Below are 50,672 nucleotides of genomic sequence, written 5' to 3'. Positions count from 1 at the left end.
CCGATCTGGTTCAGAGGCTGGGCCGAGGAGATCGAACCCCACGCCCTCGTCCTCCGCTCCTGGGACCCCTTGCTGATCCCCGGCCTCCTCCAAACCGAGTCCTACGCCAGGCACATATTCATCCAGGAGCCTCAGATCACTCCAGAGCAGATACGGGAGCGGACCGAGGCCCGCATGCTTCGCCGGGGAGTTCTCGACAGAGAAAACCCTCCCTTGGTCCTGGTGCTCATTGACGCAGGGGTGCTCCGTCGCAGGGTCGGCGGACCTGAGGTAATGCGAGATCAGCTCGACTATCTACTTGAGGCGGCCCAGCGACCTACCGTCTCCATACAACTCGTCGATCCCGAATGTCTCCCAGGCATGGCGGGGCCTTTCATGATCGCCGAGCAACCTGACAACCAGCCGGACACCATTCACGCCGATTCGCCCGTGCAGGGCCAGATCACGACCAACCATGAATTCGTGATCTCCATCCGAAAGCGATATGAAGCGATACGACTGTGGGCTTATCCTGAGCGTGTCTCTCTCAAAATGATCGAGGAAGTGAAACGGGAATGGACCTGAGCACTGCCGTGTGGCGGAAGTCATCGCGCTCTTCAGGGAACGGCGGTCAGTGCGTTGAGATCGCCGCCAACCTGCCCGGGGTGGTCGCGGTCCGCGACAGTAAGAACTCCGACGGCCCTCCGTTGATCTTCGCTTCCGCCGAGTGGCGATCCTTCATCGGCGGCCTCAAGACGGGTGGCCTCCGCCACCTGGCATGACCGACCGACCTTGATCACAGCGACCTCGGCCGCTCGTACGCGGGCCGCATTTGGGCCCTAGTCAAGGCTCAGGGGCCGGTAGATGATGTCGGCGCCGGCCCATTTCCACGAATTCGCGGACGGACCCCGTTCGCAGAGCTCCGGACGTTCTCGATCGTGCACGCCGACGCCCGGTAGATGGGCCTGTCGCCATACGGCTTCCGCGTCAAATCAGCACTGGGAGGGCAACATGGACATACCGAGGGACGGTTCGGCGAAGCGGAACCGATTAGGGGCGGGGCGCAGGTGGCGCACCCGGATCGGTCGCATCACCTCGATCGCGATCCTGCTCTCCGGGTTGTTCACGGTGGTCGCTCCGACCACGGCCAACGCCGGCGCGATCGTGCCCTGCCCCACCGGAATAACCGAATGGAAGCTCATCTTCGTCTACAAGTCAATGAAAATCTGGGAAGGACATCGGTACACGACGCTGTCCGTCACTCCGCAGTTTTTCGTCAGCGACGGGCAGCAACTTGACAACGGCACCGACCTGCCCGTCAGTTACACGATCTCGTCATCGAGGTCCCAGACCTACAGCGTCTCGGCCACGACCGGGGTCAGCGCGAACGCGGGCGCCTATCTCACCGCCAACGTCAGCTCCAGCATCGTGATGAGCCGCACGACCTCCATCGGAGTGAGCCTGACGGTGAACGTGCCGCCGAGAACCCGGTTGATCGCCGAATATGGCGTGGACGGATACAACGTGAACTACGCCATCGAGGCGTGGCGGGTGATGTCCGCCCGCAGCGGCACACCCGTGGTCGGCGATCAATGCGAGGAGTGGGGTTACTACCCGCAGAGCACCATCGCGCCGACCCACCTCGAAGGGTGGCGGCTGAGGACCGTGTGACCCCAGCTCGGGAGGCGGTGTGTGGCGTTCCCCCAGGGGTGCCGGCACCGGTTTCATGCCGCCAGTGGACCTCACCGCAGGGTCAGAGGGAAACGCCACCGGTGCGGCCTTTGGACCGGCTGTATGCGGCCGGGATAGGCTGGCCGGTGGTTCTGATGCAGAACGACCTGGTGGAGAGGGGGCGCCAGCAGCCCCGCACCGAGCACGAGCCCCTTGGCCAAGGACAGTTCAGTGATCATCGCGGTATCCCTGGGCGCGGCGTGCCTTCTCGGTCTGGGCTACGTCGCCCAGCAGCACGCGGCGTACCGCGAGCCGCTTGGGGAGATGCTGCGCCCGCGCCTGCTGCTGGATCTCATCCGCACGCCTCTGTGGCTGGCCGGGATCGGCCTGATGCTGTGCGGTCAGATCCTCGGCGCGGTCGCGCTGCGGGCAGAGGGGCTGGCACAGGTGGAGCCCCTTCTCGCGACGAACCTGCTGTTCGCCTTGACCGCCGCGCACGTGATCTACCAGGAACGTTTCGGTCTCATGGAATGTCTGGGCGCGGTGCTGGTGAGCGGAGGAGTGGCGCTCTTCCTGTTCTCCGGGCAACCGTACGGAGGGCATCTGCCTCATCCGGGTTCCATGCGGTGGCTCGCGGTGCTTCTGGCGGTCGTGGTCGCCGCCGGGTTCGTCCTGGTAGGACTCCGGCTTTCTCTCCCTAGCAAGGCGATGTCGCTGGCGTCCGCCGCCGGAGTTCTGTACGGAGTTCAGGATGTGCTCACCCGCAGTTCACTGCTCACGATGCGCGAGGGACTGCATGCCGTCGTCGCGACCTGGCAACCGTACGTCCTGCCCTGTGTCGCCGTGGTGGGGCTGTTCCTCAACCAGAGCGCGTTCGACGCCGCACCGCTTCGGATCTCGCTGCCTGCCACCACCGCCGCGGAACCGATCACCGGGATCGCGCTGGGCGTCGCGATCTTCTCCGAGCACCTGCGGGTCACCCCGGGGGCGCTCGCGGCGGAGGCGGCCGGGCTGGTCGCGATGGTGACGGGCATCGTCATCCTGGGGAGGTCCCCGTTCTTGGCCAAGCCGGAGTGGGAGGTCGTGCGGCACCCGGACGGGGATGGCACGTGATCGCCGTGGTACTGGCGTTGCTCGCCGCGGCGAGCAACGCCGTCGCCTCGGTGCTGCAACGTCGTGCGGCACGGTCGGTGCCTGTGCGGCCGGGGTTCCGGCGCGCGCTCATCCTGACTCTGGTCCGCCGTCCGGTATGGCTCGGCGGGATCGCGGCGCTGATCGGAGGATTCCTCTTCCAGGCCGCGGCCCTGTCGGCGGGGGGGCTGGTGCTGGTCCAGCCCGTTCTCGTCAGCGAACTGCCGTTCACCATGGTTCTGCTGTCATTTGTGTTCCATGTGAAGCTCGGCCGGCGATCATGGCTGGCGGTGGCCGCGATGAGCGCCGGGCTCGCGGTGTTCCTCGCCGGCGCCGCGCCTGGGCCGGGACGCCATGTTCCCAGCTCGGCGGAGTGGGTGATGGCCGCGATCGCGACCATCGGCACCGTCATCGGACTCGTGATCGTCGGACAGGCTCTCACCGGTGCCGCCCGTGCGGCCGCGCTGGGAGTCGCCACCGGTGTCGGCTTCGCCTTCACCGCCACCTTCATCAAGCGGAGCACTACCATCTTGCGCGAGGATCCGGCGGCCCTGGCGACCTCCTGGGAGCTCTATGCCATGGTCGCCATGGGCCTGTTCAGCCTGTTCCTGCTCCAGAACGCCCTTCAGAGCGGATCTCTGGTGGCCGCGCAGCCGGCGCTGACCATCAGCGATCCGGTCGCCAGCATCCTCTACGGGACCACGATGTTCGGAGAGCACGTCCGGACGGGCCCGTGGGTCCTCCCCGAGGCGACGGGCATCGGTCTGATCATCTATGGCAGCTTCCTGCTCGCCCAGTCGCCGGCCCTGCGGACGCGGGTGGAAGGTCAGCAGGAGCGGACATGAGAGCGGCCACGGCCGGCGTCGAGGTGAACAGAGCCGACGCCCGGGCGATCTGGAGATCGCGTTGCCGTTCGTCCCGCAGCCGGTCCAGGGCGTCGAGCAGAGCCGCGGCGTCGGGGGCGTGGACGCTGAACCCCGCCCGTGCCATCGCCAGCGCGCCGTCGCGACCGTGACCCGGGATGGGCCGGTAGGAGACGACGGGCAGCCCCGCCGCGAAGGCCTCCACGCAGGTCAGCCCCGCGGCGTTGTCGACCAGCGCGTGAGCGGCCGACATGAGCTCCGGCACGTCGTCCCGCCAGCCGAGCGCCAGCACCGTCCCGCCACAGCCCAGACGGTTCCGGAGCCGGGCATTGTGCCCGCACAGGACGACCGGCCTGTAGCGGCCGGAGCTCGCCAGGACGCGCGCGGTCTCCCTCACGGCACCCGCTCCCCACGAACCCGCGGACACCAGGACCAGCAGGTCACCGGGGTCGGCGCCGATCCTGGCCCGTGTTCTCGCGCACTCGGCGGCACGTGGCCGGAACCTCGGTCGTACGACGGGGGCCGTGCACAGGGCCGGCCGTCCGGTCATGGCGGTGATGTGCCCGGTCATGGCGGGGTTCGGGCAGAGGTAGCGATCATTGCCTGGATGCAGCCACAGCCGGTGCACGGCGAAGTCGGTCACCAGCACCGTGCTCCGCGCCCGGATTCGGCCACGCCGTCTGAGCCACCCGGTCACCTGGGCGGCCAGGTGGAAGGTCGAGACGACCTCGTCGGGCCGGTGGCGGCCGGCCAGGCGGGCAAGGGGAGCCGCCGCCAGGAGCGTCAGCGGCGATGTCGACGGCGCCCGTTTGGCGACGAAGAAGAGCTGGTAGGTGGCCTCATAGAGCCACGGCGCGTGCCTGATCACCCAGTGGTACCCCGAGCGCAGCATCGGGCCGAGCCGGAGCGGGAGCAACTGGAGGACATCGATGATCTCGGCCTCGGCACCGTCGGCGACCAGCCGCCGGGCCAGCTCGGCGGCGACCCCGTCATGGCCGGCGCCCATGCCCGCGCTCAGGATCAGCACGCGCCGGCCCGCCGTCACCATCGGTCTCCGTCGGGCCTGAGACGATGCGACCCGCCGCGCTGCCGACGGCCCTGGTGGGGCTGGCACTGCTGCACGCCGCCCCGGCGGGGACCTGGCTGCCCGCCGTACGGCGCCGGCTGCCCGGTCTGGCGGGCGTGGGAAGCGCCGATCACGTGGCGCTGACCTTCGACGACGGACCCGACCCCCGTTCCACCCCGCGCTTCCTCGACGAGCTCGAACGGCTCGGGTGCCAGGCCACGTTCTTCGTTCTCGGTGAGATGCTCGAACGCCACCCCGAGCTTGGGCATCGCATCGTCGCGGACGGGCACGAGATGGCCGTGCACGGCTGGCGGCACGTCAACGCCCTGGTGATGTGCCCGGGCCGTGTCACCAGCGAGATCGGCCGGGCGTCCGCCCTCGTGCTCGCGGTCACCGGCGCGCACCCGGCGTGGTACCGGCCGCCGTACGGCGTGCTGAGCGCCGAGACGCTGGTCGCCGCCCCCGCGCGAGGACTGCGCCCGGTGCTGTGGACCGCGTGGGGCAAGGACTGGACCGCCACCGCGAGCCCGGCGTCGGTGCTTGCGGCCGTGGCACCCGGGCTGCGCGGCGGCGCGACCCTGCTGCTCCACGACTCCGACCACACCTCGGCCCCCGGCTCCTGGCGATCGGGGCTCGGCGCCCTGCCCGCGCTGGTGGACCGCTGCCGTTCCATGGGACTGCGCGTCGGGCCGTTGCGTGACCATGGCGTCACAGGGACGGCCGCCAGGGGTCGTGACCCGGGAACGCTGCGACAGGCCGGCCACGGCGGTCCTCCTTGATACGGCTCGAAATCACCATCTCCGCCGGCCCGTGCCGTCAAACCGCCATTCGGCCTCATGGACACGAAAACGTGGGCCGGTCATCGCGGGTGGCGTAGAAGGCTCCGGACGGTATAAATTCCCCGCCAACGCGGGGCAATGAATGCCGTCGGGCGGCGCTTTTCTTGTTTGCGACATGGGCCGATGGAAATCGCATAGAAATGTCATCGCGGCAGGATTGCGGGAAAGACGTCGAATCGAAGGCCGGCCGCGAGAACTTCCCGGTGGCCCTACGGGTGCTGCCGCGCCGGCACCGCGAGCACCTTTGGGCGGCGTACGGGTTCGCGCGATTCGTGGACGACATCGGCGACGAGGCCGAGCCCGAAGACCGGCCGCGGCTGCTCGACGCCGTCGAATCCGATCTGCTTCGCCTGTACGCCGGGGCGGCTCCGCGCCTGCCTGCCGTCGGGGCGCTCGCGCGGGCCGTCGAGGCGTGCGCGATCCCGGCCGAGCCGTTCCACCGGCTGGTGGAGGCCAACCGGCGCGACCAGACGGTCACCCGTTACGACACCTTCGACGACCTGCTCGGCTACTGCGAGCTCTCGGCGAACCCCGTGGGGCACATCGTGCTGCACGTCTTCGGCATGGCGGTTCCAAAGCGGCTCGTGCTGTCGGACCGGGTGTGCTCCGCGTTGCAGGTCATCGAGCACTGCCAGGACGTCGGTGAGGACTATCGGCGGGGCCGTGTCTACCTACCGGGGAAGGACCTGCGCGGATTCGGCTGCGAGGAGGGCGACCTGGCCGGTCGCGTCACCTCGGCGGGGCTGCGCCGCGTGGTGGCCCTGCAGGTCTCGCGAGCCGCACGGCTGCTGGACGACGGCCGTCCGCTCGTCGCCTCGCTGACCGGGTACGCCCGCATGGCGGTCGCGGGCTACATCGCGGGAGGCCACGCCACCGTGACCGCGCTGGAGCGGTCCGCTCATGACGTGCTCGGACGCACCGTCCGCCCCCGTCGTGGCCGATGGCTGGCCGCCTGGCTCCAGGTTCTCACCGCGAGGCAGGTGACTCGGTGACCGCCTCCCACGCGTACAGGCGCTGCGAGCAGATCGTCCGCGTGCGGGCGCGCAACTTCTCCTACGGCATCCGGCTGCTGCCCGCCCCCAAGCGCCGGGCGCTCAGCGCCGTGTACGCCTTCGCCCGCCGGATCGACGACATCGGCGACATGGACGGGCCCGCCGAACAGCGGCTGGCCCGCCTGTCCGCCGCGCGTGCCGCGCTTCGCGAGGCACGTCCCGGTCACGACGATCTCGTCATGGTCGCCCTCGACGACGCGGCGCGGCGCTATCCGATCCCGCTCCTGGCGTTCGAGGAGCTGATCGACGGGTGCGTCGCGGACGTGCGCGGTGCGACGTACGAGAGCTTCGGCGACCTGCTGGACTACTGCCGGTGCGTCGCCGGATCGGTCGGGCGTCTTTCACTCGGCGTCTTCGGAGCCCGGGACCCTAGGACCGCGGCGCCGCTGGCCGACGCCCTGGGAGTGGCGCTACAGATCACGAACATCCTTCGCGACGTGCGCGAGGACCGGCTGGCCGGACGCGTCTACCTGCCGTCGGAGGACCTGGAACGGTTCGGATGCACATTGGACGTCGACTCCCGCGGCAGGTTCACCGATCCACCGCACCGTCTCGTCAGGCTCGTCCGGTTCGAGGCCGACCGGGCGCGCGACTGGTACGAGCGGGGGGCAGAGCTGCTGCCCATGCTCGACCGGCGCAGCGCGGCGTGCACCGCGGCGATGGCCGGCATCTACCGGTCCCTGCTCGACCGCGTCGCCGCCCATCCCATCCAGGCGCTCAGCGTCAGATCGTCGCTGCCCGCGTGGGAGAAGGCCATGGTGGCGGCGCGCGCGCTGGTGGGAGCCGGCAACTGAGCGGCTCCCCGGCGGCGCCGGTCGCGATCGTGGGCGGCGGGCTCGCGGGCATCGCCGCCGCCGTCGCCCTTGGAGAGGCCGGGTACGCCACGACGCTGTACGAGGCTCGCCCCCGGCTGGGCGGCGCGACCTACTCGTTCGAGCGCGACGGGCTGGTCGTGGACAACGGCCAGCATGTCTTCCTGCGATGCTGCACGGCTTACCGGGGTCTGCTCGACAGGATCGGCGGCGCCGGACGGGTGTGCCTCCAGGACCGGTTCGACCTGCGGGTCCTCACCCCGGCGGGACGGTCGGGGCGTCTGCGCCGGTCCGCGTTGCCCGGGCCGTTCCACCTGATGCCCGCTCTCGCGACCTACTCCCTGCTTCGACCGGCCGATCGGCTACGCGCGGTCCGCGGCTCCCTCGCGCTGGCCAGGCTGGACCCCGGCGACCCCGAGCTCGACCGGACCGATCTCGGGAGCTGGCTGGCCGCACACGGGCAACGTGACTCCGCCCGGCGGGCCCTGTGGGAGCTGTTCGCGGTGGCGGCCCTCAACGTCGGCGTCGACGAGGCGGCCCTCGGACCGGCGGTGAAGGTGTTCAGAACCGCCCTGCTCGGCCGGGCCGACGCCGGCGACATCGGCATTCCCGCCATGCCTCTGGGCGACCTGCACGGGACCGCCGCCCAGGCCGCCATCCGGCGATGTGGCGGTGAGGTGCGTTTGTCGGCGAAGGTCACCGCCATCGAGCCGGGCCCGGCGGTCGTCGTGGACGGCATCCGGATCGCGGCCTCCGCCGTCATCCTGGCGACACCCCACGAGCGGGCCGCCAGGCTCGTCCCCCGGGACGCCGCGCCCGACCGGGACCGCTGGAGCGGCCTGGATGCGAGCCCGATCGTCAACGTGCACGCCGTGTACGACCGGCCGGTCACCGATGTGCCGTTCGCGGCCGTCGTGGACTCGCCCGTGCAGTGGGTCTTCGACAAGACCGCCGTCGCGGGGCTGGGCCGGGGCCAGTACCTCGCCGTCTCGGTGTCGGCGGCGGGCCGATGGATCGACATGCCGGTCGAGAAGATCCGGGCCGAGTTCGTCCCCGAACTCCGGCGGCTGTTTCCCTCCCGGGCACGGCTCACCGACTTCTTCGTCACCAGGGAGCGTCGCGCCACCTTCCGCCAGGGCCCCGGAAGCGGCGCGCTTCGCCCCGCGGCGGCCACCCGGTGGCCCTGCCTGTACCTCGCCGGCGCGTGGACCGACACGGGCTGGCCCGACACCATGGAGGGAGCCGTGCGCAGCGGACTCCACGCGGCCCGCCTGGCCGGGCGGCACCTGCGGCAGGAGGCCGCGCGGACGACCGAGCCGGCGCCGGCCGCGCCGGAGGCCATGCCGGGACGGCTGACATGACCACGCTCGACGCCTCCAGGCCCAAGACGGCGTCCGGCGCCGATCTGGCCCTCGGCGCGGCGTGTGACCACCTGATCGGCCTGCGCTCTCCGCAGGGATGGTGGAAGGGAGAACTGCAGACGAACGTGACGATGGACGCCGAGGACCTGCTCCTGCGCGAGTTCCTCGGCATCCGGGGCCGGCAGGACACCGCCGAGGCGGCCCGCTGGATCCGATCCGAGCAACGCGCGGACGGGACCTGGGCCAACTTCCACGGCGGCCCACCGGACCTGTCCACCACCGTCGAGGCCTATGCCGCGCTGCGGCTCGCCGGCGACCCGGCCGATGCCCCTCACATGCGCGCCGCCACCGCGTTCGTCCGGCAGGCCGGCGGCCTTGAGGCGGCACGGGTGTTCACCCGGATCTGGCTGGCCATGTTCGGTCAGTGGCCGTGGGAGGAACTGCCCGTCCTTCCCCCGGAGATGATGTTCCTGCCGTCGTGGTTCCCGCTCAACGTCTACGACTGGGCCTGCTGGGCGCGCCAGACGATCGTCCCTCTCACCGTGGTCAGCGCCCACCGGCCCGTGCGCCCGCTCCCGTTCGACCTCACCGAGTTGCGCACCGGACGCACCGTACGGCCGGGTGCGGGCCTGGGGTGGGACGGAACGTTCCGCGCCCTGGACCGGCTACTGCACCGCTACGAGCGCGACCCGGTGAAAGGCCCGCGAGACGCGGCGCTCAGGCGCGCCGCCGAGTGGATCGTGGCGCGGCAGGAGGCCGACGGCTCCTGGGGCGGCATCCAGCCGCCCTGGGTCTACTCCCTGATAGCGCTCAACCTGTCCGGGTACCACATCGACCATCCCGTCATGCGCAGGGGAATCCAGGGGCTGGACCGGTTCACGATCCGGGACGACAGAGGCCGCAGGCTGGAGGCCTGCCAGTCACCGGTGTGGGACACCGCGCTGGCGGTCAACGCGCTTCTCGACGCGGGCGTCGCCCCCGATCACCCGGCCGTCGCCGAGGCCGCCGACTGGCTGCTCGGCCAGGAGGTCAGGGGGCCGGGCGACTGGGCCGTGCGGCGGCCCTCGCCGCCGCCGGGTGGCTGGGCGTTCGAGTTCGACAACGACGGGTACCCCGACACCGACGACACGGCCGAGGTGATCCTCGCGCTTCGCCGGACGCACCGCCCCGGCGCGCGGCCGGCGATCGACCGCGCTGTTCGCTGGATGACCGCGATGGCCTCGCGCGACGGCGGTTTCGCCGCCTTCGACGCCGACAACACCCGCGCACTGTGCGCCAAGCTGCCGTTCTGCGACTTCGGCGCGGTCATCGACCCGCCGTCGGCCGACGTCACCGCCCATGTCGTCGAGGCGCTCGCCCACGAACGACCGGCCGGATCGAAGACTCTGCGGCGCGCCGTCGTCTGGCTGCTCAAGGCGCAGGAGGCCGACGGCTCCTGGTTCGGCCGCTGGGGCGCCAACCATGTCTACGGCACAGGGGCGGTGGTTCCCGCCCTGGTCGCGGCCGGTGTACGACCGGAGGCGGCCTGCGTACGGCGGGCCGTCGCCTGGCTGCGCGATCACCAGAACGACGACGGCGGCTGGGGCGAGGACCTGCGTTCCTACACCGACCCCGCCTGGATCGGACGCGGGGAGTCCACGCCGTCGCAAACCGCATGGGCACTGCTGGCCCTGCTCGCGGCCGGCGACCGTTCGGCCGCCGTGGACAGGGGCGTCGGGTGGCTGGTGGAGCACCAGCGCCCGGATGGCACCTGGGACGAGCCCTATTACACCGGAACCGGATTTCCCGGCGACTTCTACATCAACTACCACCTCTATCGCCTCGTCTTCCCGATCAGCGCCCTCGGCCGGTACGTGCGTGCCGGCGGCGCGGTCGGGACATCGCAGGTGCCGTCGTGACCGGCCTGCTGATCTGCACCGCGCTGGGAATCGAGGCGCGGGCCGTCCGGCGCGGCCTCGCCGCGTCCAAGGGGGTCCAGGTGATCCGTACCGGCCCCGGGGTGCGCCTGGCCGCCCGCGCGGCGGCCGATCTGCCGGGGTACGGCGTCCTGGCCGTGGTGGGATTCGGAGGCGCGATCGACCCGAGTCTGCGCCCGGGGGACGTGCTGGTGGCGAGCGAGGTGCGCTTCGGGGACCGCGTGTTCGCCTGCGCGTCGGCGCCGCCACTGGCCGAGGAACTGGCGCGCGCCGGCCTGCCCGCTCGAACCGGGCGGCTGCTGACCTGCGACCACGTGGTCGCCGGGGCCGAGCGCGCCCACCTCGCCGCCGGTGGGGCGCATGCGGTGGACATGGAGACCGGGCCGCTGGCGGCCGCCTGTGCCGGTCGCCCGCTGGCGGCGGTGCGCGTCATCGTCGACACTCCCGGCGCGCCGCTGCTGAGCCTGGCCACCCTACGTGGCGGTGCTCTGGCCCATCGCGCGCTGCGACGCATCGGCCCGGTCCTCACGCGCTGGGCCGCAGGCATAGATCCCCGGATGGTGCGGGAGATCCGGTTCTCGGACGGGAAGGAAGTGCGGTCATGACGATTCCGGTTCGCCAGAGCCTGCGCGTCGGCGGCTACGTCCTCTACCAGAGGCTACGGCGACGGGCGAAGTTCCCACTGCTGGTCGAGCTCGAACCGCTGTTCGCCTGCAACCTCAAGTGCGCCGGCTGCGGCAAGATCCAGCACCCCGCCGACGTCCTGAGGCAGCGCATGCCCGTGGACCAGGCCGTGGCCGCCATCGAGGAGAGCGGCGCCCCCATGGTGTCGATCGCGGGCGGCGAGCCACTCATGCACCCGCAGATCGCGGAGATCGTCCGGGAGCTCGTCGCCCGCAGGAAGTACGTCTACCTCTGCACCAACGCCTTGCTGATCCCCAAGAAGATCGACGAATTCACGCCGTCACGGTACTTCGCGTGGACGGTGCACATCGACGGGTTGCGCGAGCGCCATGACGCGTCCGTCTGCAAGGAAGGCGTGTTCGACGAGGCGGTCGCCGCCGTACGCGAATGCCGGCGGCGTGGCTTCCGCGTCACCACCAACACCACCTTCTTCAGCACCGACAGCCCGCAGACGGTCATCGACGTGCTCAACTACCTCAACGACGACCTGGCCGTGGACCAGATGATGATCTCTCCCGCGTATGCCTACGAGAAGGCCCCGGATCAGGAGCATTTCCTCGGGGTGCGAGAGATACGCGAGTTGTTCCGCCAGGCCTTCGCCGGTGGGAACCGCCGCAGGTGGCGGTTCAACCACTCGCCCCTCTTCCTCGACTTCCTCGAAGGACGAACCGACTTCCCGTGCACGGCCTGGGCGATCCCGTCGTACTCGATGTTCGGATGGCAACGGCCGTGCTACCTGATGGCCGACGGATACGCCCGGACGTACAAGGAACTGGTCGAGGAGACCCAGTGGGACTCCTATGGTCGCGGGCGCGATCCACGGTGCGCCAACTGCATGGCGCACTGCGGATACGAGCCCACCGCCATCTTCGCCACTCTCGGCTCCCTCAAACAGTCCTTACGAGCGATACGCGACGGCTGACCCTCGCCGAAGGCGGCAGCCGCCTCATCCGAAACGCCGGACGAGGCGGCGGAAGGGCCCCGGCGCGGCACCCCGCAGCCGGGCCGGCACGCGCAGCCACCCCGGCACGTACGACTCGGCCCGCTCGTGCCGGATCGCGGCGACGATCGCGCGCGCCACTCGCTCCGGTGGGATGGGCGAGGGCCGGCGACGATCGTAGGGGGCGCCGCGCCGATCGAAGAAGGGCGTGTCCACCACACCCGGCAGCACCACCGACACGCCGATCCCGGGAGAGCCACGGAGCTCGTGGCGTAGCGCCTCGGCGAAGACGACAAGCCCCGCCTTGGTCGCCGAGTACACCGCCTCGTGCGACACCCCGACCATGCCGGCGATCGAGGCCACGAAGACGATGTGTCCCCGGCCCGACTCGACCATGCCGGGAACGAGCAGACGCGTGAGCCGGATCGGGGCCGTCAGATTGACTCCCACCAGCCGGTCGAGCGCGTCATGCGGCATCCGCGCGAACGGCCCGGCCCAGCCGACCCCGGCGTTGTTGATCAGTACATCCACGGGTCCCGCACGCTCGGCGAGCAGGTGGGCATCCGTCACCAGGTCGCATGCGACGGCGACTCCGCCGGTCTCGGCGGCGACACGCTCCAAGCGCGTCCGGTCACGTCCCGTCAGAACCAGCCGCGCACCGGTTCTGGCCACGGTCCGCGCGGTCGCCGCGCCCACTCCCGAAGAAGCACCCGTGATCAACACGGTCGCGCCGGAAAGTCTCATGAGGTTCCGAACCCCTTGACGTACGACCACTCTCTGCTTCCGAGGAAGACACCGGCCCCCACGGCAGCGGCGCTCACCCCGCACTCCCTCTGCCGGAAACAGCGCTCTTCATAGTCGGCTTACTTTCCACCTCCGTCGGTTCTCATGCCCAGGCCACATATCCCGCCCCGCGCCCACCCTCCCGCCATCAGGGCGGCGGTCCTGTGGCGCGGCGGCCATGGGCCGTCGCGCCACAGGTGCGGTGTTCCGGGTGTCCGGAGGTCAGCTCGCGCTGCAGGAGACCGTCGGCCAGGTCGAGTTGCCGTTCGTCTGGATCGTCACACCCCAGTTGTTGCCGTTGCCGTTGGGCTTGGCGGTCAGCACCTGGGCGCTGGGGTAGCTGGCGCTGATGTTCCAGGTAGCGATGATCTTCGCTGGGGACGGCACGTTCATCGTCACGGTCCAGTTGCTTCCGCCGGAGACCGAGACGTTGAGGTTGTACCGGTCGCTCCACTGCTGGCCGGCGGACAGCGACGCGGTGCAGCCACCACCACCGCCTCCGCCGCCACCACCGGAGGTGGATCCGTCCACGGTTATATTCGAATTCCCGCTGCTTTGATATCCCTCTGTGGCGAGGATCATGTAATCGTGGCTGCCCAGACTCATTCCATTACGGGCCCACGCGTCAAAGTGGTTGCCAGAGGTTATCGTGCCGCCGGTCTTCTTCGACTGCCGGACGCTCCAGTACTGATTGAAGGTTCTCGTGCCTTCGATGGAGGGCGCGTTGACTCGCGTCGTCTGGTAGATGTCGTACGTGCCGCCATCGCTGGTGACCGTGCCCTTGTACGTCCCCGTGGGCCGGTAGGTGCCCCAGTTGTCGACGATGTAGTACTCCACGAGTGGGTTTCTGGTCCACCCATAGAGGGTCAGGTAGGCGTTGCCTGACGGGTTGAAGCTGCCCGAGTAGTTCACGGTCCTGCGTCCGCCGGTGCTCCAGCCCTTTCCGGCGACGAAATTCCCGGTGTTGCGCCACGAGGTGCTGTAATTGCCGCCGGATCCCAGTTCCATGGAGACCGTGCCAGGGCTATCGGTCCAGAACGAGTAGAAATAGCCGTTGTTGGTGCCGGTCTGATTCGAGGTCACGGCCGCGTCGGCGATGCCGGGCACCATCGTGATGGCCGCGGCCAGCGCCACGGCGCAGGCACGGGCGAAGAGCAGCCTGGTGCGTCCGCGGCCCTTCGGGCGGGCGGGGGCGTCGTTCATGTGCGTTGCTTCCTCCTCGTGAAGGCCGGCCGGGGGGCCGGGCAGCGTGAGACAACCCGGCGAGGGCTGTCGGTAGCACAGGGTGACGACCGCCGCGCGTCGGCGTACAACGCGGCGGAGGGATGGCCGGTCGTCGTACGGTCGACGACCGGAGGACCAGGTCGCGGCGGGACCCGGATCGACAGTGGTCGAGGTCTGTCGATGGCGAAATTATGTGTCTGAGGTTGTCAAACTGTCAATAACTTTCGGAAACATATCGGAAACCTGATCTTGATCAGAACCCCCTTTCAGGGGCATTTATCCTGGTCAATTGATCTGCCTGGCTGATCGAGTTAGAGGCAGGCCGATGAAAGCCTCTGTCGCATGATCAGATCCCAGCGATCGCCACCGAAAGTTTCATTGAACTTTCGGCCTTCCGCGGGGTGCGAGGTGAGGCATGGGCGCCGGTCTCCCCCGCTGGACGTGAGCGGAACCGGCCTTCAGGGCTGGAGGGGCTTCGCGAAGCAGCGGCTGCGCACCTCGTAGCGGTAGTGACCGAACTTGGAGCAGGGTTCGTAGCCGTCGGAGGTGTAGAGCGCGATCGCCTCGGGCTGTTCGGTGCCGGTCTCCAGAACCATCCGCGTCCGTCCCGCCGCACGCGCGTCGTCCTCCAGAGCGGTCAGCATGCGACGCGCGAGACCGCGACGGCGCGCCTCCTCGACCACGAACATGCGCTTGATCTCGGCGTCGCCGTCCGAATAGCCCCACTCATCCGCCTCCTGGGCGCGCCAGCCGCCGGTGGCGAGCGGGGTGCCGTTCTCGTCGTACGCGATGAGGTAGAGGCCATGCGGCGGCTCGAACATGGCCGGCTCCAGCGGCGTCATGTCACCTTGACTCTGATACCGCTCGGCGTACTCACGCTGTACCACGTCGTTGAGCTTGACCGCGTCCGGATGACCGAAGGAAACACGGCGAAGTTCCATCTGGATACGTCCTTCTCTGCGACAGCGCCCTTCAGTGGTGACGACGCCCCGAGCTCACCCCGAGCTCGGCCGACGCGCGCGGCTAGCTGGGACGAACTGAGTTCCATCGTCGGCATGGCACTGTACCTGGACACCTGACAGAGCGCTCCGCCAACCGGCGGGCGACATCGGGCCCCGGGGCCCATGTCGGTTCCGTCCGGCGAACCAGTCGTGGCCCAGAACGGGGAGCGGCGCGATATCGATGGGCTAGTTCACTGTGATCAGCATTTTCGGGTGCTTCACAGCTCCGGGGTTCGCGTCGCACCAGAAGTGGAACGGGCCCAAGGACGACGTGTCAGGGAATCCCATCTTGAACGCGGGACCGTGCGGGACGATGACCGCGTCCGGCTTCGTCTTCCACACCGCGAACTCCATCGCCTCGCGATGGTGCAGAGCGCATACGGTGCCGGACGCGTTGCGGAACCACAGCACGGCGCCCCTGAAGACCGAGATGGAGCCTGGCGCGAAGTCCTGGCGCCCACCGTGGATCTTGATGGTGCAGTCAGGAGACCGGGTCCGCGACATGCACGGCTTGGCTGGAGGAGCCGGCGGAGAAGGCCGCGGCGTGCGGGCCGGCGCCGAGGCCGTGGACATGGGGCTCGGAGTCGGATGCGGCGACATCTGTGCCTCCAGTTCCCGGACACGGGCATCCAGCGACGCGACCTCCCGCCGGCTGCGGTCCAATTCGGCCTTCGAAGCGCTGGGCTCGGCACCCCTCGTCATCGAGTACACGCTGACGAGCAGGGCGAGCACGGAGACGACGCCGCTGACGACCGTCCAGAACGCCGCGGAGAAGTCGGCGAGGAAGAGCCGCCGGAACAGCGCGCCACGCCACTTCACCAATTCACCAACCTCAGTAGGTTCTGATGTCGACCACCAGCAGACCAGGTGCGTCGCCCAGCGCTCTGGAGCCGGAGAAGTCGGAGCCGCAGACCACACCCTCGACCACCACCGGCGGAGCCATCGTCACCCGCCGCGCCGGCACGCCGAGTGTGGGAACCGACAGCGCCGGATAGCTCGGGAAATCGATGACATAGCTGCCGCCGGGCGGCAACGGCGACGTCCCGTACCCCCGCGAAGGCGGGTAGTCGTCAGGCGGTGCGAAGAAGCCCGCCCTGACCACCGTCACCGGACAGCTCCTCGCCGACCTGTTCACGATCCTCAGCGAGGATCCCGCCGCCAGCTCCACATGGCCTGGCCGGAAGACAGGCAGGCCCGGGCCCCGCAGGGTGACCGACCGCACGATGGGGTCCTGCGGGCCCTCGGTGGCGGAGGGCGAAGGCGTGGGGGCGGCGGAGAGGTGAGGAGAGGGCGCGGACGCCCGCCCGGGCGCGGACGCCGAGGTCGGGGCGCCGCCGCCGAAGGCCTGCGCCGCCGCCAGCGCGAGTCCGATGGCCCCGGACATCCCCGCGACCACCACCGAGCCGTTGACCACCGGCTTCCTCTGGATCCACGACCGCACAGCCCCGAAGACGGCGATGGAGGGCTTGCCCCTAGACGTTCCCGTCACATTCGCCGCCTTCAGAGGTCGACACGCTCAGGAAGGGCCCCCGCCCCTGACCGCCCGCCGCGGCCACAGATCGATGGTACGGCCGCACCCCACCCGGCCGCGTCGTCGATCCGACAGAGCCGGGCCCCGGATCCGGCGGTGTCCAGAGATCGCTCAACCTGCCCGGTCAAACAGCCCGACGGGCCACCGAATGGCCTGGAGGAATACCGGACCACGATGACCTGCCCGGATAGATGGCCGGCCCCCATCGGTCTCTTGTTCGGCCAAGGGGATGTCAGCCCCGAATCCGGATTCGGAGTCGCGCGGCCTTGACTCCCGGGGTTTCTCTGCCTTGTAATGCCGAATCATGGATCACCGTCTGAAGGCGGTATCTGTGCGCGGGTAGTGAACTGCGGCGGCTGTCGCCCTTCGGGCGCGGTGGCGTTCATGGAAAGGTCCTGATGACCGCTGTGGGGGCCGACGGCTCGACACCCGCACGTTTCGGCGGCCTGCTACGCCGGCTACGTCTGGAACGCGGGATATCCCTCACCGACCTGTCTGAGCTGGTGCACTACAGCAAGGGTTACCTGAGCAAGGTCGAGAACGACAGGAAGCCCCTGACGCCCGGTCTGGCACGGGAATGCGATCGCGAACTGCGGACCGGTGGCCTCCTGGCCAGGCTGACCGCCGAACGGCAACCCGGCGACGACTCCGTGTCATCGGCCGGGGAACCGGCCGAGCGGGCGTCCGCCCATCGGCACCGGTCCCCCGGCGGTCCTCCGGCGAACGACCCGTCCCTCCCCGAGCCCGGCTCTGTCGTGGCGAACGACCCGCCCTTCCCCGAGCCCGGCTCTGTCCTGGTGACCGGCCGGTCCGGGACCGTACGAGGGGATCGGACCACCGCGGGTTCGGAGATCGAACCCTTCCCGGCGATGGCATGCCTCGGGCGGGAAGCCGAATTGGAGACCCTGAGTACGCATGCGGCGGCGGCCGCCGCGGGGCACTTCCGGGTCGTGTGGGTCGGTGGTGAGGCCGGCGTGGGCAAGTCCACGATCGCTCGGGCGTTGGTGGAGACGGCGGAACGAAGCGGATGGCAGACGGCGTGGGGGCGCTGCCCGGAGGTCGACGGGGCTCCGCCGGGATGGGCGTGGATCGAAGTGATGCGCCGCCTTCGAGCCACCGGCCTGGCCCCCGAAGGCGGAGACGGCGTCGGTGATCACGGCGTCGAGGCGCGTCCCCCGGAAGAACGGCCGGTGCCAGACGGCACGGCACCCCCGGAAGAACGGCCGGTGCCAGACCGCACGGCGCCCCCCGAAGAACCGCCGGTGCCAGACCACACGGCGCGCCCGGAGGACGCCGTGGCCGCGGCACCGTTCCGGCTGGCGCGCGAACTGGTCCGGTGTCTTTCCCAGCGCGCCGAGCAGGAGCCATTACTGATCGTCCTTGATGATGTTCACCGTGCCGGCGGGGAGACCCTGCAGGTATTGCGCCATCTTTTCGCCGAGTTGCCCGAGCATCCGGTGCTGGTCGTGGCGACCTATCGGCCGGATGAGATCACCGCCGACCTGGTGGCCGCACGGGCGGCGATGGCCGGTACCCGTGCCGGCCGGCTGGATCTGGGTGGGCTCGCCGAGGCCGACACCGCCCGCTTGATCCACCGGCACAGCGGAACGATGCCGGCCCGGCGGACCGTTCAGCTGATCGCCTCACGCACCGGGGGAAACCCGCTGTTCGTCTGCGAGTTCGCCCGCCTGATCGCCGCCACGGGTACCGAGACGACCGCCCAATCGGTGCCCGACGGGGTCCGCGAGGTGCTCCGTTGCAGGTTGACGGCACTTCCGGCCCGCGTGCTGTCGGTGTTGCGCACCGCCGCCGTGATCGGCGTCGAGGCGGATGTCGACATGCTGCTGATGATTGAGGCGATCGGGGAGGACGCCGTCCTCGATGATCTGGAGACCGCCGTCCGTGCCGGACTCCTCACCGAACCGGCGCCCGGCACCGTGCGGTTCTCCCACGTGCTGGTCCGGGACGTCCTCTACGAGGACATCCCGCTGCTGCGCCGCAACCGCCTCCACGCCCGCGCCCTGGAAGCGTTCACCCGTTCCCGGCGGGCCGGTGCCGCTGTGCTGGCCCACCACGCGCTCGCCGCCGCCACCGTGTCCACGGCGCGGGCCGCGGCGCTCGCGGCAGCGGACGCCGCTCATGCCGCCTCCGCGCTGTCCGCTCACCAGGAGGCCGCCAGTCTGCTGGAGCGGGCGTTGCAGGTCCTTGATCTGTGTGGTCACGGCTCGCCGGAGAACTCCGGCGAGCCCAACGGGCAGGACGGCCTGCGGCTGGACCTGCTCTGCGCGCTGGTCTCCGCGCAGGGCCACGCGGGCAACGTGCTGGCGGCCCGCGCTTCCCGCCGCCGTGCGATCGAGGCGGCCCGACGGGCCGGCACACCCGAGGGACTACTCCGCGCCCATACCGCCTACGACGCTCCTGCGCTGTGGACGGTCCACGAGTACCAGCACATGGACACGACACTGGTCGAAGGCCTGGAAGCCCTGCTGGCCACGCTGCCCGCCCGACACGATCGCACCCGTTGCCGGCTGCTGGCGACCCTCGCCATCGAGGTCGACGCCAACGACCCCGACCGCACCGACCAGGCCAGCGTGGAGGCGCTCACGATCGCCCGGCGGCTCGGCGAACCCGCTCTGCTGTGCCTCGCCCTCAACGCGAGATACATCGCGACCACTCTCGACCCCGACGGACACGCGGAGATGGAACGCATCGGCCAAGACCAGATCGCCGTCGCGACGCAGGCGGGCCTGACCGGCTACCAGGCGCAGGGGCACCAGATCCTGTTCATGGTCGAACTCGGCCGCAACGATCTCGAACGGGCACAGTGGCACGTCGACCAGGCGGTCGAGCATGCCACCACCGGCCAACTCGGGCTCGCGCTCGGCGTACTCGCCATGTTCGACGCCCTCCGTGACCTGATCGCCGGGCGATTCGACCACGCCGAACGCAAATACGCTGAGATCGCCGCCCAACTGCGGGTCGTCGGCGATCCGAACGCGCACACCTTCGACCTGCTGGTGCGATTCTGCCTCGAACACGCCCGGGCCGACTCCGACTCCGGCTCCCAGGCGCGCATGGCCGCCCTCGCCGAGCAGTCCCGCCCCGTCTACGAGCGGCTGGGTGATGTGATCGCGGAGCCCTACACGCGGCTACTCCTGGCCGCGGGCCGATACGACCAGGCACGGGCCGTCTGGGCACCCGCCGCACCGGTCCCCCGGGACTTCTACTGGCTGCTCTGGACGGTCTTCCGGGCCGAGAACGCCATTCACTTCAACGATGACACCGTAGCGGCGACCTGCTACGAGCAGCTCATTCCCCATGCTGGGCGACTTCCTGAAATCGTGCACGGGCATATCACCCTCAATCCGGTCGACCACACCCTCGGCCAGCTCGCCACCGCCCTCGGCCGCCGCAAGGACGCGACCCGCCACTATGCCGAGGCCATAAACCTCGCCGAACGCATCGGTGCCCCGCACTGGGCGGCACGCAGCCGTCACGCTCTCACGCGCCTTCGCCTCGGGTCCGGAGCCGTCCGGCAGATCTGACGTTCCGCGGAGTCGTATGCGATCCCGCCACCCGGCCTGAGGGTGTCCCGAGCCATCCGAAGCACCAGCACATCGCTCCTGATATTTCGGTGTTTCCCTGTTTCCCTTCTGCGGAGGCAACAGGAAACCCATCGACCAACGCTCGAAGCAGGACGAAACTAAAGGCGCCGGCGCGGCGAGCCGGAACCGTACGGCCGGCTTCGCCAATTGTGAACAACCGAGGAATGGCCGTCACGGTTTTCACCGTTCCCTGAGGCGCCGTTCGCGACTCCGCCACTTGGAGGAAAGGAGAGGGGCCGTTCTCCTCGCTACTGGGGCGCGTGGTGGCGGCCCACACTTTAACCGGATCAGCGAACCCCGCCTTCCGGAGATCCACAGGAGAAGAATTCAGGCGAGATTTTCCAGCATTCGGCTTCTGAGGAAGCATCTGTCCGTGGAGTTTTGAGAAAGCATCTTTTCATGGAGGTAGCATGTCGAGATCCAGGATCATCGCCGGCCTGCTGGCGGGCTGCGTCGCCGCGGCGGTCACTCTGACGGGGTCGTCCGCACACGCGGCGACGAACTCGACCGGTGTCACCGGCCAAACGGAGTCGAGCAGGATCAGCACGGCGGACGACCCCTCCCTTCTGCACCGGCAGGCCCGCTCGGACGCGGAACTGCGCCAGCAGATGGCGCTTCAGTTGAAGATCGCCCCGGGAGGCGTGCAGACGAGCCGCAACGAGATCTCCTACGCCGACGGCACGTTCGTGGTGACCTACGCCCTTCCAGAGCGGGTCACGGTGGCCGCGGTCGCCGACTGTCCGTCCGGCTGGTTCTGCTTCTACGACGGGAAGGATTTCGGATACCCCCGGGGAAAGCTCTCTTCCTGTGGCTGGCAGGACCTCGCCAATTGGGGTTGGAACGACCGCACCACCTCGGTGCACAACAACATCAAATGGCAGCTGGGTTTCCGCGAACACGATGATTTGGGCAACCCCGCCTACGGTCACCAGTACGATTATCCCCTCTGGAGCTCAAGCCCGTTCTCGGCATGGAGCTACGTCGGAGACGCGAACAACAATCGGGCCGACCACGTAGAGCTGTTCTGCTGACAAGCGCCTTCTGGAGCGGGACGGGTCTGAAGGAGACGCCCCGACCACGAATACGGAGCCCACGACGGCCGCCCCGGCGAACCCCGCGGCTAGTCCTGTCCGCCAACTACTAGGCGACGCAGAGATCACGCCTGTGCTCCGTCGCGAATCGCTCCCGCCCCCGATCGGCCACCCGATCGGGGGCTTCCGCGATCGGGGGCTTCCGCGATCGGCGGCGGCTCCTGCGCGGCTCAGCCGGCCGGCGCACCGACCACGGCGGAGTCCGGACGAGCCGTACCGGGCGGTCCTCCCGTACGGAGGTCCCTCCCGCCCATGCGGGTAAGCCGCGTGATCGATCTGACAGACCAGGGCTCCCGTCTTGAATCCCCTGCCGATCTCGTCTAGCTTTTGATTTCATCAGCAGTTGAAATATCTGGCCAGGGAAGTCCGAGGTGCCTGTGGAGCCTGCGATCGAGGTCCGGGATCTCATCGTCGAACGTGGCAGGCGCCGCGTTCTGCACGGTCTGAGCTGCTCCATTCCGCGCGGTAGCGTCACCGGCCTGCTGGGTCCGAGCGGCAGCGGGAAGACCACCCTCATGCGCGCCATCGTCGGCGTCCAGGTCGTGAAGGCCGGCGCGGTGACGGTGCTCGGCGTCCCGGCCGGGTCCGCCCCGCTGCGTACCAAGATCGGCTATGTGACGCAGGCGCCGAGCGTCTACGCCGACCTGACGGTGAGAGAGAACGCCCGGTACTTCGCGTCGCTCTACAAGGGCGTCACAGCGGCCGACGCGGACGCCGCCGTCACCGACGTCGGGCTCGGGGATGCCGCCGGCCGGCTCGTCGGCGACCTGTCCGGAGGGCAGCGCGCCCGGGCGTCGCTGGCCTGTGCCCTGGTCGGCCGGCCCGAGGTCCTGATCCTCGACGAGCCGACGGTCGGGCAGGACCCGGTCCTGCGCGACGACCTGTGGCGGCGGTTCCGGGCGATGGCCGCCGAGGGCACCACCCTCCTCGTGTCGAGCCATGTGATGGACGAGGCCGGGCGGTGCGACCGGCTGCTCCTGATCCGCGACGGGGAGCTCATCGCGGACGACACGCCGGAAGCGGTACGGGCCGGGACGGGGACTCCCGATCTTGAGGCGGCGTTCCTCCACCTGATCCGAGCCAAGCAGGGGGCCTCGTGAACCTTCGCATCCTGGCCGGTACGGCCGGGCGGATCCTCCGCCAGCTACGCCACGACAAGCGCACCGTGGCACTCCTCGTCGTCGCGCCCAACCTGCTGCTGACGCTGCTCTACTACATGTTCGACGACGCGCCCGGCGTCTTCGACCACATCGGCCTGGTCATGCTGGGGGTCTTCCCCTTCACGATCATGTTCCTCGTCACCAGCATCGCGATGCTGCGCGAGCGCACCAGCGGCACGTTGGAGCGGCTGCTGACCACGCCGATGGGGAAGCTGGACCTCCTGTTCGCGTACGGGCTGGCGTTCGGTCTCGCCGCCGCCGTCCAGGCCTCGGTGACCTCGGCGGTCGCCTACTGGCTGCTGGACCTCGACGCCCCGGGCGGCGTGGGCCTGGTGGTCCTCATCGCGATCGCCAACGCGGTGCTCGGCGTCGCGCTCGGCCTGCTGTGCAGCGCGTTCTCCCGCACCGAGTTCCAGGCCGTCCAGTTCATGCCGGTGGTGGTGATCCCGCAGATCCTGCTCTGTGGCCTCTTCGTCGCCCGGGACCAGATGGCCGGCTGGTTGCGGGCGATCAGCGACGTGCTGCCGATGACGTACGCCGTGGAGGCACTTCAGGAGGTCGGCCTGCATGCCGAGGCCACCGGCACCCTGTGGCGCGATTTCGGCGTCATCGTCGGCTGCGTCATGGTGACCCTGACCCTCGCCGCGGCGACCCTACGGCGGCGCACCGCGTAGGCGCCGCGGTTCCGCCCCGTGAGGCCGCGCCGGGCGGTCCTCGCGGATCGTCGTCACGCCGGTGAGCGAGGCGAGCGCGCTGCTTCCCGAGCGCGATTCGAGCACCACCACGACACGGTCGTGGGGCAGCTCCTGGGCGAGCACCGCGCCGGGCAATTCGGCCAGCCGTACGCTGAACTCCTCCACGGGGACCGAGAGCCCGACGATGTAGGCGACCTTCACCCGCTCAGGCGTCGAGCGGGCAGGACGCGCCCCACCCACGTCATGGACGCAGGCAAGCCGCGGCTCATTTGTGCAGGTAGTCGACGAGTGCGGCCTTCTCGGTCTCCAGTTCCTCGATGGCGCTCTTGACCACGTCTCCGATGCTGACGATGCCGGCCAGCCGGCCCTCGCTGAGCACGGGGAGGTGCCGGATGCGGTGGTCGGTCATGGTCTTGCGGAGATCGTCGACGTCGGCGTCGAGCCCGCACGTACGTACGGAGGTGGTCATGATCGAGGACACCGGCGCGTCGAGCACGCCCTGACCCCGCAGGTGGAGCTGTCGCACCACGTCTCGCTCGGACACGATGCCGACGATCGTCATGCCGTCCTCCGACACCACGACCGCGCCGATGTTGTGGTCGGACAGAATCGCGAGCAGCTCTGTGACGGTCGCCTGCGGTGCCATGGTGGCCACCGTGGTTCCCTTACCTCGCAGGATCGCGCTGATGAGCATCGACACCACCTCGTCAAGCTGGAGAGGCCCGGCTAGGGTACCTGTGGCTTCCCCACCTGAGGTCCTCGTTAACCGCGTGTGGCGGTAAAGGACCCGCGTGATTCCCGGGGACTCCGGACCCGGCACGCCGGGCGCAATGAGTAATATGTCACGCACCACTTCTCTCCACCGGGACCTCCGATGACCGATCAGTTGAACACCGGCAGCCACGACCTGCCGGTCTCCGACGCCCTGGCCGCCTTCATGACCGAGGGCTGGGACGACACGAGCCGCCCCGGCCTCGCGCCGTTGCCCCTGGCCGCCTACACCGCCAAGCGCCGCGACGCGCTGGTGCGGCGGTTCCCCGGCGAGCGGCTGGTCATCCCCTCGGGAACGCTCAAGGTCCGCAGCAACGACGACGACTACCGCTTTCGCGCGCACAGCGCGTTCGCGTACCTCACCGGGGGCCAGGAGCCGGACGACGTGCTGGTCATCGCCCCCTCGGGCGCGGCGACGCTGTTCACGCGCCCCCGCTCCCCAAGGTCGGCCGGGGGCGCGGCCGGGCAGGAGTTCTACCGCGACCGCAGGTACGGCGAGTTCTGGGTCGGCGCCCGGCCCGCCCTGGACGAGGCCGAGGCGCTCTACCAGATCGAGTGCGCGCCGATCGACCGCCTTCCCGAGGCGCTCACCGGCGACTCGCGGGTGCTGCGCGACGTGGACGCCTCGGTGGACGCGCGGGTGGCGCCGCACGACGGCGACCGCGAGTTCGCCTCGTTCCTGTCGGAGATGCGGCTGATCAAGGACGAGTGGGAGATCGCCGAGCTTCAGCACGCGGTGGACGCGACGGGGCGCGGCTTCGAGGACGTCGTACGCGCGCTGCCGCCGGCCCTCGCGCACCCCCGGGGCGAGCGGTACGTTGAGGGCGTCTTCGGGCTGAGGGCGCGGCTGGAGGGGAACGCGACGGGGTACGGCACGATCGCCGCCTCCGGCGCGCACGCCTGCGTGCTGCACTGGATCCGCAACGACGGCCGCCTGAACCGCGACGAACTGCTGCTGCTCGACGCGGGCGTGGAGACCGACAACCTCTACACCGCGGACGTGACCAGGACCCTCCCGCTGTCCGGCCGCTTCAGCCCGATCCAGCGGCAGGTGTACGAGCTGGTGTACGAGGCGCAGACGGCCGCCATGGCGGTGGTGAGGCCGGGGGCCCGGTTCCGCGACTTCCACCGGGCGGCCATGGGAGTCATCGCCGAGGGCCTTCGCGAGTGGGGCGTGCTGAAGTCCGTCGACGACGACCTCCACCGCAGGTACACCCTGTGCAGCAGCGGCCACATGCTGGGCCTCGACGTGCACGACTGCGCCAGGGCGCGCGCGTCGGTCTACCTCGACGGCGTGCTGGAGGCGGGTCAGGTGCTGACCGTCGAGCCGGGCCTGTACCTCCAGCCGGACGACCTGACCCTCCCGCCCGAGTTCCGCGGCATCGGCGTGCGCATCGAGGACGACCTGGTCGTCACCGAGGACGGCGCCCGGCTCATGTCCGCGGGCCTTCCCCGCCACCCCGACGAGATCGAGACCTGGATGGGCATCCTGCTGAGCTGACGCCCCGGCGCCCGGCGGAGGTTCACGCGGGGCTCGCCGGACCCCCTTGCGTGCGACCCTGCGGCCCGGAGGTCTCCGGACGGCCGCCGGATCCCCTGGCCTTCCGGGCCGCGCGGCCGGGCGTGGGGTCCAGGAACACGTGGGTGATCTCGGGGAACCGCTCGGCGAGCCGGTGCTCGATCTGGTCGGCCGCCGCCTCCAGCCGGTCCCCCGAGCACTCGTCCACGAAGTCGATCTTCGCGGCCACCAGCACCTCGTTGGGCCCGAGCATCATGGTCAGCAGTTCCACGACGTCGCTGACCTCCTCCTGCGAGACGAGCTCCTTGAGGATCTCGCGCTGGAGTCCCTGCGGGGCCGCCTGGCCGATCAGCAGGGAGGCGTTGGCCCTGATCAGGTGCATGGCCACGCCGAGCAGCAGCAGGCCGATCACCACGGACGCCGCGCCGTCCCACACCGGCGAGCCGGTGAGCTGGAAGCCGAGGAGGCCGAGCGCGGCGACGACGATCCCGGCCAGGGCCGCCGAGTCCTCGAAGACCACCGCCTTGACCGCGGTGTCGGAGGTGTGCGCGACGTACCGCTGAGGGCTCACGCTCCACCGCCTGGCCGCGCCGCGCACCTGGTGCAAGGCCCTGAAGAACGAGATGCCCTCCAGCACGAAGGACACCGCGAGGACGACGTAGGAGACGCGGAGGTCTCCCAGTTCCTCCCCCTTCCAGATCGTCTGCACCCCATGGGTGATCGAGAACCCGGCTCCGATCACCAGCGTCGCGCCCGCCGCCATGAGCGCCCAGAAGAACCCCGCCTTGCCGTAGCCGAAGGGGTGCCGGCGGTCGGCGGGGTGCTCGCCCCGCCGTACCGCGATCAGCAGGAGGACCTCGGTCACCGTGTCGGCGGCGGAGTGCGCCGCCTCCGAGAGCATCGCGGAGGAACCACTGATGAGCCCGGCCACCAGCTTCGCCACCGCGATCGCGAGGTTGACCCCGGCCGCCACCAGTACGGTGAGGAAACTCTCACTGCCCTCGTCCGGCTCCGCCTTGTCGCTCATCTCGCCCGTCTTCCCCTGTCCCGCGCTTCCTATCGGCAGTGGACGGGAAAGTTTGATCCCCGGACAGATCGCAGCTGTCACCGCATTCGGTCGGGGGACATGCGCCTGGTTCGCGCTTGAGGGAGATAGATTCACCTCCATGAGCACGGCGGAATCCGATGACCTCGACCCCAACTGGCTGAGCGGCGGAGAGCAACGAGCCTGGCGTGCCCACCTCTCCGCGCACAAGCTCCTCGAACACCGGCTCGACCGCGAGCTGCAGGAGTTCGGGCTGTCGGTGAACGACTACGAGATCCTGGTCAACCTCTCCGAGAACTCCCGCCACCGGATGCGCATGAGCGACCTGGCCGAGGCGACGATCCAGTCCAGAAGCCGCCTGTCCCACCAGATCGCTCGCATGGAGGCCGCCTCCCTGGTCCGCCGCGAGAGCTGCCCCGATGATCGGAGAGGCACGTTCGCGGTGCTGACCGAGCACGGGTGGGACACCATCCAGCGGGTCGCGCCCATGCACGTCGCCAACGTCCGCTACCACTTCATCGACCGCCTGGCCCCCGAGCTGATCGAGGCCCTGGAGGCCGCCTACGCCCCCGTCGTCTCCCACCTGCTCAGGCTCCGCGCCGAAGAACGCGCCTAGCCGGGGGCTCCGACGGGGGGGGGGGGTGAACGGACCTTCCCGGCTCAGACCACGGCGCCCGACCCTTCCCGGCGCCGGGGCGCGCGCCGATCGGCGGGCCGGGGAGGCGGTCGCCGGCTGAACCTCTCCAGTTCGACCGCGCCGGGCCCGGCCACGAACGCCGAGGACAGCGTGCCGGCCACGATGCCGATGAGCAGCGCGATCGCGAAGTCCCTCAGCGAGTCGCCTCCGAACACCGCCAGCGCCGTGAGGATGAACAGCGCCCCGATGCCCGTGTTCACCGTGCGCGGCACGGTCTGCAGGATCGCGTCGTTCACCACCTCGGCGAACCGTGCCGTACGCCGCCCCGCCCACAGCTCCCGTACCCGGTCGAAGACGACGACCTTGTCGTTCACCGAGTACCCGATGACGGTGAGCATCGCGGCCAGGAAGACGCCGTCGACCGGCTTGCCCAGCCAGGCGAACGCGCCGAGGACCACGGCCCCGTCCACGACGAGCGCCAGCACGGCCGCCGCCCCGAACGTCCACCTGAACCTGATCGCCAGGTACAGCAACTGGGCCGCCAGCGCCACGCCGAGGGCGATGAGCGCGTCTCGGCGCAGTTCCGCGCCGAGGCTCGGGCCGATCAGCTCGTCACGCCGCTTGGTCACCTCGCCCGCCTTCGCCTCGATCGCGCTCTCGATGCGGGCCACGTCCTCGGCGCTGATCTGCCCGGTACGTACGGAGATCGCGTCGCCGGACGTCTGCACGACCGCCGAGCCGAAGCCCGCGTCCCGCACCACCTGTCTGGCCACGTCCGGGCTGACCTGCCCGGACGTGGCGTACTCCACGATCCGCCCGCCGGTGAACTCGACGCCGAAGTTCAGGCCACGGGTGAACAGCCCGGCGGACGCAGCCACGAGCACCACGCCCGCGATGGCCAGCCAGACCCGCCCTCCGGCCATCAGGTCCGGCTTGCGGGCGGCGAGCCAGGCCCTGACGCGCCCCGTCGAGCCGAGGCCGGAGATCCGGGGGCCGATCCTGCCGATGACCACCTGGGTCAGGGCCCGCGTGATCAGCATCGCCGAGACCAGCGAGGCGAGCACGCCGATGGCCAGTGTCACGCCGAAGCCCTTGACCGGTCCCGAGGCCAGCCAGATCAGCAGGCCGGCGGCCAGCAGAGTGGTGATGTTGGAGTCCGCGATCGCGCTCCAGGCGTTCTTGAAACCTCGGTCCAGGGCGTACCTGAGGCCGCGCCCTGGGGCCTGGCCGTACTCCTCCCTGGCGCGCTCGAACACCAGCACGTTGGCGTCCACGGCCATGCCGATCGCCAGGACGAACCCCGCCAGGCCGGGCAGGGTCAGCGTGGCGCCGAGCGCGACCAGCGCGGCGTACGAGATGAGGCCGTAGGCGCCCAGCGCGATCGCGGCGAGCAGGCCCACCAGCCGGTAGACCACGACGACGAACAGCGCGGTGAGTGCCACGCCGACGATCGCGGCCTTGGCGCTGGCCTCGATCGCCTCCGCGCCGAGCGTCGGGCCGACCGTGCGCTGCTCGACGAGGTCGAGCGGTACGGGCAGCGCGCCGCCCTTGATCAGTACGGCCAGGTCTCGCGCCTCCTCAGGCGTGAAGGAGCCGGAGATCTGCGTGGAACCGCCTGGAATACCCGTTCGGCACGGCACGGACGGGTCCACCTGGGGCGAGGAGATGATCTCGTCGTCCAGCACGATCGCCACCCTGCGCCGGGGGTCGCCGGCCGGCTCGCAGGCCGCCGCCCCGGTCAGCCGCTGCCACGCACCCGCCTCGCGGAACTCGACGGTGACGAACCAGCCCAGCCCTGCTGGGGGTCGCTGCGCGCGACGGCGTCCGTCACGCCCTCACCGCTGACGGCGGGCGGACCGAGGCGGAGCCGCTCACCTGATTTGTCCGCCTTGGCACCGGGATCGCCGGCCTCGGCCACGCCGAGCACCGGATGGAACATGAGCTGTGCGGTCCTGCCGATGACCTCGGCGGCCTTGCGCGGATCGAGCACGCCGGGCAGCTCGGCGATGATCCGCTTCTCTCCGGACCGTACGAGGGTGGGGTCGACGACGCCGAGCGCGTCCGCCCGGCGCCGGAGCACATCGAGGGCACGGTCGGCGGCGGCGGCGTCCGCCTTGACCGTCGGGGAGTCCTTCGTCTCGAAGACGAGCTGAGTACCGCCGCGAAGGTCCAGGCCGAGGCGCGGGGCCATGGTCAGGACCGGCAGCAGGGAGATCGCGATGACGGCGAGCGCCATCACCGCACGCCACCTGGGCGCACGTGACATGGGAAGCCTCCACAGGCTTGTCGAGATGGGGGATGCGTCAGAGCGCTGTGGAGGGTGGCGCCCGCGCCGGGCGAACCGTGTGACCCGGCTGTACGGGCGCTTGGTCGCGGTCCGCCGCGACCGCCGCGACCGAGCGCGTGCCGTGGTGCCGCGAAGCGGCGGGGACGGCGGCGAGCCCACCGTGCGGAGCCTGCCCCCCGGCCCCCGACCGGAAATCGGCCCCGGTCCCGGCGGGCAGGACCTGCCGCACCTCGGGGCCCTGCGGAACCGGCGAAGTCGCGGCAGCCTCAGCACCCCCGGAAACGGCGGCCTCGGGGTGCGCGGGAGTGGCGAACTGGGGGTGGGTGAGAGCGGCGACCGGCGAATGCGCGGGCTCGGTGAGCTGGAGGTGGGCGAGGGCGGTGCCTGGGTGGTGCCGCGCGGGAGCGGCGAGAGCGGCGGCTGGAGTCCCGCCGGCGACCAGGAAGATCGAGAACAGCAGCAGGAGCAACGCGACGGGCGATCTTCTCCGCACGGCCCCTCCTCTCCCGATTGGGGTTCACCGTACCCGGTACGTCCAGAAACCGCGGCCCACCCGGTATGCCCAGGAACCGCGGCCCTCCCGGTACGTCCAGGAACCGCAGCCCACCCGGTATGCCCAGAAACTGCGGCCCACCCGGTACGTCCGGAGAACCCGGCTGTGAAGCCGTACCCGGTGGGGGCTTCCGTAGCGGTGGTTCACGGGGGCTCATCGGGCAGTAGAGCGGGCATGTGCTCTTTTCCGCGGGCTGGGCTATGGTCGGCTCCATGGCGACCTGGGGGCGTAGCGCGCACGGGTCCACCGCCTTCACATCGGTGGTGGGCCTGCTCCTGCTTGCCCTGGCCCTCGTCGCCTCCACCCCGGCCTGGTACGAGAACGACCCCGGTGCCGAGCCTTCCGGCGTCGCCACCGACGTGTGGGCGCCCACGGGCTGGATCGTGGAGACATCGACCACGCCGCCGATGTCGTACCCCGGCCTGGAGCACCCGCCCGCCCACTGGCTTCGCCAGGCGCCGGCGCCCGATGCGGGCGCACCCGCGTCGCTCCTCGTCCCCGTGTGGCCCGATCCGGGCGCGATCCGCAGTCCCCAGCAGACGGCTCATCGCACCGCGGGCTCCCGCAGCCCGCCCCAGGCCTAGCCGGAGCCGGTTCTTCCGCTCACACGGCCCAGTCACACGGCCCAGCCGGATCCGCGACCACGGACTCGTCCTTGCGGACACGCCCCGGATACGCCCGCACGCGCCCGGACACCCCGGATATGCACGGACACGCACGGCGCGACCTGCCGACCGCGTGCCCGTAGCTCGATGCGCGGCAGCGCACCGACGCTCCGGCCGTGGGCCGGGGCTGGGCGCGCGTAGGCGCATGAGTCACCCCGTACCCGATCAGGTGTACGGCGGGAAGACCGCGCCCAGACCCGGTGAGGCCGTACGGCGGTGCAGGAAAGGCCGCGTCCAGCCCTGAGCCCCGGTACCGGGTTCCGGGTTCCGGCTACCGGGCTCCGGGCTCCGGGCTCCGGGCTCCGGCTCATCGTGAAAGTCCTACGGGCCCGCGTGGTCACGCGAGGTCCGCACCCATACCCCGGCTCGCGCCGTGCCGCGCGCGGGGCCTCGTCAGGCCCCGCGCGGGCGGGCGCCGCCCACCCATCGAGTGAGGAGTCATGCCGTCATGGCCGAGATCAAGTCAGTGCACAGCCTCATGGAGGACTACCAGCGGCACGTCACCCGGCTGGAGGAACTCCGCCAACTGCTGGAGGAACGGCTCGTCGTGGCCAGAGCCGAGCTCCACCGGCTCAGCGAGCAGCGGGCCGGGCACAGGGGAACCTTCGCCTCGGCCCCCGGAGGCGCACCCGGCGGCTCCGGAAACGCCCCGAGCGGCTCCGGAAACGCGCCGAGCGACTTGGGAAAGGCCCCGAGCGGGTCCGGGAAGGCCCTGTACGATCACGGCGGCTCCGGGGACGGTGCGGGTGGGTCCCTCCGGCAGGTACGCCTGCACGTCATCGAGATCGAGTCCGCGATCGAGCGGATGGACCGAGGGCTTTACGGCACCTGCAAGCAGTGTGGAGCGTTCATCCCGCTGAAGGAGCTGTTGCGCGCTCCGCATGAGCAGCGGTGCGCCGCCTGTGCCGACGCCGAACGCACTCGGTCGACGGCATGAAGGCCACCGGCGGCCACGCGAGCACCGGTCGTCAGGCCGCCCTCGACGGGCTTCCCTCAGCGGTACGACCTTCCCGAAAGGGGTCAGGAACCATGAAGGCCGACGAGGAGAGGACCCGGCTCAGCCGGCTGCAGGTCCGCGTTCTCCGGGAGGAGATGGAGACGCAACTGGTGTGGCGGACCACCCAGCTGAGCGATCTGAAGGGCTCGATCGAGAACGGCGACGTGCAGGACATCTCGCGGCAGGAGGTGCTCGCCGACATCGCCGCCACCGGCCGCGTCATCGCGGAGATCCGGCGCAGCCTGGACAAGGTGGACGACGGAACCTACGGCCGGTGCGCCGGCTGCGGGTCGGGCATCCCGTTCGACCGGTTGAAGATCAGGCCGCTCAGCCGGTACTGCATGGCCTGCCAGCTCCGGCACGAGTCCCGCTGACCGCCCCGGGCTCACCCGCCGGCCCACCAGGCCGAGGCCATGCCCACCGCCCCTGACCCGCCTGCCCGCCCCACCCCGGACGGCGGGCGGGCCAGGGGCGACCCCAAACCGATACCTGCGAAAACCGCTGTCGTCAGGCCCCCGATCGCTAGCATCCGGGCTGTGTCGAAAAGGTCGCTCACCTATTGGTCGCCCCGTCCGCGCGTGCCCGGTGCCCGTGCGCCGTGGATCGTGGCGCAGTTCCTCCTGTCGTTGTGCCTGGTCGCCGCGTGCGCCTCGTCTCCGGACGCCGCCGCCTTGCCCAGCGGGCAGGATCTCGTCAGGAAATCCTCGGAGGCGATGCGGTCGGTGCGGACCGTCGCCTTCACGATCGCGACCGAAGGCAAGCCTCCCGTCCCGGTCAAGCACGCCGAGGGCTCCTTGACCAGGGAGGCTGACGCCAAGGGCACGCTCCAGATCGACGTCCTCGGTAACCTTCAGGAGCTCGACTTCGTCCTCACGGGCGACACCGTGTACTTCAAGGGTCCCACCGGCGGATACCAGACGATGACCCGCGAGGAACTGGCCGGCATCTACGACCCGTCGGCCATCCTCAACCCCGACAAGGGGGTCGCGCACCTGCTCGCCACCGCGTCCGACCCGAGGGCCGAGGCCGAGGAGCAGATCGGCGGCGCGGACGCCTACCGGGTCGCGGTGAACCTGTCGCAGCAGGCCATCGCCACGCTGGTGCCGGGCGTGAACCAGGGGGTGAACGGCCAGGTGTGGATCGACAAGGCGACGAACCGCCTGCTCAAGGCGGGCCTGCCCATAGGCGGCGGCACCAACGCGGGCACGGTCGTCGTCACCTTCAGCGACTACGACGCCCCGGTCACGATCACCGCCCCGCCGAAGTGACCCGATGACCACCCCTTCCCGTCTCGATGACCGCCGGAGCGAGCCGGCGCCGCCCCACCACGATCACCGCCCACGTCCTTCCGAGCCGGCGAGGTGAGCCTGTGACCACCCCGTCCCATCCCGTCGCGGGAACCACGTCCGCCGGGCCGTCCGCGCCCGGTCCCGGCGCCACCCGCCGGGTGGCACTGGGCGTCGGGGGCACCGCCGTGCTGCTGGCCGCGCTGGACGCGTACGTCGTCGTCACCGTCCTGATCGACATCGCCAAGGACGTGGGGGTGCCGCTCAACCATCTCGAACGGGCGACACCGGTCGTCACCGGCTTCCTGCTCGGCTACATCGCGGCGATGCCCCTGCTCGGGCAGCTCTCCGACCGGTACGGGCGGCGCCCGCTGATCCACGCGTGCCTGGCCGGGTTCGCGGCGGGCTCGGCGGTGACGGCGCTCGCCGGGTCGATCCCGATGCTGACGGCCGGCCGTACGCTCCAGGGGATCGCCGGCGGGGCGCTGCTGCCGATCACCATGGCCCTGGTCGGCGACCTGTGGGACGAGCACGCCCGCCCGGTGGCCCTCGGAGCGGTCGGGGCCGCACAGGAGCTGGGAAGCGTTCTGGGCCCGCTGTACGGCGCTGGGCTCGCCGCCCTGGTCGGATGGCGCGGGATCTTCTGGGTGAACCTCCCGCTCGCCCTCCTCGCGGCGATCGCCGTCCACCGCACGGTGCCTCCCCCTGCCGCCAGGACCGGCCCCCGGGCGCGCGTCGACGTCGTGGGCGGGCTGCTGCTCGCGCTGGCGCTCGGCCTGCTCGTGGCCGGGCTGTACAACCCCGAGCCGGACAAGGCGGTCCTGCCCTCCTGGGGCGTGCCGGCCATCGCCGCCGGGGTGGTCGCCGCCGCGCTGTTCGTCGTGTGGGAGCTGCGCTCGACGACCCGCCTGCTGGACATGTCGGGCGTGCGGCGTGGCCCGTTCTTCGCCTCGCTCGCGGCGAGCTCCCTGACCGGTGCCGCGCTGCTCGTCACGCTGGTGGACGTGCAGCTCACGGCGCAGACGCTGCTCGGCAAGGACACCGTGGGCGGGGCACTGGTGCTGTCGAGGTTCCTGGTGGCACTCGCCGTCGCGGCGCTGGCCGGAGGCGTGCTGGCCCGCCGGTACGGCGAGCGCGTCGTCGCCGTGGCCGGACTGGTCGTGGCCTGCGCCGGCTACGCGCTGATCTCGCGATGGCCCGTCGGCCTGGCCGCCGCGGAGTACCCCCTCGGGCTCCCCCGGGTCGACGTCGACCTGGTCATCGCCGGTCTCGGGCTCGGCGCGGTGATCGCCCCGATCTCCTCGGCGGTGCTCCGCGTGACCCCCGCGGGACGGCACGGGGTGGCCTCGGCCGCGGTCGTCGTGGCCCGCATGATGGGCATGCTGCTCGGCGTCGCCGGGCTCTCGGCGTGGGGCTTCCACCGCTTCCAGTCGCTTACCGCGCACCTGGACACTCCGCTGCCGTTCGGCGTCGAGCCCGCGGAGTACGCCCGGCGCCTCGCCGCGTACACCGCCAAGGTCAGCGAGGCCCTGCACACGGAGTACACCGAGATCTTCCTGCTGACCGCCGTCCTGTGCGGCATCGCCGCCCTGACGGCCCTCGCCCTCCCCCGCCGCTCCGCCGAGAGCGCTGGGTAGGCGGGAGCCGTCGACCACCCCTCACACCCGACGGGACTCCGAAGCGTCCCGAAACGCCGCGGGACCCCATGGAGCAGCCATGGGGTCCCGCGGCGGGTCGTCGAGGGTGGTCACTTCTTCTTGGGGGCTCCGCGCTTCTCGCGGATGCGCATGGTCACCTCGACCGGGGAGCCGGCGAAGCCGAACTCCTCGCGGATGCGGCGCTCGATGAAGCGGCGGTAGGTCTCCTCAAGGAAGCCCGAGGTGAACAGCACGAACTTGGGCGGCTCGGTCGACGCCTGGGTGGCGAAGAGGATCTTCGGCTGCTTGCCGCTGCGGACCGGCGGGGGCGTGGCCGCCACCAGCTCCGACAGGAAGGTGTTCAACCGGCCCGTGGACACGCGCGTGCTCCAGGATTCCAGAGCGCGCTCGATCGCCGGGACGAGCCTTTCGACGTGCCGCCCGGTCTTGGCGGAGATGTTGACGCGCAGTGCCCACGGGACGCGGACGAGCTGGCGGTCGATCTCCTTCTCCAGGTAGTAGCGCCGGTCCTCGTCGACCAGGTCCCACTTGTTGAACGCGACCACCATCGAACGGCCCGACTCGATCACCATGCTGATGATGCGCAGGTCCTGCTCGGTGAGCACGTCGGAGGCGTCGATGAGCACCACGGCGACCTCGGACCGCTCCAGGGCGGCCTTGGTGCGCATGCCCGCGTAGAAGTCGGCCCCCTGGAGCTCTCGCTCGCGGCGCCTGATGCCCGCGGTGTCGACGAAGCGCCAGGGCTTGCCGCCGAGCTGGATCAGCTCGTCGACCGGGTCGCGGGTGGTGCCGGCCATCGGGTCGACCAGCACCCGCTCCTCGCCCGCCAGCTTGTTCAGCAGGGAGGACTTGCCGACGTTGGGCTTGCCGACCAGGGCGATGCGCCGGGGGCCCCGCTCGGCGCCGAAGCGCTGCGGCGGCGCCTCCGGCATGGCGTCCAGCAGGATGTCGAGCAGGTCACCGCTGGAACGGCCGTGCAGGGCCGAGACCGGCTGCGGCTCGCCCAGCCCGAGCGACCACAGCGACGTGGCCTCCAGCTCCATGCGCTGGTCGTCGACCTTGTTGGCGGCCAGCACGAGGGGCTTGCCCGAGCGCCGGAGCACCGCGGCCACAGTCTCGTCGGCGTCGGTGACCCCGACCGTCGCGTCCACGACGAAAAGGATCACGTCGGCCAGCTCGACCGCGATCTGCGCCTGCTCGGCGATGCGCAGGGCCATGCCGGTGGCATCGGGATCCCACCCGCCGGTGTCGACGATGGTGAACCTGCGGCCTCGCCAGGTGCCCTCGTACGTCACGCGGTCGCGGGTCACGCCCGGCACGTCCTCCACGACCGCCTCGCGGCGGCCGATGATGCGGTTGACCAGCGTGGACTTGCCCACGTTGGGACGCCCGACCACGGCCACCACAGGGAGCGGACCGAAGTCCGGCTCCTCCTCGGTGGCGACGCCGTCGTCCTCGAACTCCGCGATATGGGCCTCGATCCAGCCGCCCTCGTCGCCGTACTCCCCCGTCACGTCACGTCCGTTTCCATTTGTGCTCACTCTTCTCCAGCGGCTCGGCGGGACGGGACGTCCTGCGCCCGCCGCACGGCGTCACCGGTCAGGTGCGCTCTTTCACAAGTCTCAGGACCTCGGAGACGACCTCTTCGAGGTTGAGCTCCGTGGTGTCGAGCTCGATCGCGTCGGCCGCCATCACCAGAGGATCGGCCTTACGCGTCGAGTCCAGGGTGTCACGGCGGGCCATCTCGGCCTGCTGCGCCGCGACCGTCGTGCCGGTCAGCTCGGCGGTGCGGCGCCGGGCGCGGGCCTCGGGGCTCGCGGTGAGGTAGACCTTGACCGGCGCTGCGGGGGCCACGACCGTGCCGATGTCACGGCCCTCGACAACGATATCGCCCTCACCGATGATGGCGCGCTGCTCGGCGACCAGCCGGCTGCGGACCTCGGGGACGGCACTGACCGCGGAGACCGCGGAGGTGACCTCGTGGGTGCGGATCTGGACCGCCACGTCGACGCCGTCGACGGTGACGCCGGGAGCGTCGGGGTCGGTGCCGATGACGAGCACGGGCTCGGCGGCCCGGTCGGCGAGCGCCGCCGGGTCGGCCGGATCGACGCCGTGCTCCAGCATCCACCACGTGATCGCGCGGTACATCGCCCCGGTGTCCAGATAGCGGAACCCCAGCGCGCGCGCCACGCCGCGCGAGGCGCTCGACTTGCCCGACCCCGAAGGGCCGTCCATGGCGACGACCAGTGCGGTCACGGCATCTCCCTCTGCGTCCCGATTGAGTTGTCCGCAAAGAGGTTACCGGGAAACGTCCACCACCCGGGCATCGTCGCCCCTACGGGACGTGCCATCCGTGCTCGCGGAGGGCCGTGGCCAGAACCTCGGCCGACTCGGGCTCGACGGACAGCTCGGCGGCGCCCAGGAGCAGCCCGGGGGCGTGCTCCAGGCGGACGTCCTCGATGTTGACCCCGGCGTCCTTGGCCGCCTGGAACAGGCGGGCAAGCTCGCCCGGACGGTCGCCGACGAGGACCTGGACCACCGCGTACGACCCAGGGGGGCCGCCGTGCTTGCCGGGGATCCGGCTCTGGCCGGTGTTGCCCCGCCTGAGCAGCTCGGTGACCCCGCCGATGGCGGCGCCGTCGTCGACGGACACGGCGCGCAGGGCCGCCGCTGCGGCCGACAGATCGGTGGCGACCGCCTCCAGGATCTCGGCCACCGGGCGGGCGTTGCCCGACAGGATGACGGTCCACATGCCCGGGTCTCCCCCGGCGACGCGGGTGACGTCGCGCACCCCCGGCCCGGCGAGGCCGAGCGCGGTGTCGGAGGCCTCGGCCAGGCGGGCCGCCATGGCCGCCGCCGCCACATGCGGGGCGTGCGAGACCAGGGCGACCGCCTCGTCGTGGGCGACGGGATCCACCTGGACGGCGTTCCCCCCGCACAGCTTGATCAGGGACAGGACGGCCTCGACGGCCCGCGCCGAGGTCTCAGGCCCCGGGCAGTACGCCCAGGGGCGGCCGAGGAACACGTCGGGGCGCGCCGCGGCCGGGCCGGACCGTTCGCGACCGGCGAGCGGGTGCCCCGCGACGTAGGTGCTCATGTCGCAGCCGAGCTCGGCCGCCTGGGCGATGGGCAGCGCCTTGACGCTGGCCACGTCGGTGTAGAACCGGGCAGCCTCGGTCTTCTGCAGGTCGAGCAGCCACTGCGCCACGAACTGGGGCGGCACGGCGACCACGGCGAGATCGACGCGCTCGCCGCCTGGCGCCCACTCTTCACCCGCCCCGAGCTCCCGCGCCAGCACGACGGCCCGGGGGTCCTGGTCGGCGAGCTTGACCGTGACCCCGTGCCCCCGCAGGGCGAGGGCGACGGAGGTGCCGATCAGGCCGGTGCCGACGACCAGGACGCTCCGGATGCCGGTCGGTTCGTCGCTCACTGGGCGATGTCCACTCTCAGGGCGACGGCCCCGCGGAGGTACACGTGCTGGATCTCGTGGCGGGGCCGGTCGGTCTCCACGTGGGCCATCAGGCGCACCACGCGCGGCAGCGCGCCCGGGACGTCGATCTCGCTCGCGCAGATCAGCGGCACGTCGTGGAAGCCGAGCTTACGGGCGGCGAGCGCGGGGAACTCCGCGGTGAGGTCGGGCGTGGCCGTGAAGATCACGCTGATCACCTCGGCGGTGGTCAGGCGGTTACGCTCCATGACCTCGCTGACCAGCTCGGTCACCGCGACGAGGATCGCCTCCCGGTCGTTGGAGTCGATCTGGGTGGCACCCCGGATGGCCCGCACCATGTCATCCCCTTCTCACTGCCGCCCGGCCAGGCCCTGCTTTCCGGACAGATTACATTCCCACGACGGCGTAAAGGTCGCCGACCTCCTTGAGCGTGAGCGACCGCACCGTGCCCGGCTTGAGCCGGCCCAGCTTGACCGGCCCGAACTCGATGCGGGCCAGGTCGATCACGTTGTGACCTTCCTGCTCCAGCATCCGGCGGACGACGTGCTTGCGGCCCTCGTGGAGCACGATCTCGACCAGCGCCTGCTGGCCGTGCTCCTGGACGATCTTGAAGTCGTCGGCCTTGGCGACGCCGTCCTCCAGCTCGACACCGCTCTTGAGCCTGCGGGCGAGGTCACGCGGGATCGGCCCCGGCACCTTGGCCCAGTATTTCTTCTGCACGCCGAAGCTGGGGTGGGTGAGCCGGTGGGCCAGCTCGCCGTCGTTGGTCAGGATGATCAGGCCCTCGGTCTCGGTGTCGAGACGCCCGACGTGGAACAGCCGCTCGGTGCGGTCGGCCACGTAGTCGGACAGGGCGGGACGCCCCTCGGGGTCGGACATCGTGCTGACGACGCCGATCGGCTTGTTGATCGCGAAGTAGACGAGGTCGGGCGCGGTCGGGATGCGCTTGCCGTCGACATGGATGATCTGCTTGGCGGGGTCGACCCGGGCGCCGAACCTCCGCACGACCTGGCCGTCCACGGTGACGCGGCCCTCGCCGATCATCTCCTCGCACGTGCGGCGAGCCGCCACGCCGGCCTGGGCGAGCACCTTCTGCAGGCGGATGCCGTCGGGCACCTCGGTGGTGTCGCGCTCGTCGACGTAGTCGGACGGGAAGAAGTCGGGGTCGCGCAGCGGCTGGCGGGAGGTCTTGAACGCGCCCGCACGCTCGGGACGGTCCGCCTGGCCGCGCCCCGCGAAGCCTCCGCCCGCGGGGGCTCCACCGCGCGTCGCCTTGCCCCGGCCCGCCGGAGCTCCGCCGCGACCGGTCAGGCCACCCGGACGGCCCGCCTGTCCGCCCGTACGACCGGACTGGCCGCCCGTACGGCCAGGCTGTCCACCGGAACGGCCAGGCTGGCCGCCCGTACGGCCCGGCTCCGGACGCCCGTAGCGGCCACGGGAGGGACCTTCCACGCGCCCGATGGTCTGGACCTCGTCACGCCGGTCACGCCCCTCGTAGCCCCCACGGGAGCCGCCCCTGGAGTCGCCCTGGTAACGGCCCTCCTCGCGGCCCGGACGGTCGCGGCCGGTCTCGTCCCTGCCGTACCGCTCGCGGGAGCCGCCCCGGCCGGCGCGGAAGGAACCCCTGTCGTCCTCACGGGAGAAGGTGGGACGATCGCCACCGGAAGAGCCACCGCGGAACGACCCGCCACGGTCGCCACGGGAGGAACCCGCGCGGTCACCGCCGTACGATCCACCGCGGGCGGAACCGCCACGGTCGTCGCTGAAGGAGCCACGGCGGTCGCCGCCGGACGAGCCCGCGCGATCGTCGCGGAAGGAGCCGCGGCGGTCGTCGCCGCCGGGCCTGCCGAACCGTCCCCTGGAGCTCTGGGGAGCCGCTCCGGAGTCGCGGTAGCCGCCGCGGAAACCCTCGCGCGGGCGGAAGCCACGGTCGTCGCCACCGCTGGAGGCGCCGCGGTCGTAGGAGCCGCGGTCGGACGCGCCGCGGTCGTAAGAGCCACGCTCATAGGAGCCGCGCTCGGAAGCGCCGCGCTCGGAGGCGCCGCGCTCGTAAGAGCCGCGTTCGGACGCGCCGCGCCCGGAGGCGCCGGGCCGTTCGTCGGAGCGGAAGGCGTCGCGGCGGTCGCTCCCGCCGCGGGACCCTCCCCAGGAGCCGCCCTGAGCGCCTCCTCGCGGGCCTCCGGCGCCCCGGAAGCCGCCGGAGCCACCTCGGGACCCGGCACCTCCCCTCGCGCCTGAGGCACCGCCTGGGGCGCCGCCGCGTCCTCGACCGCGTCCATCACCGGACGGGGTACCACGCCTGTTGTTCACTTCGGTTGCTCCTCTAGGTTTTCCACGTCGTCGGGGAGGAACGGGGCGAGCGCGGGGAGCTCTTCGAGACTCCGCAGCCCCAGCCTCTCCAGGAAATACGAACTTGTGCGGTAGAGCACCGCCTGGCTCTCGGGGTCGGTGCCGGCCTCCTCGACCAGCCCGCGCGCCGTCAGGGTGCGCATGACGCCGTCGCTGTTGACGCCCCGTACGGCGGCGACCCTCGCCCTGCTCACCGGCTGGCGGTAGGCCACGACCGCGAGGGTCTCAAGAGCGGCCTGCGTCAGCCTGGTCTGCTGCCCGTCACGGACGAACCGCTCCACGAGGGCGGCGCATTCGGCCCGCGTGTACAACCGCCAGCCGCCGGCGACCTCCCGGAGATCGAAACCACGGCCCTGCGCGGTGTATTCCCCCGACAGGTCCGCCAGTGCCTCGGCGACCTCCCGCGAGGGGCGTTCGAGCACCTGGGCCAGGGTGACCTCGGCGACCGGCTCTTCGACCACCAGCAGGATCGCCTCCAGAGCCGCCCGCAGGCTCGGCTCGGGCTCGGCGGTCTCGCCCGTGTCCTCAGGACTCATCGGCTGCATCTTCGCTCTCTTGGCCGCCGGCGCCCGGTGGGCGCCGCCTGCTCTCATGGCCCTCCGGGATCTCGTCGCCCGGGGAGCCCTCGTCGTAGTCGTCGGCCACCGCGACGTCTCCGTCGTCGGCACCGGTCCAGGTCACGTGCAGATCCCCGAGCGGCTCGATCTGCTCGAAGGAGACCGCGGCCTCCCGGAAGAGCTCCAGGACGGCGAGGAAGCGTGCGATCACCTCGAAGGTGCCCGCACAGTCGGCGGTCAGGGCCCGGAACGTGGCCGTGCGCATGCGCCGGAGCCGTGCCACAAGGATAGCCGCTTGCTCGCGAACGTTGGCGACCGGCTGATAGATGTGGGCGGTGGAGACGGAGGGCGGGAGCTTCGGGGTGAAGACCCTTGCGGCGATGCGGGCCAGGCGATCGGGGCCGATGCCGAGCACCAGCTCGGGCAGCAGGCCGGCGAACCGGGGCTCCATCGGCACCACGCGGGGGAAGCGCAGCGCCTCCTCGGCCATGCGCCCGGCGAAGACCTTCGCCACCTCCTTGTAGGCCCGATATTGCAGGAGGCGGGCGAACAGCAGGTCACGGGCCTCCAGCAGCGCCAGGTCCTCCTCGTCCTCGACCTCGCCGGTGGGCAGCAGCCGGGCGGCCTTCAGGTCGAGCAGGGTGGCCGCGACGAGCAGGAAGTGGCTCGCCTGGTCGAGGTCCCATTCGGGGCCCATCGAGCGGATGTGGGCGATGAACTCGTCGGTCACCTGGTGCAGCGACACCTCGGTGATGTCGAGCTTGTGCTTGGAGATCAGCCCGAGCAGCAGGTCGAACGGACCCTCGAAGACCTCCAGGTGCACCTGGAAGGCATCGGGCCTGGCCTGGCCGGTCGCGGGCTGCTCGGTCACCGCCTCATTGTCGCGCACGCCGGGCGCGGTGGCGCTCAGTCGTCCTGCGACCACCGGGCGAGAACCTCACGGGCCAGCTCGCGGTAGGCGGTGGCGCCCATGGACGCCGGGTCGAACTGGGTGATCGGCTCCCCGGCCAGCGTGGCGTCGGGGAACCGCACGGTGCGGTTGATCACCGTGTGGAACACCTTGTCGCCGAAGCCCTGCATGATCGTGGCGAGGACCTCCCGCGCGTGGAGCGTGCGCGGGTCGTACATCGTGGCCAGGATGCCGTCGATCTCCAGGTTCTTGTTGAGCCGCTCCTGGACCTTGGTGATCGACTCCATCAGCAGGGCGACGCCGCGCAGCGCGAAGAACTCGCATTCGAGCGGCACCATCACACTGTGCGCGCAGGTCAGGGCGTTGACGGCCAGCAGGCCGAGCGACGGCTGGCAGTCGATGAGGCAGATGTCGTAGTGGGGAAGCAGCGGCTCCAGCGAACGCCCGAGGGCGTACTCCCTGGCCACCTCGTTGACGAGCCTGATCTCCGCGCCGGAGAGGAATATGTTGCTCGGCAGCAGGTCCATGCCTTCGACGCTGGTGCTGAGGAGCACGTCCTCGGCGGTGACGTCGGGCTCTTCCATGATCAGGTCGTAGACGGTCGACTCCAGCGGGCGGGGGTCGATGCCCAGCCCCACCGACAACGCGCCCTGCGGGTCGAAGTCGACCAGCAGCACCCTCTGGCCGCACTCGGCGAGCGAGGCCCCGAGGTTGATCGTCGTGGTGGTCTTGCCGACGCCGCCCTTCTGGTTGACCATCGCCACGACCCGCGCGGGGCCGTGCGTGGTGGGGGCCACCGGCTCAGGGAAGACAGGGCGCGGACGCCCGGTTGGACCCAGAATGCCCTCGTTCCTGGTTTCGCCCCAGGATGCGTCGGGCGCACCGGGGACCTCCCGGATAGAAGCGTCTGTGGTCGCAGTCACCAGTTGAACCTCCCTGACGGCCCCGAACCGGACCGTCCGGACGGACACTATGGGGTCGGCACGTATGCGGCAAGGCGACGCGCCCTAGAGCTATGAAGTTGGATGCCGAACCCGGGAATGGGCCGCCGCATATGCCTCACGGAGCCTGTCGACGCCGACCAGCGTGTAGACCTGGGTGGTCGCCACCGAGGCATGGCCGAGCAGTTCCTGGACAACCCTAACGTCAGCTCCCCCGTCGAGGAGGTGAGTTGCGAACGAATGGCGCAACATGTGCGGGGAAACCCCGGCGAGGCCCGCACGTTCCGCGGCGGACTGGAGCACCTCCCAGGCGCCCTGGCGGGTGAGGCGCCCGCCCCGGGCGTTCAGGAACAGGGCCGCCGTGCCGCGCCCGTGCGCGGAGATGAGCGGGCGCGCGCAGGCCAGGTACGCCCCGAGGGCCTCGCGGGCGAACCTGCCGAGGGGGACGACCCTCGCGCGCCCGCCCTTGCCCCGCAGCCGTACGTTCTCGGCCTCGACGTCCTCGACGGTGAGCCCGACGGCCTCGGAGATCCGCGCGCCCGTGCCGTACAGCACCTCCAGCAGGGCCCGGTTGCGGTGGGTGAGGGGCGCGTCCTCCGGGCCGGCGGCGGCGATGAGCCGCTCGACCTCGGCGACCCCGATGGCCTTCGGGAGATGGCGCAGCCTGCTGGGAGGGTGCACCTCGTGGGCGGGGTCGTGCGCCGTGACCCCCTCCCGCACCGCGAACCGGTGCAGACCGCGTACGGCCGAGACGGCCCAGGCGGCCCAACAGGCCACCAGGGCGGGATGGTGCTCGTCGCCCTCGCGCAGGGCCGTGAGGAACGCCAGGACGTCGCCCTCGGCCACGTCGCCGAGGGTCAGGCACCCGCGCGAGCGCAGGTAGCGGAGGTAGCGGCTGAGGTCACGCCGGTAGGAGGCGAGCGTGTTGGCCGCCAGCCCTCGCTCCACCGAGAGGTGGGCGAGGTATCCGGCGAGCACGGCCTCGGTGTCGGCGTAGGGGCTCAGGACGGGGACCTCCTGTCAGGCCTCCTCGGCGTCGGCGGGACGCAGGGCGGCGAAACCGTCCGACAAAGCGGCGTACGCGGCGAGAATACCCGCGACGGCCGGTGAATTGTGGATCATTCCCGCCAGCGCCCTGTTCACCCCTTCTGCCAGGGGTATCCACACAACCGGCATGTCGACCTCCTCGTGCCGCCGCACGAAGCCGTTCTCCTCTTCGGGGATCTCCGAGAGGTCGCGGGCGAGGAAGACGCGGATGCGCTCGTCGGCCATCCCCGGCGAGGTGTAGATGTCGAGCAGGGTGTGCCAGGTGGCCGCCCGGTAGCCCGCCTCCTCGGCCAGCTCGCGCGCGGCGCAGTCGACCAGCGGCTCGCCGGGGACGTCGCGGATGCCGGCCGGCAGCTCCCACAGCATCCTGCGGACCGGATGGCGGTACTGCCGCAGCAGGAGCACCCGGTCCTCCTCGTCGAGCGCCACCACGGCGACCGAGCCGGGATGGACCACGTAGTCGCGGTCGGCGACCTCGTCCCTCGGCATGCGCACGGTGTCGGTGCGCACCGAGATCACGTAGGCCTCGAACCGCTCCTTGGAGTCGAGGACCTCCCAGGACGCCGGCACGTCGTGGACGTCGTCCACGGTCAGCCCCAGGGCCGCGGGTCCCTGCCCGCCGCCGCTCACGCGCCCCTCCCGGCCTTGGTGGCGCTCTCCCGCACGTCGGCGTACGTCAGAGCGGCCTCGATGAGGCCGCTGAACAGCGGGTGCGCCCGGGTCGGGCGGGAGCGGAACTCCGGGTGCGCCTGGGTGCCCACGAAGAACGGGTGGATGCCGGTGTCCAGCTCGGCGTACTCGACCAGGCGGCCGTCGGGAGACAGGCCGGAGAAGACCATGCCGACCTCCTCCAGCCGCTCGCGGTAGGCGTTGCCGACCTCGTAGCGGTGGCGGTGGCGCTCGTCGGCGCTCCCGCTGCCGTACAGCCGCCGCACGATCGAGCCCTCGGCGAGCCTGGCGGGGTAGAGGCCGAGCCGCATGGTGCCGCCCATGTCGCGCTCGCCCGCCACGACGTCCTCCTGGTCGGCCATGGTGGAGATCACCGGGTCGGCCGTCTCCGGGTCGAACTCGGTGCTGTTGGCCTGCTCGACGCCGGCCAGGTTGCGGGCGGCCTCGATGACCATGCACTGCATGCCGAGGCAGATGCCGAGCAGCGGGATCCGCCGCTCGCGGGCGTGCCGGATCGCGCCGAGCTTCCCCTCGATGCCCCGGACCCCGAACCCGCCGGGGACGAGCACGCCGTCGACGCCGTCGAGCTCGCGGGCGGCGCCCTCGCCGGTCTCGCAGTCGTCGCTCTTGACCCAGCGGATGTTGACACGGGCGTCGCAGGCGAAGCCGCCCGCGCGCAGCGCCTCGGTGACCGACAGGTACGCGTCGGGCAGGTCGATGTACTTGCCGACCAGCGCGATCGTGACCTCCTTGGCCGGGCGGTGCACCCGGCGCAGGAGCTGGTCCCACTCGTGCCAGTCGACGTCGCGGAAGGGCAGGCCGAGGCGCCTTATGACGTACGCGTCCAGGCCCTCGGAGTGCAGCACCTTGGGGATGTCGTAGATGCTGGGGGCGTCGATCGCCGAGACCACCGCGTCCTCGTCGACGTCGCACATCAGGCTGATCTTGCGCTTGAGCGAGGTGGTGATGGGCCGGTCGGAGCGGCAGACGATGGCGTCCGGCTGGATGCCGATGCTGCGCAGGGCGGCGACCGAGTGCTGGGTGGGCTTGGTCTTCAGCTCGCCGCTCGGGCCGATGTAGGGCAGGAGCGAGACGTGCAGGAAGAAGACGTTGTCGCGGCCGACCTCGTGGCGGACCTGGCGGACCGCCTCCAGGAACGGCAGCGACTCGATGTCTCCGACGGTGCCGCCGACCTCGGTGATGACCACGTCCACGTCGGGGCCGGCCATGCCGCGGATGCGGTCCTTGATCTCGTTGGTGATGTGGGGGATCACCTGCACGGTGTCGCCGAGGTACTCGCCGCGCCGCTCTTTGGCGATGACGTTCGAGTAGACCTGGCCGGTGGTGACGTTGGCCGAGCCGTGCAGCTCGGTGTCGAGGAATCGCTCGTAGTGGCCGACGTCGAGGTCGGTCTCGGCTCCGTCGTCTGTGACGAACACCTCACCGTGCTGGAACGGGTTCATCGTCCCAGGGTCGACGTTGAGGTAGGGGTCCAGCTTCTGCATGGTGACCCGCAGGCCGCGAAGCTTCAGCAGGCGCCCCAGGCTGGAGGCTGTGAGCCCCTTGCCGAGACTGGAGGCGACGCCTCCGGTGACGAACAGATGCTTGGTGTTTGCGGCGCTGCGCAAGGAGGGTCTCCCGTGGTCCGTTGTGATCGTGGCCGTCCCGACGGGCGACCCCGTGTCCACGGGCTCTCAGAATATCAAAGGACGCTTGCGAAGTGCCCGAACATCCCCCGGGCGTCCGTTCCCAGCATCCTAACCACGGAGTAACTTTTCCGGTTATGTCACCCCGTGATGCACTACGCCGGATATTCGGCTGCCTGATCCACCGTGTCTGGGCCGCGATCCGCGCGACCGGCGCGGTCACCCCCAAGTCTCCGGCCGGGTACCGGTTCCGCCGTCTCGGCGAGGGTACCTGCCTGGCCTTCCCCCAAGGAGCGATCTTCGGAGAGGCGTGGATCGAGATCGGCGACCACACGCTGGTCGGCGAGCGCGTCTCCATCTCGGCGGGGATGGGACCGGGCGTCGACCTCGGCCCGGACTCCATCGTCCGCATCGGCGGGGGCTGCTCGATCGGCAGGGGCAGCCACATCGTGGGCCACCAGTCCATCGACATCGGCGACGACGTCTTCACGGGGCCCTACGTCTACATCACCGACCAGAACCACGTCTACGACGATCCCGAGATGCCGATCGGCCGCCAGTGGCCGCGCAACAACCCGGTGTCCATCGGCGCGGGCTCCTGGCTCGGCGCCGGCGCGATCATCCTGCCGGGCACGCGGATCGGCAGGCAGTCCGTCGTCGCGGGCGGCGCCGTCGTGCGCGGGGAGTTCCCCGACCACTGCGTCATCGCCGGCGTGCCTGCGAAGATCGTCCGCCGGTACTCCCCGGAGGACGGCTGGCACGTCTCCCCCGCCGCCGGTGAGCCGAGCGCCCTTGGAGCGCTCCTACCGGGGGCGTGCCCGTCCTGAGCCCTCCCGCCGGCCGGCCGTCCGGAACCCGGCCGTCCGGTGCTTGGCTGTCCGGCGCTTGGCTGTCCGGCGCTGGACTGTCCCGTGCTTGGCTGTCCGCAACCCGGCCGTCCGGTGCTTGGCTGTCCGGTGCTGGACAGGCGCCGCCGCCGCCGGTGATCTGGACCGCGCCGCGCCCGGCGGCTACGGTCACGACATGCGGACGCCGATCTGTGAGAGGTTCGGGGCCGAGTTCCCTCTGTTCGCGTTCAGCCACTGCCGGGACGTGGTCGCGGCGGTCACCAACGCGGGCGGGGTCGGCGTGCTGGGCGCGGTCGCCTACTCCCCCGAGCAGCTCGACCGCGAGCTCTCCTGGCTCGACAGGCAGGTGCGCGGCCGGCCGTACGGCGTGGACGTGCTGGTGCCGGGGAAGATCGACCGGTCGGTCGCCGAGCCCGGAGCCCGGCTCCTCGACTTCATCCCCGAGGTCCACCGCGACTTCGTCGCCCACCTGTTCTCCAAGTACGGGGTGAGCTCGGACAAGAGGTTCAAGGCGGGGCAGGCCGGCCCGCCCGGCGCCAAGGCCGACGAGATCGGGCGCAGGGTCACGCACTCGGGCGCCACAGGGCTCATCGACGTCGCCCTCAAGCACCCCGTCGGCCTGATCGCCAGCGCGCTCGGCACGCCGCCCCCCGTCATGGCCGGCAAGGCGCGGGCCGCGGGCGTCCCGGTGGCCGCGCTGGTCGGCACGGTGGAGCACGCCCGGCGCCAGGTGGCCGCCGGGGCCGATCTGATCGTCGCCCAGGGCACAGAGGCGGGCGGTCACACCGGAGAGGTCTCCACGATGGTGCTGGTCCCCCAGGTCGTCGACGCGGTGGCGCCCGTCCCCGTGCTCGCGGCCGGCGGCATCGCGAGCGGGCGGCAGATGGCCGCGGCCATGGCCCTCGGCGCCGAGGGCGTGTGGTGCGGCTCGGTCTGGCTCACCACGGAGGAGGCCGAGACGCCCCCGGTCCTCAAGCGCAAGATGCTCGGCGCCACCTCGCTCGACACCGTGCGCTCCCGGTCCCGTACGGGCAAGCCGGCCAGGCAACTGGCGTCGGCCTGGACCACCGAGTGGGAGGAGGCCCCCGAGAGCCCGGGGGCGCTGCCGATGCCGCTGCAGATGCTGCTCGCCGAGGGCGCGCTCGCCCGCATCGCCGAGGCGGCCGAGAGCGGCGAGCCGGGCGCCCGCGAGCTGGCGAGCTACTTCGTCGGCCAGGTGGTCGGCCAGCTCAACCAGGTCAAACCGGCTCGCCAGGTCGTCTACGAGATGATCGAGGAGTTCACCTCGGCGGTCGAACGCGTGAGCGGGATCACCCGATCCTGATTGTTCCGGGGAACGCGGGGCAGCCGCTCCTTCGTCTTCCTTGTCAGGATGCGTCAGAACGTGTCGCGACACTTCGGGACGCTTCAGGACGCTTCAGAACGCAAGGACTGTGGAGGTGCGATGCTCGCGGCGCTGACCGGCCTCGGGCTGTCCACGGCGGCGGGGCTCAACGCCTACATCCCGCTGCTCGTGGTCGGGCTCCTGGCCAACTTCACCGACGTCGTACGGCTGCCGCAGGACTACGCGTGGCTGACCAACGGCTGGGTGATCGCGATCATCGGCGTGCTCCTGCTCGCCGAGGTCGTGCTCGACAAGGTGCCGGTCGTCGACCACGTCAACGACATGATCCAGACGGCGGTGCGCCCGGCCGCGGGCGGCGTGGTCTTCAGTGCCACGCAGGCGGCCTCGCAGCTCGACCACTCCACCTGGATGAGCCACAACCCCTGGGTGAGCTGGGTGCTCGGCATCGGCGTGGCGCTCGCCGTGCACGTCATGAAGGCCTCGGCCCGGCCCGTCGTCAACGTCTCGACGGCCGGGGTCGGCGCTCCTGTCGTCAGCTCCATGGAGGACGCCGGGTCGCTCGGCATGAGCCTGGTCGCCGTCTTCTTCCCCGTGCTGGTGATCGTCGCGCTGGTCCTGCTGGCCGTGCCCGCCTGGTGGGCGATCCGCGCGCTGCGCAGGCGCCGCGCCCGCCGCCGGGAACGTCTCCCCCAGCCCACCTGACGCGGCGCCCGCTAGCGGGCGGTCGACGCCCGTACGTGCAGTTGCGCGGGGACGACGACCGGCCCCGGGGTCTCGTCGCCGTTGAGGCGGGCGATGAGCAGCTCGACGGCGGCTCTGCCCGTCTCCTCCGGGGCGAGGTCGAGCGCGGTGATCGCGGGCTGGGCCAGGCGGGTCTGCTGCGCGTCCGAGCCGGCCGCGAGCAGCAGGTCGCCGGGCACCGCCACCTCCAGCCGCCGCGCCTCGGCCAGGACTCCGGCGGCATGGCGGCCGGTCTGGCAGTAGATCGCGTCGGGCCGCCTCCGTTTGCCCGTCAGCAGCCGCCGGGCCGCGTCGAGCCCGCCCTCCTCGCCCGCCGCCTCGGGGACGTGCAGCACCCTCGCCGGCATCCGGCGGCGCCGCGCCCAGGCGCGGTAGGCCCTTTCGGAGTCGACGTTCCACGCGTTGTCGTCGGTGCCGGCCAGCAGGGCGATGTCCCGCGCGCCGCGCGCCGCCAGCAGGTCGAGCATGCGCTCGGTCTCCACCGTGTCGTCGGGGCCGACCCAGTCGGTGAACCCCGGCCGCCCGGGATCGCGCCCCACGGTCACGACCGGCACGGCCGCGGAAAGGAGCCGGGTGAGGACCGTGTCATCGCGTAACGGGTCGCCGATGACGTAGCCGTCGACGCCGTGGGCGGCCTGGGGGACGTCCGCCCGGGTCATGTCGGGCACGAGCATGAGCCCGAGGCCGTGGTCCAGGGCGGTCACCGCCGCCGCGCCGGCGAAGCGCACGAAGTAGTCGACGCCCACCGGCAGGTACGACCCGATGGCGTCGAGCGGGCGCATGTCGAGGGCCAGCACGCCGGTGCGCCCCCGGCGCAGGCCGCGGGCCATGGGATGGGCGCGGTAGGCCAGGCGGTCGGCGACGGCGAGGACGCGCTGCCGCGTGGCCTCCGACGCGGTCCCCTTGCCGTTCAGCGCGTGGGACACCGTCGTGACGGAGACGCCCGCCTCGCGGGCGACGTCTCTGATCGTCGCGCGCGCCACTCGGGATTCCTGGTCCGGCATAGGGACAGAGTAGAGCGCGATCGGGCCGTCCAAAACCTTTTACTAAAACGTTTTGTGCTGTAGCGTCGCCGCTTACCGCGCCGAAAGAGCCACGTACAGGCGCATATATGGACAAACTCCCGCAGTGTTCGGAGGATCAGATGCGTATCCGTGTGGCGGCGTCCCTTGCCGTCTCGCTCAGCCTCGGGCTCGCCGCGTGCAGCGGCGGGACGACCGCTCCGGCCGTCGACGAGCACAAGCTCGACGAACTCCTCGTCGCGACCCCCGCCGCCCAGGGGGAACTGGACAAGGCCAGCTGGAACCTGCCCTTCGGCGAGCCCGCGTCGCTCGATCCGATCAAGGCGT

51 protein-coding genes are annotated in these 50,672 nt (G+C 70.9%); 27 read left to right on the top strand and 24 right to left on the bottom strand.

What is annotated here, in order from left to right; genetic code table 11:
* The 5 genes from AB0B89_RS08680 to AB0B89_RS08660 form a co-directional block, all read left to right on the top strand.
* On the top strand, window positions 1–564 hold a 564-nt coding region (locus AB0B89_RS08680), incomplete at its 5' end, for a DUF5753 domain-containing protein (protein WP_358550075.1).
* Complete coding sequence (locus AB0B89_RS08675) at window positions 555–761, top strand: DUF397 domain-containing protein (RefSeq protein WP_358550073.1); 207 nt, start codon at window positions 555–557, stop codon at window positions 759–761. The genes AB0B89_RS08680 and AB0B89_RS08675, both read left to right, overlap by 10 nt.
* A gap of 337 nt (window positions 762–1,098) precedes the next feature.
* Window positions 1,099–1,650 (top strand): hypothetical protein, encoded by a 552-nt coding sequence (locus AB0B89_RS08670; protein ID WP_358550071.1) that lies wholly within the window; start codon window positions 1,099–1,101, stop codon window positions 1,648–1,650.
* 231 nt (window positions 1,651–1,881) lie between these two features.
* Window positions 1,882–2,763 carry a DMT family transporter gene (locus AB0B89_RS08665; protein WP_358550069.1) on the top strand — a complete coding sequence of 294 codons (882 nt, stop codon included), beginning with the start codon at window positions 1,882–1,884 and terminating at the stop codon, window positions 2,761–2,763.
* A complete protein-coding gene (locus AB0B89_RS08660; protein WP_358550067.1) occupies window positions 2,760–3,626 on the top strand; it encodes a DMT family transporter in 867 nt (288 codons plus the stop codon). The genes AB0B89_RS08665 and AB0B89_RS08660 overlap by 4 nt, the downstream gene beginning before the upstream one ends.
* Here the strand turns inward: AB0B89_RS08660 and AB0B89_RS08655 are convergent.
* Complete coding sequence (locus AB0B89_RS08655; protein WP_358550065.1) at window positions 3,550–4,692, bottom strand: glycosyltransferase; 1,143 nt, start codon at window positions 4,690–4,692, stop codon at window positions 3,550–3,552. The genes AB0B89_RS08660 and AB0B89_RS08655 overlap by 77 nt on opposite strands.
* 23 nt (window positions 4,693–4,715) lie before the next feature.
* Here AB0B89_RS08655 and AB0B89_RS08650 point away from each other — a divergent pair, with 23 nt between their 5' ends.
* The 7 genes from AB0B89_RS08650 to hpnH all read left to right on the top strand — a co-directional run bounded on the left by AB0B89_RS08650 (window position 4,716) and on the right by hpnH (window position 12,296).
* Window positions 4,716–5,489, top strand: a complete 774-nt coding sequence (locus AB0B89_RS08650; protein WP_358550063.1) for a polysaccharide deacetylase family protein — start codon at window positions 4,716–4,718, stop codon at window positions 5,487–5,489.
* A 200-nt stretch (window positions 5,490–5,689) separates the two neighbouring features.
* A complete protein-coding gene (hpnC, locus tag AB0B89_RS08645; RefSeq protein WP_358550061.1) occupies window positions 5,690–6,541 on the top strand; it encodes a squalene synthase HpnC in 852 nt (283 codons plus the stop codon).
* A complete protein-coding gene (gene hpnD, locus AB0B89_RS08640) occupies window positions 6,538–7,395 on the top strand; it encodes a presqualene diphosphate synthase HpnD (RefSeq protein ID WP_358550059.1) in 858 nt (285 codons plus the stop codon). The genes hpnC and hpnD overlap by 4 nt, the downstream gene beginning before the upstream one ends.
* Window positions 7,344–8,774, top strand: a complete 1,431-nt coding sequence (hpnE, locus tag AB0B89_RS08635) for a hydroxysqualene dehydroxylase HpnE (RefSeq protein ID WP_358550057.1) — start codon at window positions 7,344–7,346, stop codon at window positions 8,772–8,774. Before hpnD ends, hpnE begins: the two co-directional genes overlap by 52 nt.
* Window positions 8,771–10,672, top strand: a complete 1,902-nt coding sequence (gene shc / locus AB0B89_RS08630) for a squalene--hopene cyclase (protein ID WP_358550056.1) — start codon at window positions 8,771–8,773, stop codon at window positions 10,670–10,672. Before hpnE ends, shc begins: the two co-directional genes overlap by 4 nt.
* Window positions 10,669–11,295 (top strand): hypothetical protein, encoded by a 627-nt coding sequence (locus tag AB0B89_RS08625; RefSeq protein WP_358550054.1) that lies wholly within the window; start codon window positions 10,669–10,671, stop codon window positions 11,293–11,295. Before shc ends, AB0B89_RS08625 begins: the two co-directional genes overlap by 4 nt.
* Window positions 11,292–12,296, top strand: coding sequence for an adenosyl-hopene transferase HpnH (gene hpnH / locus AB0B89_RS08620; RefSeq protein WP_358550052.1), 1,005 nt, complete (start codon window positions 11,292–11,294; stop codon window positions 12,294–12,296). Before AB0B89_RS08625 ends, hpnH begins: the two co-directional genes overlap by 4 nt.
* Before the next feature lie 24 nt (window positions 12,297–12,320).
* Here hpnH and AB0B89_RS08615 read toward each other — a convergent pair whose 3' ends face one another.
* The 5 genes from AB0B89_RS08615 to AB0B89_RS08595 form a co-directional block, all read right to left on the bottom strand.
* Entirely contained in the window at window positions 12,321–13,058 is a 738-nt protein-coding gene (locus AB0B89_RS08615) for an SDR family NAD(P)-dependent oxidoreductase (RefSeq protein WP_358550050.1), read from the bottom strand.
* Window positions 13,059–13,319: 261 nt separating this feature from the next.
* Window positions 13,320–14,300, bottom strand: a complete 981-nt coding sequence (locus AB0B89_RS08610) for a glycoside hydrolase family 11 protein (RefSeq protein WP_358550048.1) — start codon at window positions 14,298–14,300, stop codon at window positions 13,320–13,322.
* Window positions 14,301–14,779: 479 nt separating this feature from the next.
* On the bottom strand, window positions 14,780–15,262 hold the full coding sequence (locus tag AB0B89_RS08605; RefSeq protein WP_358550046.1) for a GNAT family N-acetyltransferase: 483 nt from the start codon (window positions 15,260–15,262) through the stop codon (window positions 14,780–14,782).
* Window positions 15,263–15,508: 246 nt separating this feature from the next.
* Window positions 15,509–16,141, bottom strand: coding sequence for a hypothetical protein (locus AB0B89_RS08600; protein ID WP_358550044.1), 633 nt, complete (start codon window positions 16,139–16,141; stop codon window positions 15,509–15,511).
* Between the two features lie 13 nt (window positions 16,142–16,154).
* Window positions 16,155–16,811: a hypothetical protein gene (locus tag AB0B89_RS08595; protein ID WP_358550042.1), complete on the bottom strand. Its 657-nt coding sequence runs from the start codon at window positions 16,809–16,811 to the stop codon at window positions 16,155–16,157.
* 440 nt (window positions 16,812–17,251) lie between these two features.
* On the opposite strand from AB0B89_RS08595, the gene AB0B89_RS08590 reads away from it, so the two are divergent.
* The 4 genes from AB0B89_RS08590 (at window position 17,252) to AB0B89_RS08575 (ending at window position 23,383) form a co-directional block, all read left to right on the top strand.
* Complete coding sequence (locus tag AB0B89_RS08590) at window positions 17,252–20,398, top strand: AAA family ATPase (RefSeq protein WP_358550040.1); 3,147 nt, start codon at window positions 17,252–17,254, stop codon at window positions 20,396–20,398.
* 470 nt (window positions 20,399–20,868) lie between these two features.
* Window positions 20,869–21,489, top strand: a complete 621-nt coding sequence (locus tag AB0B89_RS08585) for a peptidase inhibitor family I36 protein (RefSeq protein WP_358550038.1) — start codon at window positions 20,869–20,871, stop codon at window positions 21,487–21,489.
* Between the two features lie 431 nt (window positions 21,490–21,920).
* Window positions 21,921–22,649 carry an ABC transporter ATP-binding protein gene (locus tag AB0B89_RS08580; RefSeq protein ID WP_358550036.1) on the top strand — a complete coding sequence of 243 codons (729 nt, stop codon included), beginning with the start codon at window positions 21,921–21,923 and terminating at the stop codon, window positions 22,647–22,649.
* A complete protein-coding gene (locus AB0B89_RS08575; RefSeq protein WP_358550034.1) occupies window positions 22,646–23,383 on the top strand; it encodes an ABC transporter permease in 738 nt (245 codons plus the stop codon). The genes AB0B89_RS08580 and AB0B89_RS08575 overlap by 4 nt, the downstream gene beginning before the upstream one ends.
* Here AB0B89_RS08575 and AB0B89_RS08570 read toward each other — a convergent pair.
* Together AB0B89_RS08570 and AB0B89_RS08565 are read right to left on the bottom strand one after the other, a co-directional pair.
* Window positions 23,363–23,605 carry a hypothetical protein gene (locus AB0B89_RS08570; protein ID WP_358550032.1) on the bottom strand — a complete coding sequence of 81 codons (243 nt, stop codon included), beginning with the start codon at window positions 23,603–23,605 and terminating at the stop codon, window positions 23,363–23,365. The two genes, AB0B89_RS08575 and AB0B89_RS08570, sit on opposite strands and share 21 nt — an antisense overlap.
* 64 nt (window positions 23,606–23,669) lie before the next feature.
* Window positions 23,670–24,098 carry a CBS domain-containing protein gene (locus AB0B89_RS08565; RefSeq protein WP_358550030.1) on the bottom strand — a complete coding sequence of 143 codons (429 nt, stop codon included), beginning with the start codon at window positions 24,096–24,098 and terminating at the stop codon, window positions 23,670–23,672.
* Window positions 24,099–24,278: 180 nt separating this feature from the next.
* Here AB0B89_RS08565 and AB0B89_RS08560 point away from each other — a divergent pair, with 180 nt between their 5' ends.
* Window positions 24,279–25,676, top strand: coding sequence for an aminopeptidase P family protein (locus tag AB0B89_RS08560; protein WP_358550028.1), 1,398 nt, complete (start codon window positions 24,279–24,281; stop codon window positions 25,674–25,676).
* Window positions 25,677–25,698: 22 nt separating this feature from the next.
* Here the strand turns inward: AB0B89_RS08560 and AB0B89_RS08555 are convergent, their stop codons facing one another.
* Window positions 25,699–26,721: a cation diffusion facilitator family transporter gene (locus AB0B89_RS08555; RefSeq protein ID WP_358550026.1), complete on the bottom strand. Its 1,023-nt coding sequence runs from the start codon at window positions 26,719–26,721 to the stop codon at window positions 25,699–25,701.
* A gap of 139 nt (window positions 26,722–26,860) precedes the next feature.
* On the opposite strand from AB0B89_RS08555, the gene AB0B89_RS08550 reads away from it, so the two are divergent.
* Window positions 26,861–27,355, top strand: a complete 495-nt coding sequence (locus AB0B89_RS08550) for a MarR family transcriptional regulator (RefSeq protein ID WP_358550024.1) — start codon at window positions 26,861–26,863, stop codon at window positions 27,353–27,355.
* Window positions 27,356–27,399: 44 nt separating this feature from the next.
* Here the strand turns inward: AB0B89_RS08550 and secF are convergent, their stop codons facing one another.
* From secF to AB0B89_RS08535, 3 genes are read right to left on the bottom strand one after another with little or no spacing between them, the layout of a single operon-like run.
* Window positions 27,400–29,118 carry a protein translocase subunit SecF gene (gene secF / locus AB0B89_RS08545; RefSeq protein WP_358550083.1) on the bottom strand — a complete coding sequence of 573 codons (1,719 nt, stop codon included), beginning with the start codon at window positions 29,116–29,118 and terminating at the stop codon, window positions 27,400–27,402.
* Window positions 29,115–29,642 carry a hypothetical protein gene (locus tag AB0B89_RS08540; RefSeq protein WP_358550022.1) on the bottom strand — a complete coding sequence of 176 codons (528 nt, stop codon included), beginning with the start codon at window positions 29,640–29,642 and terminating at the stop codon, window positions 29,115–29,117. The genes secF and AB0B89_RS08540 overlap by 4 nt, the downstream gene beginning before the upstream one ends.
* A 37-nt stretch (window positions 29,643–29,679) precedes the next feature.
* A complete protein-coding gene (locus AB0B89_RS08535) occupies window positions 29,680–30,156 on the bottom strand; it encodes a hypothetical protein (RefSeq protein ID WP_358550020.1) in 477 nt (158 codons plus the stop codon).
* Window positions 30,157–30,428: 272 nt separating this feature from the next.
* Here AB0B89_RS08535 and AB0B89_RS08530 point away from each other — a divergent pair, with 272 nt between their 5' ends.
* From AB0B89_RS08530 to AB0B89_RS08510, 5 genes are all read left to right on the top strand, one after another.
* A complete protein-coding gene (locus AB0B89_RS08530; protein WP_358550018.1) occupies window positions 30,429–30,800 on the top strand; it encodes a hypothetical protein in 372 nt (123 codons plus the stop codon).
* A 529-nt stretch (window positions 30,801–31,329) separates the two neighbouring features.
* Window positions 31,330–31,818, top strand: coding sequence for a TraR/DksA C4-type zinc finger protein (locus tag AB0B89_RS08525; protein ID WP_358550016.1), 489 nt, complete (start codon window positions 31,330–31,332; stop codon window positions 31,816–31,818).
* Window positions 31,819–31,910: 92 nt separating this feature from the next.
* Window positions 31,911–32,252 carry a TraR/DksA C4-type zinc finger protein gene (locus AB0B89_RS08520; protein ID WP_358550014.1) on the top strand — a complete coding sequence of 114 codons (342 nt, stop codon included), beginning with the start codon at window positions 31,911–31,913 and terminating at the stop codon, window positions 32,250–32,252.
* A gap of 162 nt (window positions 32,253–32,414) precedes the next feature.
* Window positions 32,415–33,146 (top strand): LppX_LprAFG lipoprotein, encoded by a 732-nt coding sequence (locus AB0B89_RS08515; protein WP_358550012.1) that lies wholly within the window; start codon window positions 32,415–32,417, stop codon window positions 33,144–33,146.
* Between the two features lie 101 nt (window positions 33,147–33,247).
* Window positions 33,248–34,801, top strand: coding sequence for an MFS transporter (locus AB0B89_RS08510; protein WP_358550010.1), 1,554 nt, complete (start codon window positions 33,248–33,250; stop codon window positions 34,799–34,801).
* A gap of 110 nt (window positions 34,802–34,911) precedes the next feature.
* On the opposite strand, the gene der is transcribed toward AB0B89_RS08510, so the two are convergent.
* The 11 genes from der to AB0B89_RS08455 form a co-directional block, all read right to left on the bottom strand.
* Window positions 34,912–36,363, bottom strand: coding sequence for a ribosome biogenesis GTPase Der (der, locus tag AB0B89_RS08505; RefSeq protein WP_358550008.1), 1,452 nt, complete (start codon window positions 36,361–36,363; stop codon window positions 34,912–34,914).
* Window positions 36,364–36,421: 58 nt separating this feature from the next.
* On the bottom strand, window positions 36,422–37,057 hold the full coding sequence (gene cmk, locus AB0B89_RS08500) for a (d)CMP kinase (RefSeq protein ID WP_358550081.1): 636 nt from the start codon (window positions 37,055–37,057) through the stop codon (window positions 36,422–36,424).
* Window positions 37,058–37,157: 100 nt separating this feature from the next.
* A complete protein-coding gene (locus AB0B89_RS08495) occupies window positions 37,158–38,252 on the bottom strand; it encodes a prephenate dehydrogenase (protein ID WP_358550006.1) in 1,095 nt (364 codons plus the stop codon).
* Window positions 38,249–38,608 (bottom strand): chorismate mutase, encoded by a 360-nt coding sequence (gene aroH / locus AB0B89_RS08490; protein WP_358550004.1) that lies wholly within the window; start codon window positions 38,606–38,608, stop codon window positions 38,249–38,251. Before aroH ends, AB0B89_RS08495 begins: the two co-directional genes overlap by 4 nt.
* Window positions 38,609–38,657: 49 nt before the next feature.
* Window positions 38,658–40,580 carry a pseudouridine synthase gene (locus tag AB0B89_RS08485; RefSeq protein ID WP_358550002.1) on the bottom strand — a complete coding sequence of 641 codons (1,923 nt, stop codon included), beginning with the start codon at window positions 40,578–40,580 and terminating at the stop codon, window positions 38,658–38,660.
* Window positions 40,577–41,155 carry an SMC-Scp complex subunit ScpB gene (gene scpB, locus AB0B89_RS08480; RefSeq protein WP_358550000.1) on the bottom strand — a complete coding sequence of 193 codons (579 nt, stop codon included), beginning with the start codon at window positions 41,153–41,155 and terminating at the stop codon, window positions 40,577–40,579. The genes AB0B89_RS08485 and scpB overlap by 4 nt, the downstream gene beginning before the upstream one ends.
* Window positions 41,145–42,065 carry a segregation/condensation protein A gene (locus AB0B89_RS08475; RefSeq protein ID WP_358550079.1) on the bottom strand — a complete coding sequence of 307 codons (921 nt, stop codon included), beginning with the start codon at window positions 42,063–42,065 and terminating at the stop codon, window positions 41,145–41,147. Before AB0B89_RS08475 ends, scpB begins: the two co-directional genes overlap by 11 nt.
* Window positions 42,066–42,082: 17 nt before the next feature.
* On the bottom strand, window positions 42,083–42,844 hold the full coding sequence (locus AB0B89_RS08470) for an AAA family ATPase (protein ID WP_358550077.1): 762 nt from the start codon (window positions 42,842–42,844) through the stop codon (window positions 42,083–42,085).
* 255 nt (window positions 42,845–43,099) lie between these two features.
* Window positions 43,100–44,005 (bottom strand): site-specific tyrosine recombinase XerD, encoded by a 906-nt coding sequence (locus tag AB0B89_RS08465; RefSeq protein WP_358549998.1) that lies wholly within the window; start codon window positions 44,003–44,005, stop codon window positions 43,100–43,102.
* Between the two features lie 42 nt (window positions 44,006–44,047).
* Window positions 44,048–44,704, bottom strand: coding sequence for an NUDIX hydrolase (locus AB0B89_RS08460; RefSeq protein ID WP_358549996.1), 657 nt, complete (start codon window positions 44,702–44,704; stop codon window positions 44,048–44,050).
* Window positions 44,701–46,371 (bottom strand): CTP synthase, encoded by a 1,671-nt coding sequence (locus AB0B89_RS08455; protein WP_358549994.1) that lies wholly within the window; start codon window positions 46,369–46,371, stop codon window positions 44,701–44,703. The genes AB0B89_RS08460 and AB0B89_RS08455 overlap by 4 nt, the downstream gene beginning before the upstream one ends.
* A 155-nt stretch (window positions 46,372–46,526) precedes the next feature.
* Here AB0B89_RS08455 and AB0B89_RS08450 point away from each other — a divergent pair, with 155 nt between their 5' ends.
* From AB0B89_RS08450 to AB0B89_RS08440, 3 genes are all read left to right on the top strand, one after another.
* Window positions 46,527–47,216 (top strand): acyltransferase, encoded by a 690-nt coding sequence (locus tag AB0B89_RS08450; RefSeq protein WP_358549992.1) that lies wholly within the window; start codon window positions 46,527–46,529, stop codon window positions 47,214–47,216.
* Window positions 47,217–47,412: 196 nt separating this feature from the next.
* Window positions 47,413–48,561, top strand: coding sequence for a nitronate monooxygenase (locus AB0B89_RS08445; RefSeq protein ID WP_358549990.1), 1,149 nt, complete (start codon window positions 47,413–47,415; stop codon window positions 48,559–48,561).
* 120 nt (window positions 48,562–48,681) lie between these two features.
* Entirely contained in the window at window positions 48,682–49,284 is a 603-nt protein-coding gene (locus AB0B89_RS08440; protein ID WP_358549988.1) for a DUF4126 domain-containing protein, read from the top strand.
* A gap of 11 nt (window positions 49,285–49,295) precedes the next feature.
* On the opposite strand, the gene AB0B89_RS08435 is transcribed toward AB0B89_RS08440, so the two are convergent.
* Window positions 49,296–50,327: a LacI family DNA-binding transcriptional regulator gene (locus tag AB0B89_RS08435; RefSeq protein ID WP_358549986.1), complete on the bottom strand. Its 1,032-nt coding sequence runs from the start codon at window positions 50,325–50,327 to the stop codon at window positions 49,296–49,298.
* 140 nt (window positions 50,328–50,467) lie between these two features.
* Here AB0B89_RS08435 and AB0B89_RS08430 point away from each other — a divergent pair.
* Window positions 50,468–50,672 (top strand): hypothetical protein (locus AB0B89_RS08430; protein ID WP_358549984.1); only part of this gene is annotated, 205 nt, incomplete at its 3' end.

It is taken from the genome of Sphaerisporangium sp. NPDC049002 (assembly GCF_040649355.1).
Taxonomy (GTDB): Bacteria; Actinomycetota; Actinomycetes; order Streptosporangiales; family Streptosporangiaceae; genus Sphaerisporangium.
The sequence above is the reverse complement of the archived record's forward strand: the minus strand, read 5'-3'. Positions and strand labels throughout refer to the sequence as shown.

Bases quoted from the DNA above. Each gene is read 5' to 3' on its own strand.
- AB0B89_RS08675 (WP_358550073.1), top strand. From the start codon at position 555: ATGGACCTGAGCACTGCCGTGTGGCGGAAGTCATCGCGCTCTTCAGGG.
- AB0B89_RS08655 (WP_358550065.1), bottom strand. From the start codon at position 4,692: ATGGTGACGGCGGGCCGGCGCGTGCTGATCCTGAGCGCGGGCATGGGC.
- AB0B89_RS08650 (WP_358550063.1), top strand. From the start codon at position 4,716: ATGCGACCCGCCGCGCTGCCGACGGCCCTGGTGGGGCTGGCACTGCTG.
- hpnC (WP_358550061.1), top strand. From the start codon at position 5,690: ATGTCATCGCGGCAGGATTGCGGGAAAGACGTCGAATCGAAGGCCGGC.
- shc (WP_358550056.1), top strand. From the start codon at position 8,771: ATGACCACGCTCGACGCCTCCAGGCCCAAGACGGCGTCCGGCGCCGAT.
- hpnH (WP_358550052.1), top strand. From the start codon at position 11,292: ATGACGATTCCGGTTCGCCAGAGCCTGCGCGTCGGCGGCTACGTCCTC.
- AB0B89_RS08615 (WP_358550050.1), bottom strand. From the start codon at position 13,058: ATGAGACTTTCCGGCGCGACCGTGTTGATCACGGGTGCTTCTTCGGGA.
- AB0B89_RS08610 (WP_358550048.1), bottom strand. From the start codon at position 14,300: ATGAACGACGCCCCCGCCCGCCCGAAGGGCCGCGGACGCACCAGGCTG.
- AB0B89_RS08605 (WP_358550046.1), bottom strand. From the start codon at position 15,262: ATGGAACTTCGCCGTGTTTCCTTCGGTCATCCGGACGCGGTCAAGCTC.
- AB0B89_RS08590 (WP_358550040.1), top strand. From the start codon at position 17,252: ATGACCGCTGTGGGGGCCGACGGCTCGACACCCGCACGTTTCGGCGGC.
- AB0B89_RS08585 (WP_358550038.1), top strand. From the start codon at position 20,869: ATGTCGAGATCCAGGATCATCGCCGGCCTGCTGGCGGGCTGCGTCGCC.
- AB0B89_RS08565 (WP_358550030.1), bottom strand. From the start codon at position 24,098: ATGCTCATCAGCGCGATCCTGCGAGGTAAGGGAACCACGGTGGCCACC.
- AB0B89_RS08560 (WP_358550028.1), top strand. From the start codon at position 24,279: ATGACCGATCAGTTGAACACCGGCAGCCACGACCTGCCGGTCTCCGAC.
- AB0B89_RS08555 (WP_358550026.1), bottom strand. From the start codon at position 26,721: ATGAGCGACAAGGCGGAGCCGGACGAGGGCAGTGAGAGTTTCCTCACC.
- AB0B89_RS08550 (WP_358550024.1), top strand. From the start codon at position 26,861: ATGAGCACGGCGGAATCCGATGACCTCGACCCCAACTGGCTGAGCGGC.
- AB0B89_RS08540 (WP_358550022.1), bottom strand. From the start codon at position 29,642: ATGTCACGTGCGCCCAGGTGGCGTGCGGTGATGGCGCTCGCCGTCATC.
- AB0B89_RS08530 (WP_358550018.1), top strand. From the start codon at position 30,429: ATGGCGACCTGGGGGCGTAGCGCGCACGGGTCCACCGCCTTCACATCG.
- AB0B89_RS08525 (WP_358550016.1), top strand. From the start codon at position 31,330: ATGGCCGAGATCAAGTCAGTGCACAGCCTCATGGAGGACTACCAGCGG.
- AB0B89_RS08520 (WP_358550014.1), top strand. From the start codon at position 31,911: ATGAAGGCCGACGAGGAGAGGACCCGGCTCAGCCGGCTGCAGGTCCGC.
- cmk (WP_358550081.1), bottom strand. From the start codon at position 37,057: ATGGACGGCCCTTCGGGGTCGGGCAAGTCGAGCGCCTCGCGCGGCGTG.
- aroH (WP_358550004.1), bottom strand. From the start codon at position 38,608: ATGGTGCGGGCCATCCGGGGTGCCACCCAGATCGACTCCAACGACCGG.
- scpB (WP_358550000.1), bottom strand. From the start codon at position 41,155: ATGAGTCCTGAGGACACGGGCGAGACCGCCGAGCCCGAGCCGAGCCTG.
- AB0B89_RS08470 (WP_358550077.1), bottom strand. From the start codon at position 42,844: ATGGTCAACCAGAAGGGCGGCGTCGGCAAGACCACCACGACGATCAAC.
- AB0B89_RS08450 (WP_358549992.1), top strand. From the start codon at position 46,527: ATGTCACCCCGTGATGCACTACGCCGGATATTCGGCTGCCTGATCCAC.
- AB0B89_RS08445 (WP_358549990.1), top strand. From the start codon at position 47,413: ATGCGGACGCCGATCTGTGAGAGGTTCGGGGCCGAGTTCCCTCTGTTC.
- AB0B89_RS08440 (WP_358549988.1), top strand. From the start codon at position 48,682: ATGCTCGCGGCGCTGACCGGCCTCGGGCTGTCCACGGCGGCGGGGCTC.
- AB0B89_RS08435 (WP_358549986.1), bottom strand. From the start codon at position 50,327: ATGCCGGACCAGGAATCCCGAGTGGCGCGCGCGACGATCAGAGACGTC.